The organism is Porphyrobacter sp. THAI-01a (genome assembly GCF_056868655.1).
This window is the reverse complement of sequence record NZ_CP180579.1, coordinates 2,088,603-2,143,253: the sequence shown is the minus strand read 5'-3', so window position 1 is coordinate 2,143,253 and position 54,651 is coordinate 2,088,603. Positions and strand designations below refer to the sequence as shown.

General features: G+C 68.6%; 59 protein-coding genes (2 of these 59 running past the window's edge). 35 read left to right on the top strand and 24 right to left on the bottom strand.

The annotated features are described in order from the left end of the window. From ACMX37_RS10460 to pyrE, 9 genes are all read right to left on the bottom strand, one after another. Positions 1-13: the 5' end (the start) of a PaaI family thioesterase gene (locus tag ACMX37_RS10460; protein WP_483145866.1), read on the bottom strand. It extends 383 nt beyond the left edge of the window; the window shows 13 of its 396 coding nt (coding positions 1-13); it begins with the start codon at positions 11-13; the stop codon falls past the left edge of the window. After that, a complete protein-coding gene (locus tag ACMX37_RS10455) occupies positions 6-485 on the bottom strand; it encodes a PaaI family thioesterase (protein WP_483145865.1) in 480 nt (159 codons plus the stop codon). Before ACMX37_RS10455 ends, ACMX37_RS10460 begins: the two co-directional genes overlap by 8 nt. A 140-nt stretch (positions 486-625) precedes the next feature. Next, complete coding sequence (ruvX, locus tag ACMX37_RS10450) at positions 626-1,111, bottom strand: Holliday junction resolvase RuvX (RefSeq protein WP_483145864.1); 486 nt, start codon at positions 1,109-1,111, stop codon at positions 626-628. Next, a complete protein-coding gene (locus ACMX37_RS10445; protein WP_483145863.1) occupies positions 1,093-2,238 on the bottom strand; it encodes a DUF3089 domain-containing protein in 1,146 nt (381 codons plus the stop codon). The genes ruvX and ACMX37_RS10445 overlap by 19 nt, the downstream gene beginning before the upstream one ends. 20 nt (positions 2,239-2,258) lie before the next feature. Then, on the bottom strand, positions 2,259-3,137 hold the full coding sequence (gene lepB / locus ACMX37_RS10440; protein WP_483145862.1) for a signal peptidase I: 879 nt from the start codon (positions 3,135-3,137) through the stop codon (positions 2,259-2,261). Positions 3,138-3,146: 9 nt separating this feature from the next. Continuing rightward, complete coding sequence (acpS, locus tag ACMX37_RS10435; protein WP_483145861.1) at positions 3,147-3,551, bottom strand: holo-ACP synthase; 405 nt, start codon at positions 3,549-3,551, stop codon at positions 3,147-3,149. Next, positions 3,548-3,832 (bottom strand): pyridoxal phosphate biosynthetic protein, encoded by a 285-nt coding sequence (locus ACMX37_RS10430; protein WP_483145860.1) that lies wholly within the window; start codon positions 3,830-3,832, stop codon positions 3,548-3,550. Before ACMX37_RS10430 ends, acpS begins: the two co-directional genes overlap by 4 nt. Beyond that, entirely contained in the window at positions 3,829-4,584 is a 756-nt protein-coding gene (locus tag ACMX37_RS10425) for a pyridoxine 5'-phosphate synthase (protein ID WP_483145859.1), read from the bottom strand. Before ACMX37_RS10425 ends, ACMX37_RS10430 begins: the two co-directional genes overlap by 4 nt. Next, the gene (pyrE, locus tag ACMX37_RS10420) at positions 4,581-5,162 is read right to left on the bottom strand and encodes an orotate phosphoribosyltransferase (protein WP_483145858.1); all 582 of its coding nucleotides are present in this window, start codon (positions 5,160-5,162) and stop codon (positions 4,581-4,583) included. The genes ACMX37_RS10425 and pyrE overlap by 4 nt, the downstream gene beginning before the upstream one ends. Positions 5,163-5,406: 244 nt before the next feature. Here pyrE and coxB point away from each other — a divergent pair, with 244 nt between their 5' ends. From coxB to ACMX37_RS10340, 16 genes are all read left to right on the top strand, one after another. After that, positions 5,407-6,465 carry a cytochrome c oxidase subunit II gene (coxB, locus tag ACMX37_RS10415; protein WP_483145857.1) on the top strand — a complete coding sequence of 353 codons (1,059 nt, stop codon included), beginning with the start codon at positions 5,407-5,409 and terminating at the stop codon, positions 6,463-6,465. Between the two features lie 37 nt (positions 6,466-6,502). Continuing rightward, the gene (ctaD, locus tag ACMX37_RS10410) at positions 6,503-8,215 is read left to right on the top strand and encodes a cytochrome c oxidase subunit I (RefSeq protein WP_483145856.1); all 1,713 of its coding nucleotides are present in this window, start codon (positions 6,503-6,505) and stop codon (positions 8,213-8,215) included. Between the two features lie 83 nt (positions 8,216-8,298). Next, positions 8,299-9,225: a heme o synthase gene (locus ACMX37_RS10405; protein WP_483145855.1), complete on the top strand. Its 927-nt coding sequence runs from the start codon at positions 8,299-8,301 to the stop codon at positions 9,223-9,225. Continuing rightward, positions 9,222-9,353, top strand: coding sequence for a hypothetical protein (locus tag ACMX37_RS10400; protein WP_267890710.1), 132 nt, complete (start codon positions 9,222-9,224; stop codon positions 9,351-9,353). Before ACMX37_RS10405 ends, ACMX37_RS10400 begins: the two co-directional genes overlap by 4 nt. Continuing rightward, on the top strand, positions 9,353-9,952 hold the full coding sequence (locus tag ACMX37_RS10395; RefSeq protein ID WP_483145854.1) for a cytochrome c oxidase assembly protein: 600 nt from the start codon (positions 9,353-9,355) through the stop codon (positions 9,950-9,952). The genes ACMX37_RS10400 and ACMX37_RS10395 overlap by 1 nt, the downstream gene beginning before the upstream one ends. 30 nt (positions 9,953-9,982) lie before the next feature. After that, positions 9,983-10,852 carry a cytochrome c oxidase subunit 3 gene (locus tag ACMX37_RS10390; RefSeq protein WP_483145853.1) on the top strand — a complete coding sequence of 290 codons (870 nt, stop codon included), beginning with the start codon at positions 9,983-9,985 and terminating at the stop codon, positions 10,850-10,852. A 71-nt stretch (positions 10,853-10,923) separates the two neighbouring features. Then, positions 10,924-11,226, top strand: coding sequence for a DUF983 domain-containing protein (locus ACMX37_RS10385; RefSeq protein ID WP_483145852.1), 303 nt, complete (start codon positions 10,924-10,926; stop codon positions 11,224-11,226). Continuing rightward, positions 11,223-11,789, top strand: a complete 567-nt coding sequence (locus tag ACMX37_RS10380; RefSeq protein ID WP_483145851.1) for an SURF1 family cytochrome oxidase biogenesis protein — start codon at positions 11,223-11,225, stop codon at positions 11,787-11,789. Before ACMX37_RS10385 ends, ACMX37_RS10380 begins: the two co-directional genes overlap by 4 nt. A gap of 66 nt (positions 11,790-11,855) precedes the next feature. Beyond that, complete coding sequence (gene thrC, locus ACMX37_RS10375; RefSeq protein WP_483145850.1) at positions 11,856-13,274, top strand: threonine synthase; 1,419 nt, start codon at positions 11,856-11,858, stop codon at positions 13,272-13,274. Further along, on the top strand, positions 13,274-14,176 hold the full coding sequence (locus tag ACMX37_RS10370; RefSeq protein WP_483145849.1) for an RsmD family RNA methyltransferase: 903 nt from the start codon (positions 13,274-13,276) through the stop codon (positions 14,174-14,176). The genes thrC and ACMX37_RS10370 overlap by 1 nt, the downstream gene beginning before the upstream one ends. A gap of 10 nt (positions 14,177-14,186) precedes the next feature. Beyond that, the gene (locus ACMX37_RS10365) at positions 14,187-14,573 is read left to right on the top strand and encodes a dihydroneopterin aldolase (protein WP_483145848.1); all 387 of its coding nucleotides are present in this window, start codon (positions 14,187-14,189) and stop codon (positions 14,571-14,573) included. 4 nt (positions 14,574-14,577) lie between these two features. Next, positions 14,578-14,898, top strand: a complete 321-nt coding sequence (locus tag ACMX37_RS10360) for a Rossmann fold domain-containing protein (RefSeq protein ID WP_483145847.1) — start codon at positions 14,578-14,580, stop codon at positions 14,896-14,898. Continuing rightward, positions 14,891-15,955 (top strand): GTP 3',8-cyclase MoaA, encoded by a 1,065-nt coding sequence (gene moaA / locus ACMX37_RS10355; protein ID WP_483145846.1) that lies wholly within the window; start codon positions 14,891-14,893, stop codon positions 15,953-15,955. Before ACMX37_RS10360 ends, moaA begins: the two co-directional genes overlap by 8 nt. A gap of 9 nt (positions 15,956-15,964) precedes the next feature. Further along, positions 15,965-16,201, top strand: a complete 237-nt coding sequence (locus ACMX37_RS10350) for a MoaD/ThiS family protein (protein WP_483145845.1) — start codon at positions 15,965-15,967, stop codon at positions 16,199-16,201. After that, the gene (locus ACMX37_RS10345; RefSeq protein ID WP_483148393.1) at positions 16,201-16,647 is read left to right on the top strand and encodes a molybdenum cofactor biosynthesis protein MoaE; all 447 of its coding nucleotides are present in this window, start codon (positions 16,201-16,203) and stop codon (positions 16,645-16,647) included. Before ACMX37_RS10350 ends, ACMX37_RS10345 begins: the two co-directional genes overlap by 1 nt. A gap of 68 nt (positions 16,648-16,715) precedes the next feature. Continuing rightward, positions 16,716-17,153 carry a hypothetical protein gene (locus tag ACMX37_RS10340; protein ID WP_483145844.1) on the top strand — a complete coding sequence of 146 codons (438 nt, stop codon included), beginning with the start codon at positions 16,716-16,718 and terminating at the stop codon, positions 17,151-17,153. A 294-nt stretch (positions 17,154-17,447) separates the two neighbouring features. Here ACMX37_RS10340 and ACMX37_RS10335 read toward each other — a convergent pair whose 3' ends face one another. Beyond that, entirely contained in the window at positions 17,448-18,137 is a 690-nt protein-coding gene (locus ACMX37_RS10335) for a Crp/Fnr family transcriptional regulator (RefSeq protein ID WP_483145843.1), read from the bottom strand. Then, the gene (locus ACMX37_RS10330) at positions 18,134-18,634 is read right to left on the bottom strand and encodes a hypothetical protein (RefSeq protein WP_483145842.1); all 501 of its coding nucleotides are present in this window, start codon (positions 18,632-18,634) and stop codon (positions 18,134-18,136) included. Before ACMX37_RS10330 ends, ACMX37_RS10335 begins: the two co-directional genes overlap by 4 nt. Positions 18,635-18,872: 238 nt before the next feature. Between ACMX37_RS10330 and rplU the strand changes: the two genes are divergently transcribed. From rplU to ACMX37_RS10310, 4 genes are all read left to right on the top strand, one after another. Further along, on the top strand, positions 18,873-19,259 hold the full coding sequence (rplU, locus tag ACMX37_RS10325; protein WP_483145841.1) for a 50S ribosomal protein L21: 387 nt from the start codon (positions 18,873-18,875) through the stop codon (positions 19,257-19,259). A 14-nt stretch (positions 19,260-19,273) separates the two neighbouring features. Next, complete coding sequence (gene rpmA, locus ACMX37_RS10320; RefSeq protein ID WP_483145840.1) at positions 19,274-19,543, top strand: 50S ribosomal protein L27; 270 nt, start codon at positions 19,274-19,276, stop codon at positions 19,541-19,543. A 232-nt stretch (positions 19,544-19,775) separates the two neighbouring features. Beyond that, positions 19,776-20,309, top strand: a complete 534-nt coding sequence (locus ACMX37_RS10315) for a GNAT family N-acetyltransferase (RefSeq protein ID WP_483145839.1) — start codon at positions 19,776-19,778, stop codon at positions 20,307-20,309. A 55-nt stretch (positions 20,310-20,364) separates the two neighbouring features. Next, positions 20,365-20,961, top strand: coding sequence for a TetR/AcrR family transcriptional regulator (locus ACMX37_RS10310; RefSeq protein ID WP_483145838.1), 597 nt, complete (start codon positions 20,365-20,367; stop codon positions 20,959-20,961). Here ACMX37_RS10310 and ygfZ read toward each other — a convergent pair. Further along, complete coding sequence (gene ygfZ, locus ACMX37_RS10305) at positions 20,958-21,692, bottom strand: CAF17-like 4Fe-4S cluster assembly/insertion protein YgfZ (RefSeq protein WP_483145837.1); 735 nt, start codon at positions 21,690-21,692, stop codon at positions 20,958-20,960. The genes ACMX37_RS10310 and ygfZ overlap by 4 nt on opposite strands. Positions 21,693-21,730: 38 nt before the next feature. Between ygfZ and pyrC the strand changes: the two genes are divergently transcribed. Beyond that, positions 21,731-22,768 carry a dihydroorotase gene (gene pyrC, locus ACMX37_RS10300; protein ID WP_483145836.1) on the top strand — a complete coding sequence of 346 codons (1,038 nt, stop codon included), beginning with the start codon at positions 21,731-21,733 and terminating at the stop codon, positions 22,766-22,768. On the opposite strand, the gene rarD is transcribed toward pyrC, so the two are convergent. Next, on the bottom strand, positions 22,760-23,674 hold the full coding sequence (gene rarD / locus ACMX37_RS10295; protein ID WP_483145835.1) for an EamA family transporter RarD: 915 nt from the start codon (positions 23,672-23,674) through the stop codon (positions 22,760-22,762). The genes pyrC and rarD overlap by 9 nt on opposite strands. A gap of 263 nt (positions 23,675-23,937) precedes the next feature. Here rarD and ACMX37_RS10290 point away from each other — a divergent pair, with 263 nt between their 5' ends. Further along, a complete protein-coding gene (locus ACMX37_RS10290; protein ID WP_483145834.1) occupies positions 23,938-24,642 on the top strand; it encodes a hypothetical protein in 705 nt (234 codons plus the stop codon). On the opposite strand, the gene astD is transcribed toward ACMX37_RS10290, so the two are convergent. Beyond that, the gene (gene astD / locus ACMX37_RS10285; RefSeq protein ID WP_483145833.1) at positions 24,639-26,051 is read right to left on the bottom strand and encodes a succinylglutamate-semialdehyde dehydrogenase; all 1,413 of its coding nucleotides are present in this window, start codon (positions 26,049-26,051) and stop codon (positions 24,639-24,641) included. The two genes, ACMX37_RS10290 and astD, sit on opposite strands and share 4 nt — an antisense overlap. An 85-nt stretch (positions 26,052-26,136) precedes the next feature. Then, entirely contained in the window at positions 26,137-27,549 is a 1,413-nt protein-coding gene (locus ACMX37_RS10280; protein WP_483145832.1) for a protein adenylyltransferase SelO, read from the bottom strand. A gap of 75 nt (positions 27,550-27,624) precedes the next feature. On the opposite strand from ACMX37_RS10280, the gene ACMX37_RS10275 reads away from it, so the two are divergent. From ACMX37_RS10275 to ACMX37_RS10255, 5 genes are all read left to right on the top strand, one after another. Continuing rightward, on the top strand, positions 27,625-28,491 hold the full coding sequence (locus ACMX37_RS10275) for an alpha/beta fold hydrolase (protein WP_483145831.1): 867 nt from the start codon (positions 27,625-27,627) through the stop codon (positions 28,489-28,491). Continuing rightward, on the top strand, positions 28,488-29,627 hold the full coding sequence (locus ACMX37_RS10270; protein ID WP_483145830.1) for a glycosyltransferase: 1,140 nt from the start codon (positions 28,488-28,490) through the stop codon (positions 29,625-29,627). The genes ACMX37_RS10275 and ACMX37_RS10270 overlap by 4 nt, the downstream gene beginning before the upstream one ends. A 154-nt stretch (positions 29,628-29,781) precedes the next feature. Further along, complete coding sequence (locus ACMX37_RS10265; RefSeq protein ID WP_483145829.1) at positions 29,782-30,567, top strand: tetratricopeptide repeat protein; 786 nt, start codon at positions 29,782-29,784, stop codon at positions 30,565-30,567. Between the two features lie 23 nt (positions 30,568-30,590). Next, positions 30,591-31,940: a PQQ-binding-like beta-propeller repeat protein gene (locus ACMX37_RS10260; protein WP_483145828.1), complete on the top strand. Its 1,350-nt coding sequence runs from the start codon at positions 30,591-30,593 to the stop codon at positions 31,938-31,940. Between the two features lie 139 nt (positions 31,941-32,079). After that, complete coding sequence (locus ACMX37_RS10255; protein ID WP_483145827.1) at positions 32,080-33,492, top strand: methyltransferase family protein; 1,413 nt, start codon at positions 32,080-32,082, stop codon at positions 33,490-33,492. Between the two features lie 2 nt (positions 33,493-33,494). Here ACMX37_RS10255 and ACMX37_RS10250 read toward each other — a convergent pair whose 3' ends face one another. The 3 genes from ACMX37_RS10250 to ACMX37_RS10240 form a co-directional block, all read right to left on the bottom strand. Next, on the bottom strand, positions 33,495-33,797 hold the full coding sequence (locus tag ACMX37_RS10250) for a putative quinol monooxygenase (RefSeq protein ID WP_483145826.1): 303 nt from the start codon (positions 33,795-33,797) through the stop codon (positions 33,495-33,497). Between the two features lie 15 nt (positions 33,798-33,812). Further along, positions 33,813-35,183: a glutamate--cysteine ligase gene (locus tag ACMX37_RS10245; protein WP_483145825.1), complete on the bottom strand. Its 1,371-nt coding sequence runs from the start codon at positions 35,181-35,183 to the stop codon at positions 33,813-33,815. 119 nt (positions 35,184-35,302) lie between these two features. Then, complete coding sequence (locus ACMX37_RS10240) at positions 35,303-36,061, bottom strand: 16S rRNA (uracil(1498)-N(3))-methyltransferase (RefSeq protein ID WP_483145824.1); 759 nt, start codon at positions 36,059-36,061, stop codon at positions 35,303-35,305. A gap of 95 nt (positions 36,062-36,156) precedes the next feature. Here ACMX37_RS10240 and ACMX37_RS10235 point away from each other — a divergent pair, with 95 nt between their 5' ends. From ACMX37_RS10235 to ACMX37_RS10215, 5 genes are all read left to right on the top strand, one after another. Continuing rightward, positions 36,157-36,567, top strand: coding sequence for a hypothetical protein (locus ACMX37_RS10235; RefSeq protein ID WP_483145823.1), 411 nt, complete (start codon positions 36,157-36,159; stop codon positions 36,565-36,567). A gap of 23 nt (positions 36,568-36,590) precedes the next feature. Then, on the top strand, positions 36,591-37,499 hold the full coding sequence (gene ubiA, locus ACMX37_RS10230) for a 4-hydroxybenzoate octaprenyltransferase (RefSeq protein ID WP_483145822.1): 909 nt from the start codon (positions 36,591-36,593) through the stop codon (positions 37,497-37,499). A gap of 5 nt (positions 37,500-37,504) precedes the next feature. Beyond that, positions 37,505-38,134: an SOS response-associated peptidase gene (locus ACMX37_RS10225; RefSeq protein WP_483145821.1), complete on the top strand. Its 630-nt coding sequence runs from the start codon at positions 37,505-37,507 to the stop codon at positions 38,132-38,134. A gap of 145 nt (positions 38,135-38,279) precedes the next feature. Then, positions 38,280-39,173 (top strand): ABC transporter ATP-binding protein, encoded by an 894-nt coding sequence (locus ACMX37_RS10220; protein ID WP_483145820.1) that lies wholly within the window; start codon positions 38,280-38,282, stop codon positions 39,171-39,173. A gap of 16 nt (positions 39,174-39,189) precedes the next feature. Further along, positions 39,190-42,786 carry an ABC transporter permease/M1 family aminopeptidase gene (locus tag ACMX37_RS10215; protein WP_483145819.1) on the top strand — a complete coding sequence of 1,199 codons (3,597 nt, stop codon included), beginning with the start codon at positions 39,190-39,192 and terminating at the stop codon, positions 42,784-42,786. Here the strand turns inward: ACMX37_RS10215 and ACMX37_RS10210 are convergent. Then, positions 42,783-43,322 (bottom strand): SixA phosphatase family protein, encoded by a 540-nt coding sequence (locus tag ACMX37_RS10210; protein WP_483145818.1) that lies wholly within the window; start codon positions 43,320-43,322, stop codon positions 42,783-42,785. The genes ACMX37_RS10215 and ACMX37_RS10210 overlap by 4 nt on opposite strands. Further along, on the bottom strand, positions 43,319-45,946 hold the full coding sequence (locus ACMX37_RS10205) for an ATP-dependent DNA helicase (RefSeq protein WP_483148392.1): 2,628 nt from the start codon (positions 45,944-45,946) through the stop codon (positions 43,319-43,321). The genes ACMX37_RS10210 and ACMX37_RS10205 overlap by 4 nt, the downstream gene beginning before the upstream one ends. 414 nt (positions 45,947-46,360) lie before the next feature. Here ACMX37_RS10205 and ACMX37_RS10200 point away from each other — a divergent pair, with 414 nt between their 5' ends. After that, entirely contained in the window at positions 46,361-47,977 is a 1,617-nt protein-coding gene (locus ACMX37_RS10200; protein WP_483145817.1) for a lysine--tRNA ligase, read from the top strand. Between the two features lie 10 nt (positions 47,978-47,987). Here ACMX37_RS10200 and ACMX37_RS10195 read toward each other — a convergent pair whose 3' ends face one another. Both ACMX37_RS10195 and ACMX37_RS10190 read right to left on the bottom strand, forming a co-directional pair. Further along, positions 47,988-48,656, bottom strand: coding sequence for a 2OG-Fe(II) oxygenase (locus tag ACMX37_RS10195; protein WP_483145816.1), 669 nt, complete (start codon positions 48,654-48,656; stop codon positions 47,988-47,990). A gap of 93 nt (positions 48,657-48,749) precedes the next feature. Then, positions 48,750-50,021: an RcnB family protein gene (locus ACMX37_RS10190; protein WP_483145815.1), complete on the bottom strand. Its 1,272-nt coding sequence runs from the start codon at positions 50,019-50,021 to the stop codon at positions 48,750-48,752. A gap of 178 nt (positions 50,022-50,199) precedes the next feature. Here ACMX37_RS10190 and ACMX37_RS10185 point away from each other — a divergent pair, with 178 nt between their 5' ends. After that, entirely contained in the window at positions 50,200-50,787 is a 588-nt protein-coding gene (locus ACMX37_RS10185; protein WP_483145814.1) for a flavin-binding protein, read from the top strand. On the opposite strand, the gene ACMX37_RS10180 is transcribed toward ACMX37_RS10185, so the two are convergent. Both ACMX37_RS10180 and ettA read right to left on the bottom strand, forming a co-directional pair. After that, a complete protein-coding gene (locus ACMX37_RS10180) occupies positions 50,784-51,434 on the bottom strand; it encodes a GGDEF domain-containing protein (protein ID WP_483145813.1) in 651 nt (216 codons plus the stop codon). The two genes, ACMX37_RS10185 and ACMX37_RS10180, sit on opposite strands and share 4 nt — an antisense overlap. Before the next feature lie 234 nt (positions 51,435-51,668). After that, positions 51,669-53,342: an energy-dependent translational throttle protein EttA gene (gene ettA, locus ACMX37_RS10175; RefSeq protein WP_483145812.1), complete on the bottom strand. Its 1,674-nt coding sequence runs from the start codon at positions 53,340-53,342 to the stop codon at positions 51,669-51,671. A 117-nt stretch (positions 53,343-53,459) separates the two neighbouring features. On the opposite strand from ettA, the gene ACMX37_RS10170 reads away from it, so the two are divergent. Then, positions 53,460-54,651 carry the 5' portion of a M20/M25/M40 family metallo-hydrolase gene (locus ACMX37_RS10170; RefSeq protein ID WP_483145811.1) on the top strand. It continues 224 nt past the right edge of the window, so the window shows 1,192 of its 1,416 coding nt (coding positions 1-1,192); it begins with the start codon at positions 53,460-53,462; its stop codon lies beyond the right edge, outside the window.

Sequence of the window (54,651 nt, the reverse complement as noted above, 5' to 3'; positions counted from 1 at the left end):
GCCCCTCAGGCATCCTCGCCTCCTCGCAGGGCCGGATTGCTCTCGCGCGGATCGGCGCCGATGGTCATGAAGCAGCCCGCGACGTGAGCGACCGGATCGGCCGGATCGTCGTCATAGGCGATGCCGCGCACGAACGCGGCGGAGCGGGTGATACGGTAGCATTCGACCCGGCCCTTCACGCTCGACCGATCGCGCGCCGGGCGCTGGTAATCGACGCGCAGGTCGAGCGTGGCGACCGGCTGGAAACTGCCGCGCGTCTGCCAGATCGCCATGCCGCTCGCCATGTCCATCAGGCTGATGATCGGGCCGGATGCGAGCACCGGCCGGCTGGCGTCCCCCAGCAGATCCTCGCGCCACGGCAGTTCGAGCTCGACCCAGTTCTCGCCCTGATCGGTGAACCTCAGGCCGAGCCAGCCGGTGTGGCCGTGGCGGAAGAACCACTTGGACGCCTCGCGCGCGTCGAACCGGGGGGTGGGGGTGTTCATGGGCGCGGGCATAGGGGCGTGGACGCCGGGGTGGCAACGCCCTTTTTTTGCGAGCGCAAGCCTTGTTCCGTTCGTGTCGGGCGTAGTCGAGACACCAGCGCATCGCCTTTCGACTTCGCTCGAGGCGAACGGAGTTTGGGCTAGAGCACGCCCCCCGCCAGCCGGTCGATCGCACCCTGCAGGATCACGGCGGCGGCATGGCTGTCGATCGCGGCGGCGCGTTTGGCGCGGCTCATGTCCATGCCGATCATCGCCGCCTCGGCGGCCTGCGTCGACCAGCGTTCGTCCCACAGCAGGAGGGGGAGGGCGAATGCCTCGGCGCAGTTCCTCGCATAGGCGCGCGAAGCCTGCGCGCGCGGGCCTTCCGATCCGTCCATGTTGCGCGGCAGGCCGAGCACGATCCCGCGCACGGAGCGGCTCCTGATCAGGGCCGCGAGCGTCTCGCGGTCCTTGCCCCACTTGCCGCGCTGGATCGTGGTGCCGTTGGTGGCGAAGCGCCAGCCGGCATCGCAGGTCGCGGTGCCCAGCGTCTTGGTGCCGAGGTCGAGCCCGAGCAGCACGCCGCCGTCTCCCACGGCTTCGCCGAAGCCGCGCGCGTCCTCGAAGATCAGTTCGCGGGCTTCCACGCGCCCACCCGCCGCGCCACGTCCGCCTTGGTGTTCGCCCAGAACAGCGGCAGGTCGTAGACGTGGTAGTTGTTCCCCGGCAGCACATAGGAGCCCATCTCCGGCGGCGGCCCGATCAGCAGCAACCCGCGCCGGTCGCAGCGGGCGGGCACGAGCCCGGGCTGGAGCGTGCCCTTTTCCATGCTGTCCTCGGGCACCAGCGTGCCGAGATTGGCGCTGGCCGGCGCGCTCGCACCCGGGGTGCCGGTGAGCGGGTTCGAGCAAAGCATCGGATCGCTCCCCGGCGCCTTGCCGTCGAGCGCGGGGGTGCTGGCATAGGCCTCAAGCAGCGAGCCCGGATCGGCCGGTTCGGCAAAGCTCGACCAGCTGATGACGCAGCCCGTCTGCTCGGGCGCGGCGCAGGCAGGAAAGCCCATCGCCGGCAGGTCGTGCAGGGTCGAGACCGGCCAGCCGATCACATAGGCCGCCACCAGCCGCGCCGCGACGGGCGTGCCCTTGACCTCCTCGGCGAGGAGGCGCTTGAGGTGCAGCGACCCCTGCGAATGGCCCGCCAGCACGATCGGCGTTCCCGGATCGACGCTGGAGAGGAAATAGCGGAAGGCCTCGCGCACGTCGGCATAGGCGGCGTCGATCGCCTGCCTGCCCTCGGGCGCATCGGTGAGGAACGCACCGAAGGTCGCCTGGCGGTAGCGCGGGGCCCAGATCTCGGATGCGGCGTTGAAGGGGCTCGCCATGCCGCGCAGATAGATACGCGCGATCCGCTCGGCCTCGGGATCGCCGCCGTTCTCGAGCGGCGCGTTCCAGCTCGCGCGGTTGAGGTAGCTCGTCGGGTGGACGAAGAACACCGCGAAGGGCAGTTTCGGCTCGGCCGGGGTCGGCAGCGCGCTGCGATCCGAGGCATAGGCAGGCTGCCAGCGCGCCGGATCGCTGACGCTGATGCCGGGGCGCGAATACCACAGCTTCGGGTCCTCGTAGGCGTTCGCCTCGAGCGGCACGACCGGCGCGAAGTCAGCCGAGGGCACGAGCGCGATTGCGGCGAGTTCCTCCTGGAACAGCTCGTAGAGAATCCGCCCGCCGATCACGAGGACGAGGCAGAAGGCGATGAAATAGAGGAACTTGCGGGCCATTCTAAGGCTGTATCCTCAGGTCATTTCGCGGCGGCGCCCTCGGCGAGCGGTGGGCGCAGGGTGGTCCAGGCGCGGTCGCCCCGCAGGCTCGAGAACCAGGTCGCCGGGTTCCAGGTGGTCGACCCGTCGAGGCTGAAGGTGATGAACTCCGCGCGCCCGCCGATATTGGCGAGCGGCACGCCGCCGCCCAGCCCGTTGGCGATGGCTGGTGCACGGCTGTCGGCGGAAAGATCGCGGTTGTCGCCCATCACGAAGACGTTGCCCTCGGGCACGGTGTAGGGCCCGAAATTGTCGAGCTCCTGTTCGGTGTAGTCGATGGTGAGATAGGTCGCGCCGTTCGGCAGGGTCTCGCGCCAGGTCGGCGGGGCGTAGTATTCGCGCCCGTCGGGGCCGGTCTCGCGGAAGGGCTCGAAGGCGGTGAGGCAGGGCCCGTCCTTGCACAGCAGGTCGGGCTCGAAGGGGATGCGCACCTCCGGCACGACCTCGCGCCGGATCGGGGTGCCGTTGAGGATGATCTGGCCGCCGCGCACCTCGATCGTGTCGCCCGGCAGCGCGACGACGCGCTTGATGTAATCCTCGTCACGCGTGGGATGCACGGGGATGACGATGTCGCCATATTCCGGGGTCGATCCCAGCACCCGCCAATCGCCGCGCGGCAGCAGGTGGAAGCTCGCCGAGGCCCAGGACCAGCCGTAGGGATACTTGCTCACCACCAGCCGGTCCCCCACCCACAGCGTCGGCATCATCGAGGTCGAGGGGATGTAGAAGGGCTTGGCAACGAGGCTGTGGAAGGCCAGCACCGCCAGCAGCATGAGCGCGAGGCCGCGGATCTCGGCGAGCCAGTTGACCTTCTCGGGAGCGCTCGTGTCAGTCATCGGCGGGCTTTCGGTGGTTGCCATGAACGGGGCCTAGCGCAGGGGGATGGCTTCGATGATCACGAAGGCCTGCGCCCAGGGGTGATCGTCGGTGAGGGTCAGGTGGATGCGCGCCTCATGGCCTTTCGGCGTCAATTCTTCAAGCCGCAAAGCCGCCCCGCCCGTGAGCGCGAGCGTCGGCGCGCCGGAGGGCGCGTTGACCACGCCGATGTCCTTCATGAAGACGCCGCGCTTGAACCCGGTTCCGACGGCCTTTGAAAACGCCTCCTTGGCGGCGAAGCGCTTGGCGTAGGTGCCGGCGATGGTGAAGGGGCGGCGGCGCGCCTTGGCGATCTCCACCTCGGTGAAGACCCGCTTCTCGAACCGTTCGCCATAGCGCGCGAGGGAATTGGCGATCCGCTCGATGTTGCAGAGGTCGGAGCCCATGCCGATGATCATTTGAACGCCCTGATTATCACCGCCACCAGCAGGCCCACGGCGACGACATGCAGCATCACCTGCGCCTTGAACAGCGGGTGCGCGAAGTCGCCCTTCGCCACCCGGCCCGCGCCGACGAAGCCGAAGATCATCAGCGCGACCCAGCCGACAGCGAAGACCTGCATCACGCCGGTATTGAGTGCAAAGCCGAGGAAGCCCACCGCCAGCAGGAACAGCGCCGCCGCGCCGAAGGCCCAGCGCTTCTGTTCGCCGGTGAGCGGGGGAAGGTCGCGCTCGCTCACCGCGCCTCGTCCATCAGTTCGCGCATCCGCCGGATCGCGGTCTCGAGGCCCACGAACACCGCCTCGCCGATCAGATAGTGGCCTATATTGAGCTCGGCGATCTGGGGGATGGCAGCGATCGGCTGGACGTTGTCGAAGGTCAGGCCGTGGCCCGCGTGGGGCTCGATCCCGTTCTTGGCGGCGAGGGCGGCCATGTCGGTGATGCGCTTCAATTCGCGCGCCACTTTCTCCCTGTCGCCATCGAGGAAGGCGTGGGCATATTCGCCCGTGTGGAACTCGACGACCGGCGCGCCAAGGCGCAGCGCGGCGTCGAGCTGGCGTTCCTCGGCCTCGATGAACAGCGAGACGCGGATGCCCGCCGCGCGCAACTCCTCGACGATCGGGACCAGCGTGTTGTGCATCCCCGCCGCGTCGAGCCCGCCTTCCGTGGTGCGCTCCTCGCGCTTTTCGGGGACGATGCAGGCGGCGTGGGGCTTGTGGCGAAGGGCGATGGCGAGCATCTCGGGCGTCGCGGCCATTTCGAGGTTCAGCGGCAGGTCGGTCGCCGCCTGGATTCGCGCCAGGTCCTCGTCGCGGATATGGCGGCGGTCTTCGCGCAGGTGCGCGGTGATGCCGTCGCCGCCGACCGCCGCGACGATCTCGGCCGCGCGCACCGGATCGGGGTGATCCCCGCCGCGCGCGTTGCGGATCGTGGCGACATGATCGATGTTGACGCCGAGGCGGAGGTGGGAGGGATTGTGGGTCAGGGTCATTCCTTCCGGCTGCCGGGCTTGGTCACTTCTACGGCTGCCAGCGCCTCGGGGATGTCGTTTTCGTCATAGGTCGGAAAATCGATGGCGAGCAGCGGGTAGAAGGGCACGCCGAGATCGACCGACCCGCAGGAACGGTCGATGATCGCGCATTCGGCGATCACCTCGCCGCCCTCGCGCGCGACGGCGGCGATGGCTTCGCGGCTGGAAAGGCCGGTCGTGACGACGTCCTCGACCATCAGCACCTTCGTGCCCGGCGCGAGGGCGAAGCCGCGGCGCAGGTGGAAGATGCCCTCGGGCCGCTCGAGGAACAGCGCGTCCTTGCCGAGCGCCCGGCCAACCTCGTGGCCGATGATGATCCCGCCCATCGCAGGCGAGACGACGACGTCCACCTTTTCAACCACTTCGGCAGGCAGTCCCGCGACCACCGCCTCGGCCAGCCGGGCGGCGCGGGCGGGGTTCATCAGCACCCGGGCGCATTGCAGGTAATGGCCGCTATGGCGGCCCGAGGACAGCTTGAAATGGCCTTCGAGCAGGGCACCGGAACTGCGGAACTCGGCCAGAACTTCCTCTTGCGTCACGAACGAACTCCTTAGAAAACCTGAGGGAAAGCGCCGACTTGCGCGTGCCACATGGGCCGGTGCATAATTTTCTCCCTAGAAGCGCTTGAGGCCCTCGGCAAGCATCGCTAAGGGCGACGTTGAAGCTGGCCCCAGGCCGGCCAAACGCTGTCCGCAGCAGGTCTCAGGGGGGCCGGTCGCCGGGCGGTATGGGATCAGATACGTAGCATTTAGGCACATGACGATGGGTCAGAGGGACACCCGTATGAAGAAGGCTATTCTGGCGGCGCTGGCTGCCGGGCTGGCGGCGTTCACGCCGCTGGCCGTTGCGGCGCAGGACACCATCGCGCCCGGATCGAACGCGTCCGAAGCGGGTGTCGTCGAAGGCGCGCAGACCGCGCCGGGCCCCGAGGCCCTGCCGGGCAACCTCACCCCCGCCGAAGCCGCTGCGGCCCCCGCGGGCGAGGGTGCCTACACCCCGATGGCCCCGACCAAGGGCAAGGGCATGCCGACCTCCTACCAGGAGGATCCGGCCAAGAGCCTGACCTTCCAGGACCAGTATTCGGCCAACGGCGAATATGCGCTGTGGATGCATGACAGCATCCTGCTGCCGGTGATCACGGTGATCAGCCTGTTCGTGCTCGGCCTGCTGCTCTACGTCGTGGTGCGCTTCAACCGCCGCGCCAATCCGGTCGCTTCCAAGACCACCCACAACACCATGATCGAGGTGGTCTGGACCATCGTGCCGGTGATCATCCTCGTGATCATCGCCATCCCCTCGATCACGCTGCTGGCGCGTCAGTACGAGACCCCGCCCGCCGATGCCGTCACCATCAAGGCGACCGGCTACCAGTGGTACTGGGGCTACACCTATCCCGACCATGGCGAGATCGAGGTGATCTCGAACATGCTCGACGAGGCCGAGGCCGTGAAGCGCGGCGAGCCCGGGCAGCTCGCGGTCGACAACCGCATGGTCGTTCCCGCGGGTGTCCCGCTTCGCATCCAGACCACCGCCAGCGACGTGATCCACGCCTTCGCCGTGCCGTCGCTCTGGTTCAAGATGGACGCGGTTCCGGGTCGCCTCAACGAACGCATGCTGACCATCAAGGAACCGGGCGTCTATTACGGCCAGTGTTCCGAGCTGTGCGGCGCGCGCCATGCCTATATGCCGATCGTCGTCGAGGCGCTTCCGCCCGCCGAGTTCGCGGCCTGGGTCAGGGCGCAGGGCGGGACGATGCCGGGCGAGGCCGACAACGGTGCGGCGACAGTCGCTCCCGCGGCGCCCGCCGCGACCGAGGCTGCCGCCCCGGCTGCGGCCGGCTGAGACAGAAACAAGAATTGAAGCAGAAGAGTAGCTGATCATGGCAACCACCGCAGAAGGCTTCGACATTCACCACGATCACGGGCATGACGCCCATGATCATGCGGACCACAAGCCGGGCTTCTTCGCCCGCTGGTTCATGTCGACCAACCACAAGGACATCGGCACGATGTATCTGATCTTCGCGATCATCGCGGGGATCGTCGGCGGTGCCATTTCGGGCATCATGCGTGTCGAGCTCGCCGAGCCCGGCATCCAGTACCTCCAGTGGTGGGCCCAGTTCATGGGCGGCGGCAATGATCTGAACACCGCGCTCCACATGTGGAACGTGTTCATCACCGCACACGGCCTGATCATGGTGTTCTTCATGGTCATGCCGGCGATGATCGGCGGCTTCGGCAACTGGTTCGTGCCTCTCATGATCGGCGCGCCGGACATGGCCTTCCCGCGCATGAACAACGTGTCGTTCTGGCTGACCGTTGCGGGCTTCTTCAGTCTGCTGTTCTCGCTCTTCGTGCCCGGCGGCACGGGTCCGGGCGCGGGCGTGGGCTGGACGGTCTATGCGCCGCTCTCGACCACCGGTTCGGTCGGCCCCGCAGTCGACTTCGCGATCTTCTCGCTGCACCTCGCCGGTGCCGGCTCGATCCTGGGTGCGACCAACTTCATCACCACCATCTTCAACATGCGCGCGCCGGGCATGACCCTGCACAAGATGCCGCTGTTCGTGTGGTCGGTGCTGGTCACCGCCTTCCTGCTGCTGCTCGCGCTGCCGGTGCTCGCCGCGGCGATCACCATGCTGCTGACCGACCGCAACTTCGGCACCACCTTCTTCAACCCGGCCGGCGGCGGTGATCCGGTGCTCTACCAGCACCTGTTCTGGTTCTTCGGCCACCCGGAAGTCTACATCATGATCCTGCCGGGCTTCGGCATGATCTCGCAGATCGTGGCGACCTTCTCGAAGAAGCCGGTGTTCGGCTACCTCGGCATGGCCTACGCGATGGTCGCGATCGGCGTTGTCGGCTTCATCGTCTGGGCGCACCACATGTACACCGTGGGCCTCGACGTGAACACGAAGATGTACTTCACCGCGGCGACGATGGTGATCGCGGTGCCGACCGGCGTGAAGATCTTCTCGTGGATCGCGACGATGTGGGGCGGCAGCCTCAGCTTCAAGTCGCCGATGGTCTGGTCGATGGGCTTCATCTTCCTGTTCACCGTCGGCGGCGTGACCGGCGTTGTGCTCGCCAACGGCGGGATCGACGACAACCTGCACGACACCTACTACGTCGTGGCGCACTTCCACTACGTGCTGTCGATGGGTGCGGTGTTCTCGATGTTCGCCGGCTTCTACTACTGGTTCCCGAAGATGAGCGGGCGGATGCACAGCGAGCTGCTCAGCCACATCCACTTCTGGACCTTCTTCGTCGGCGTGAACGTGATCTTCTTCCCGCAGCACTTCCTCGGGATGCAGGGCATGCCGCGTCGCTACCCCGACTATCCGGAAGCCTACACCTTCTGGCACGAGATCAGCACGCTGGGCTACTACATCATGGCCGGGTCGATGATCTTCTTCTTCGTCAACATCCTCTACGCGCTGGTTGCGGGCCGCAAGGCCGAGGCCAACCCGTGGGGCGAAGGCGCGACGACGCTCGAATGGACCCTGCCGAGCCCGCCGCCCTACCACCAGTTCGAGACGCTGCCGGTGATCACCGACGCGCACGACTACCACGATCACCGTCCGGTGACGGCGTGATCGGCTCCCTCGCCGGAGCGTGAAAAACGGGGGGAGCGCGGGTCAGTGACCTCGCGCTCCTTGCCCTTGGAACAGACGAGAGAATGGCCAGCACCGCACCCCAGACTGCCGCGACGATGCCGACGGAATGGCGTGATTTCTTCACGCTGACCAAGCCGCGCGTCATGACGCTGGTGATCTTCACCGCGATCTGCGGCGTGCTGGCGGCCCCCGGGTCGATCCATCCGGTGATCGGCTTCACTGCGATCCTCGCCATCGCGATGGGCGCGGGCGGGTCGGCGGTGCTCAACCAGTGGTGGGAAGCCGACATCGACGCCGGCATGAAGCGCACCATGAACCGTCCGCTTCCCGGCGGCCGGATGCGGCGCGAGGACGCGCGCGATTTCGGGATCTTCCTGTCGGGCGTGTCGATCGTGCTGATGGGCCTTGCGGTCGGCTGGCTCGCGGCGGCGCTGCTGCTGGGCGCGATCATCTATTACGCCGTGATCTACACCATGTGGCTGAAGCCGCGCACCCCGCAGAACATCGTCATCGGCGGCGGGGCCGGTGCCTTTCCGCCGCTGATCGGCTGGGTGGCGGTGACGGGCGAGGTCACGGCGATGCCGATCCTCCTCTTCGCGATCATCTTCTTCTGGACCCCGCCGCATTTCTGGGCGCTCGCGCTCTTCGTGCAGTCGGACTACGCCAAGGTCGGTATCCCGATGCTTCCCGTGGTCGCGGGCGAGAAGGCGACGCGCCGCCAGATCATGCTCTACACCCTGGTGCTCGCACCCATCGCCGTGGCGCCGTGGGCCATCGGCGGGACGGGCTGGATCTACGGCTCGGTCGCGGTGGTGCTATCCGCGCTGTTCGTGGTGCTGGCCATGCCGGTCTTCACCCGGATGCGCGCTGAGGTCGACGCCATGACGCCGGAAAAGACGCTCTTCAAGTTCTCGATCGTCTATCTCTTCGTCCTCTTCGCCGCGCTGGTTGCCGACCGCGTGGCGGCCTATCAGGGGCTCATCGCATGACCCCCGAGGAAGAGAAGGAATTCCTGCGCCGCCGCAAGGCGCGCAATCTCGTGGTCGCGGGCACGCTGCTGTTCTTCGTGATCCTGTTCTACGCCATCACCATGGTCCGCATCGGAGGGCAGGGCTGATGGCGAGCGCCGCGCCCGTCAGCATCGAAACCGCGCGCAGCAACCTGCGCGTCGGTCTGCTCGCGTTTGCGGGCGCGCTGGCGATGCTCGGCCTCGGCTATGCCTCGGTGCCGCTCTACCGTCTGTTCTGCCAGGTCACCGGCTTCGGCGGGACGACCATGCAGGCGACCGAGAGCGACGCCGCCCGCGCCGCCGCGCTCGCCACGGGGCAGAAAATCTCGATCCGCTTCGACGCCACGACGGCGATGGGGATGCCGTGGACCTTCCGCCCTGCGCAGGCGACCGACACCGTCACCATCGGCGAGCGCGACATCGCGACCTACGTCGCCCGCAACGACAGCGATCAGCCGGTCACCGGCATGGCGACCTTCAACGTCGAGCCCGAGCAGGCCGGCAAGTACTTCAACAAGATCCAGTGCTTCTGCTTCACCGAGCAGACGCTTCAGCCCGGGCAGGAAGTGACCATGCCCGTGCTCTACTACGTCGATCCGGCGGCACTCGATGACCCGAACATGAAGGGTGTCGAGCAGATCACGCTGAGCTACACTTTCCACCGCGCGAAGGACCCGGCCCGCCCGGCGTCCTCGGGCACGAACTGATCCGCTAAACCCAGGGACGGGAACGACCACATGGCTGGCAAGGCAAACCACGATTACCACATTCTCGAACCCGATATCTGGCCGCTCGTCGGCTCGATCTCGGCGCTGACCTTCACCAGCGGCATGGTGCTGAGCTGGCACCCCGACCTGTTCGGGGCCTCGGCCAGCTTCGTCATGTGGGCAGGCCTCGCGGGGCTCATCGCCACCTTCTTCATGTGGTTCAAGAACATCGTGATCGAAGCCCAGCGCGGCGATCACACTCCGGTGGTGCAGCTCCACATGCGCTACGGCATGATCCTGTTCATCGCTTCGGAGGTGATGTTCTTCGTCGGCTGGTTCTGGAGCTTCTTCGACTTCGCGCTGTTCCCGACCGCGCTGGAATATGACCACGCGACCGGCGCGACCACCAGCCTGTTCGGCACCGAGGGTGCCATCGCCGCCTTCATTCCCGAAGGCATGGAGGTGCTCGATCCCTTCGCCCTGCCGCTGCTCAACACGCTGATCCTGCTGTGCTCGGGCACCACGGTGACCTGGGCGCACCACTCGCTGATCCACGGCGACCGCCAGGGCCTCAAGCAGGGCCTGTGGGCGACGATCGCGCTCGGCGTGCTGTTCAGCTGCATCCAGGCCTACGAATACAGCGTTGCGCCCTTCGGCTTCGGCGGCAACACCTATTCCTCGGCCTTCTACATGGCGACCGGCTTCCACGGCTTCCACGTGCTCGTCGGCACGATCTTCCTCGCCGTGTGCCTCTACCGCGCCTATCTCGGCCACTTCACCCCGCGCCAGCACTTCGGCTTCGAGGCGGCGGCGTGGTACTGGCACTTCGTCGACGTGGTGTGGCTGTTCCTCTTCGTCGCCGTCTACGTGTGGGGCGGCTGGGGTGCCGAATATCACTGATGCAGCACGGGCCATCCGGTCCGCGTGATCAGAAGGGGCAGCCGGGACTCGTCTCGGCTGCCCTTTCCGGTTTGTGCCCCCGCTGCGGGGCGAAGACCCTTTTCGCCGCGCCGGCTGCGCTGGCGGAGGAATGCGCTTCCTGCGGGCTCGACATCATCGCGCTCGAACGTGGCGGCCGGTTCGTCGGCGTGGTGACGATGCTGCTGGCGCTCGTGCTGATCCTTGCCGCGCTGGCGGTCGACGAATGGCTGCGTCCACCCCTGTGGGCCTCGGCACTGTTCTGGGCCTCCGTGACCGTGGCGACGGTGATCGGCGGGCTCAGGCTCTACAAGACGATGTGGGTTTACCACCAATTCGAGGAACGCCAGTCATGAGCCGCCAATTGCCCTTCTTCGCGACGCTTGTCGTCCTTGCCGCGGTCGGCACCATGATAGCCTTGGGGGTGTGGCAGCTGGGGCGCCGGGCCGAGAAGGAGGCGCTGATCGCCAACTACGAGGCGGTGGCCGCGTCGAGCGAGGCGGTGGACTTCCCCGTCGGCGGCGGGGGCGAGGGCGTGCTGTTCCGCCGCAGCCGGATCGTCTGCGCGAGGGTGATCGGGGTCGAGGCCGTTTCCGGCACCTCGGCCACGGGCCAGAAGGGCTGGGTCCAGCGCGCGACCTGCGCGGTCGGCCCCGATGCGACGGTCCCTGTCGATCTCGGCTTCACCCGCGATCTCGCCACACCCGTTTTCACCGGAGGCGAGGTCGCCGGCATCATCGCCCCCGGCCCGCGCCTTGTCGCCGATCCGCCGGTCGCCGGCCTCCAGCCGATGGCCAGGCCCGATCCGGGCGACCTTCCCAACAACCACCTCGCCTATGCCGGACAGTGGTTCTTCTTCGCCCTGACGGCGCTCGTCATCTACGTGCTGGCATTACGGCGTCGCCCGGGCATTTCGTGACGCCGTGATTTAGCGAAGCGGGAAATGTTCCATTTCCCTCGAAACCACTCTAGGCGCTGTTCGCATATGCAATACGTATCGACCAGGGGGAGCGCGCCCGCGCTCGATTTCGAGGGGGTGACGCTGGCGGGGCTCGCCAGCGACGGGGGGCTCTATGTGCCGGCGGAGTGGCCGCGTTTCACCGAGGACGAGATCCGCGCCCTGCGCGGCGCGCCCTACTGGCAGATTGCCTTCGAGGTCATGCGCCCCTTCGTCGGCGACAGCCTGACCGATGACGAGCTCAGCACCATCTGCGCCCAGGTCTACGGGGGCCAGTTCGCCCATGCCGCGGTGACCCCGCTGGTGCAGCTCGACGAGCAGCACTGGCTGCTCGAGCTATTCCACGGGCCGACGCTAGCCTTCAAGGACATCGCGCTGCAACTGCTCGGGCGCCTGTTCGAGACCTTCCTCGAACGCCGTGACCAGCGCCTCACCATCGTCGGGGCGACCAGCGGCGACACCGGCTCGGCGGCGATCCACGCTGTCGCGGGGCGCAAGCGCACCGAGATCTTCATGCTCCACCCCAAGGGGCGGGTGAGCGAGGTGCAGCGCCGCCAGATGACCACGGTGCGCGCGCCCAACGTCCACAACCTCGCCATCGAGGGCAGCTTCGACGACGCGCAGGCCCACGTGAAGCGGATGTTCACCGATCCGGACGTGGCGAATGTGCTCGATCTCGGCGCAGTCAACTCGATCAACTGGGCGCGGCTGATGGCGCAGGTGGTCTATTACTTCGCCTCCGCGCTCCAGCTTGGCGCGCCCGACCGGACGGTGGCCTATTCCGTCCCCACCGGCAATTTCGGCGATGTCTTCGCCGGCTATGTCGCCGCGAAGATGGGCCTGCCGATCGAGGTGCTGGTGGTCGCCACCAACGTCAACGACATCCTGCGCCGCGCGATCAACGAAGGGGACTATTCGGCCGGCGGCGTCACGCCCACCATCACGCCTTCGATGGACATCCAGGTCAGCTCCAATTTCGAGCGCCTGCTGTTCGACGCGGGCGGGCGCGACGGAGCGGCGCTGGCCGAGCAGATGCGCGGCTTCGAGGCGTCGAAGGCGATGCGGCTCACCAATGCGCAGAGCGACGGGATCAAGGAGCTGTTCACCGCCTTCAGCGCGAACCAGATCGAGACCGCGCGGGCGATGCAGTGGGCCTGGCAGGCGAGCGGGCAGATCATAGATCCGCACACTGCGGTCGGCCTGTCGGCGGCGCGCGATGCGGTGAAGGACGGCTCGCTCGCTCCGCGCGTGCCGGTCGTGACCCTTGCGACCGCGCACCCCGCCAAGTTCCCCGACGCGGTCGAGCGCGCCATCGGCATGCGCCCGGCGCTCCCGGCGCGCGTCGGCGACCTGTTCGGCCGGGCGGAGAGCTTCACCGAACTGGCCGGCGATTATGCCGCCGTCCGCGATCACGTGCTGGCCCACGCCGCTGGCACGCAGGCGTGATGGCACGCCTCGTCCAGCAACCGCTGGTGATGGAGTGCACGGGGTGGGACTCCTACCGTCTCCTCGACAGCGGGGCGGGGCGCAAGTGGGAGAGCTTCGGCCCCTGGAGCTTCATCCGCCCCGAACCCCAGGCCCTGTGGCAGCCGCGGCGCGAGAACTGGCAGGCGGCGGGCGAGTTCATCCCCGGCTCCGACGAGGACGGCGGCGGGCGCTGGCAATTCGCGCAGCGCCTGCCCGACGAGGGCTGGGAGCTTTCGTGGAACGAGGTCCGCTTCACCGCCCGCCCCACGCCCTTCCGCCACCTCCAGTTCTTCCCCGACATGGCCCCGGTGTGGGACTGGATGCGCGCGCAGCTGGAAGGAATGGACGCGGCCGAGACCATGAACCTGTTCGGCTACACGGGTCTCGGCACGCTGGCCCTGTCGCGGCACGGCAAGGTCACCCATGTCGATGCCTCCAAGAAATCCGTCGCCCAGGCGCGCGAGAACGCCGCGCTTTCGGGCATGGAGGCGCGCCCGATCCGCTGGCTCACCGACGACGCGGCCAAGTTCACCGCGCGCGAGGTGCGGCGGGGGCGGCGCTATGACGGGATCATCCTCGATCCGCCCAAGTTCGGCCGCGGGCCCGAGGGCGAGGTGTGGCGGCTGGAGGAGCACCTGCCCGGCCTCATCACCGATTGCGCGCGCCTGCTCGACGGGGACAGCCGCTTCCTGTTCCTCACCGTCTATGCCGTGCGGATGAGCAGCCTTGCCATCGCGGGTCTGCTGGAGGAGGCGCTCGGCCATCTCCCCGGCGTGATCGAGCACGGCGATCTGGCCGTGCGCGAGGACGGGGCCAATGAACCGGGGGGCGGGCGGCTGCTGCCGACCGCAATCTTCGCCAGATGGAGCAATCCTGTCTAAAGGCGCTCCCATGCATGATTCGCTTACCCTTGAAGTCAACGATCTCGTCGTCGATGTCCTGACCGGCATCTATTCCGAGGAGACCGGCAAGCCCCAGCCGCTGCGCATTTCGGTCGCGGCGCGCTATGCGGTGGCGGATCGCTACGAGCCCGACACCCCGCTCGATGCGTCGAAGAACTACATGGACCTGAAGTTCGCTGCCTCCGAAGGCCTGCCCGCGGGCGTGCACTTCAAGCTGATCGAGGCGGTCGCGGACCACATCTGCGAGACGCTGTTCGTGCAGGACGCCAAGGTGCAGGCGGTGACGGTGAAGATCGTCAAGCTCGCCATCGCCGAGGCGGACGAGCAGATCGGCATCACCCTTCACCGCGAACGGCGGCCGGAACACGGGGGCTGAGCGGGTGCAGCGGCGACACGAGGTCGGCCTGCTGCCCGACAGCGCGCTCGATGCCGCGGGGGCCTTCATGGCCTTCCATCTCGAAGCCGCCCGCGCCCTCCTGCTGGCCGATCCGGACACCTCCGCGCTCGCCATCGTCCTGCCGCCCGCCGGGCCCGACCACCGCGACTGGCGTCTCGCGCTCGCCCGCGACCTGGCACGCGAGGCTGCGCCCCGGCGGGTCAATGTGATCGCCGGGCGCGAGGGCGGGGCACTCACGGAGACGCTGCGATTTTTGGCAAATGCGCCGGGGGTGACAGGCCAGTATCTCGTGTGCGATGAATGATGCCGTGCCGTTCTCCCCGCCCCGCAAGCCCGACCTGATCCGGCTCCCCGAGCCGGGGACGGTGCGGCCGTTGGTGGACGCCTTCCGCCGCCGCATCACCTATCTGCGCCTCTCGGTCACCGACCGCTGCGACCTCAGGTGCTCCTACTGCATGCCCGAGCGCATGACCTTCCTGCCCAAGAAGGACGTGCTCAGCCTCGAGGAGCTCTACGAACTCGCCACCGGCTTCATCGCGCGCGGGGTGACCAAGATCCGCATCACCGGCGGCGAGCCACTGGTGCGGCGCGACATCGTCGATCTCTTTACGGCGCTGGGCCGCCGCTTGGGGCATGATCTGGAAGAACTGACGCTCACCACCAACGGAACGCAGCTCGCCGCCCATGCCGAGGCGCTGGCGAAGGCGGGGGTGCGGCGTGTGAACGTCTCGCTCGACACGCTCGACCGTGCGAAGTTTGCCGAGCTTACCCGCCGCGACAGCCTGCCGCAGGTGCTCGAGGGGATTGCGGCGGCCAAGGCGGCGGGACTGAAGGTCAAGCTGAATGCCGTGGCGCTCAAGGGCGTGAACGAGGACGAGCTGCCCGATCTCATCGCCTGGGGCCACGGGCAGGGCCATGATGTGACCCTGATCGAGGTGATGCCGCTGGGCGATGTCGAGGAGGAGCGGCTCGACCAGTATCTCCCGCTCGACACCGTGCGCGAGAGCCTCGCGCGCCGCTGGACCCTGACGGACAGCGCCCACCGCACCGGCGGCCCTTCGCGCTATGCCGACATTGCCGAGACCGGCGGCAGGCTGGGCTTCATCACCCCGCACACCGGCAATTTCTGCGAGGGCTGCAACCGGTTGCGGGTGACCGCGACGGGCCAGCTCTACCCCTGCCTCGGCGGGGGGGAGCGTGTCGATCTGCGCGCGGCGCTGCGTTCCGATGCGCCCGAGGCGAACCTTTCCGCCGCGCTCGACGAGGCGCTGCGGATCAAGCCCGAGAAGCACCACTTCCGCATGGACGAGCGCGGCGCGGCCCCGGCGCTGGCGCGGCACATGTCGATGACGGGGGGCTAGGGGCCGGTGGTGACGGTGGTGTTCCTCGGCAAGCTCGCGGACCTTGCGGGCGCGCCCTCGCTCGCGCTCGCGGCGCCGCTCGACTGGGCGGGGCTGAAGGCGGCGCTCCCCGGACCGCTGGCCAAGGCGGCGGACGATCCGCGCAACCGCGTCGCCCTCAACGGCGCGCTGCTGGCCGACAAGGCCGCGCTTCGGGCGGGCGAGGGTGACGAGATCGCGCTGCTCCCGCCGGTGTCGGGGGGATGATGCGCGATATCCGCCTGCTGCCGCAGATGTTCATTCCCGGCACGCTGATCGGGCCCTTCACCAATGCCAACCCCGGCCTCGGCGGCGTGTGCACCTTCGTTGGCGAGGTGCGCTACGACGAGGGCGTGGAGGCGCTCGAGCTCACCCATTACGAGCCGCTCACCCTGCCCGGGATGCATGACCTCGCGGATCGCGCCTTCGACCGCTTCACCCTGATGGGCCTCCTGATGGTCCACCGCGTCGGCCTGATGCGCCCGGGCGAGCCGATCGTCTGCGTCTCGGCTGCCGCGCTCCACCGCCGCGACGCGATCGACGCGGTCGACTTCTGCATGGACCATCTCAAGAGCGCCGCGTGGTTCTGGAAGCGCGAGAAGCGCGCGGGCCAATGGCACTGGATCGAGCCACGCGAACAGGATCACAGGGATCTTGCGCGCTGGCAGGCGTGATTTGACCGCGATCAAAGCAGGCCCGCCCCCGCACCGGTAATTCTCCTCCCAACATCAGGAGGATCACCATGAGCCACATCGTCCACGATCTCATCGCCCGCGGCGACGCGCGCGTCGTCGAGCAGCCCGAAGCGGCACCCGTCCGTCACCAGGTCGAGGTCGACCGCAATTTCGGCCTGCCCACCGCGCTCTACGGGGCGACCGTGGCCGGCTATCTCGGCTTTCTGGTGATCGTCGGCAGCGCCTTCGCCAATCCCGTCCTGGCGATCCCGATGGCGATCTTCGTGCTGTTCATCGTCGCGGGCTTCGGCATTCCGGCGATCTGGACGCGCCTTGCCGGCAATGCCAGCGCGCCGCAGACCCTCGGCGAGTTCGAGACGCGCGGGATCATGACCAACACCGGGCGCCTCGCACCGCGCGATGCCGCCATCCAGGTGCTGATCCTGCCGGTGCTGCTGGTGATCTGGGGTCTTGCCGTGGCGGTGATCGCCGCCGTGGTGGCCTGACAGGCTCTTCCCTAGGGGCGGCGGCTCCTCTCCCCCAGCTGCCGCCCCAACTCTTCATTCCTCGAACCGCCCGCCCCGTCTCTCCATCCGGCCCGCCAAGTGTACCATCAGGGTATGGCTGCCGGGTGAGGAGTCGGGGCGGGCGGTTTGTATCGCATAAGGACGACCTCCGTTCGCCCTGAGCTTGTCGGAAGCGAAGCTGAACCGAAGGTTCAACGGCTGCTCTTCTCTCGAGACGAAGCCTGAAGAAAAGGACGGTGCTTCGACAAGCTCAGCACGAACGGAACGGGGCTCTCAACGTCCCGAAATCTCGTGCAGCAACTCGGGATTGCGCAGCGCGATGCCGCGCTTGCCCTCGCGCTTGATGGCACCGATGTCCTCCAGCTCGCCGAGCTTGCGGCTCACGGTCTCGATCGTGAGGCCGAGCATGTTGGCGATCTCGCCGCGGGTCAGCGGCAGTTCGAAGAACTTGGCCAGATGGCACGAGCTCTCGCTCGCGGCGGCCGCGAAATCGTGGAGCAGGGCGGCGAGCCGCGCCTCGGCGCTGGCGTGGCCGGTCAGCTCGAGGAGGTTGCGGGTCGCCAGCAGGTCCGCCTGGCTGCGGCGCAGCAGCGCGCGGGCGAGTGCCGGGTAATCCTCGATCGCCCGCTCGATGTCGCGCCGCGCGAAGGTGCAAAGCCGGCTCTCGGTCAGCGCCACCACGTCGTGATGCGCGAAAGGCGCGAAGAGCTCGCCGATGAAGCCGGCGGGGTGGACGAGGGCGAGGATCTGCTCGTTGCCGTCCTGGTCGATCGCCGAGACCTTGAGCGCGCCGCTCAGCAGGGTCGCGCAGGCGGCTTCCTCGTCGCCGGCCGCGAACAGCATTTCGCCGCGCTTCAACACGCGGGTGCGCCCCGCGGCGGCCATCGCGTCGCGTTCCTCGGGGGTGAGCACCGCGCAGGCGGCGGTTTCCTTGACCGGGCAGGTGCTGCACGCGAGGTTCATGATCCCATCGTCTCCCACAAACGCGCAATGCCCGCATCCTCGCGGGCGAGGCTCGCTGCCACTTCGCTCTGAAGCGCGGTGAGCGCCGGCTCCGGGCCGAGCGCGGCAGCCGCCTCGGCGGCGAGCGCGTCGAGCGCGGCGAGCGTGCCGGCGGTTTGCCCGCGCTGCGCGTCGAGATCGGCGAGCGCGACCAGCGCGGCGGCGCGAGCGTTGCTCTCGATGGGCTGCCCGGCGGCGGCACGCGCGAGTCGTGCGGCCTGGCCTTCCCGGGCGAGGAAGGTGCCGTGCGAGGCGGCGGCGGCCTCGCGCAGTTCGGCGAGGCGCGCGGGCGGGGTGGTGGGGCGAATCGGTGCGGGCGGGGCAGGTGTCGCAGGCGCGGGGCCGCTCTCGAACGGGCGCATCGCCAGCGAGGGATAGTCGTCGCTCCCCCCTGCGCAGGCGGCAAGGGCTGCGACCAGCGACGCGACGGCGGCGGATTTTGTCGGTTGTGAACGCATAAAGATCCCGTGTCCTGTTAGCATGACACTCGTTGCTGGCAAAGCGTCGTCACAGAAACGCGGCGTGCGACTTTTTGACGAAGCGCGCGCGGCTGGGGCGTTGACTTGCCGGCGCCTTTCCCCTAACGGCACGCATCCTTTACGGGGCTGCACTTGCGCAAGCCCCGCATTGCTGGTCGGTTCGTGTGGGCGTCACCACCTGTTCCGGTCACCGCGTGAGACAAGAGAGTTTAGAGCCATGTTCGCTGTAGTGCGCACGGGCGGCAAGCAATATCGGGTTGCCGCCGGAGACAAGATTGCCGTTGAAAAGCTCGCAGGCGAAGCCGGCGACACGATCACGCTGGGCGATGTCCTGCTGGCCGGTGAAGGCGATTCCCTCGCCGACGCCAAGTCGGTGACCGTCTCGGCCGAGATCATCGCCCAGGCCAAGAGCGAGAAGGTGGTCGTCTTCAAGAAGCGCCGCCGTCACAACTATCGCCGCAAGAACGGCCACCGCCAGCAGATGACCCTGCTGCGCATCACCGCCGTGGGCGCTGGCGAAGCCGCCAAGCCGGCCAAGAAGGCCGCCGCCAAGAAGACCAAGACCGAAGCCCCGGCCGCCGAAGCGGCTGCGTCGGCCGAATAAGGAGCGACTGAGCCATGGCACACAAGAAAGCAGGCGGTTCGTCGCGCAACGGTCGTGATTCGGCCGGTCGTCGTCTCGGCGTGAAGAAGTTCGGCGGTCAGGAAGTGATCGGCGGCAACATCATCATCCGTCAGCGCGGGACCAAGGTGTACCCGGGCGTCAACGTGGGCATGGGCAAGGACCATACCCTCTATGCGCTCGCCGAAGGTGTGGTCCGATTCCACGCGGGCAAGCTCGGCCGCAAATACGTCTCCGTGGACGCGATGGCCGAAGCCGCAGAATAAGCGGACGATTCGATAAAGGGGTCGTCCGGAAGGACGGTCCCGGTCGGTGAAAGACCGACCAGATGAGGGAGACAGGACCGTCCTCGGCAGAGGGGGTCAGTCTCCCTTTTTCGCGTTCTCCCTCGAAAACCTGCGGAATCATAATGTTTCGCGGCCTTAAAATTGTCATGCGGTCGCCCTAGAGCGTCGCGGGGCGAGGAAGGGAGTTCTCGTGTTCCATCGCAGTCAAAGATTGCTGCTCCGGCCGATCTGGCCCGAGGACTGGCAGGCGCTGTTCGCAGGGATCGCGGACGAGGGCGTGGTGCGCAACCTGGCGCGCGCACCGTGGCCCTATCGCGAGGCCGATGCGCGCGAATTCGCCGCGCTGCCGGCCGATCCGCTCCATCCGCGTTTCCTGATCACCCGCGCCGCCGATGCCAGGGCGGTGGGCTGCATCGGCATCGGCCAGCCCGGCGATGCCGGCAGCAGCCATCCCGGCGAGTGCGAGCTCGGCTACTGGATCGCGCGCGAGTACTGGGGGAAGGGCTATGCGACCGAGGCCGGCGCAGCGGTGCTGGAAATCGCCGCGACGCTCGGCCACGGGGTGCTTACCGCCGCGCACTTCCTCGACAATCCGGCCTCGGGGCGGGTGCTGCGCAAGCTCGGCTTCGAGCCCACGGGCCGGGTCGAGCCGCGCTGGTCGTGCGGGCGCGGGGCCGAGGTCGAGGCGGTGCAGTATCGCCGCCTGCTGGTGCAGGAGGCGATCGCCAGCCAGCGCGCCGCCTGAACCGGGGCGCGTCCGGCTTGTCGGTGCCTGCATAATCCCCTAGGGCCGCAGGCCTATGGTCGCCCGAAAAAGACTGACTCCGGAAGAATCGCGCAACACCGCGCTCGAGGCCGCGCGCGCGCTGCTGATCGAGACGGGGCCGCAGTCGGTGACCCTGAAGGCGGTCTCGGCGCGCATCGGGCGCACCCATGCGAACCTGCTGCACCACTTCGGTTCGGCCTCAGGGTTGCAGAAGGCGCTTGCCGAGCATCTCGCCCGCACGGTGTGCGAGACGATCCGCGAGGCCGTCCATGCCAGCCGCGCCGGGCTCGGCCATCCGCGCGAGGTGGTCGATCTGGCCTTCGACGCCTTCGACCGTGAAGGGGCGGGGGCGCTGACCAGCTGGATGCTGCTGACCGGAAACGAGGATGCGCTCGACCCGATCATCGGCACGATCCACGACCTGCTCGACGAGCTCGCCCCGGGAGAGCCGCCGGAGCATATCGCCGACCGCCGGATGCACCGCGAGACTCTGAGCCTGGTTCTGCTGGCGCTGGGCGATGCGCTGATCGGCGATGCCCTGGCCAAGTCGCTCGGCCTGCCGCGAGATGCCGCGCGCGAGCGGGCGACGGCGATGCTCGAGACGAGCTTCGCCGAGCACCAGCCGGGCTAGCCCTCGGGCGCCGCCACCCCTGCACCCTGCCATGCGGGCAGTGTGGCGGGGTCGAGGCCTTCCACCCTCAGGTGATCGACCGCCAGGCCGAGATCGGGATGGGCCGCCGTGCGCCGCGTCTCGTCAGAGGCGGCGAGGGGCACCACCACCAGCCGGCGGTTGACCTTCTGGCGCCAGTTCATCCGCGCGGTGTTCTCCTGCCCGACATAGCAGCCCTTGGTGAAGCTCACCCCGTGAAGCTCGACGGCATTGGTCTCGAGCCACAGGATGTCGCCCATCTCGGCCCGCCCCTCGGGCACGCCGAGGGCGAGGCGGTGCGCCAGCCATTCGGCATCGGCGCTCTCGCCTTCGGGCGCGGCGAGCCAGCGATGGCCGAGCTCCGGCAGGCGCGGATCGGGGACGGCCCCCTCCTGCGGCTCGGGGCTCCAGTGCACCGCGAGGCTCTCGTCGCGCGCGATGGCGATCTTGCGGCGCAGGCGGTACATCGACAGGCGCTTGACCAGCTCGTCGGCATGGGCGGCCTCGCAGTCGAGCAGCAGCCCTGCCGCATCGCGCCACACGAGGAAGTCGAACATGTGCTTGCCCTGCGCGCTCAGCAGCGCGGCATAGCAGGGCAGCGGACCCATCACGTCATTGGTGACGAGGCCCTGGAGGAAGGCCGCGACGTCCTCGCCCTCGTCGAGGGGGGAGACGCGGATGATCGCGCGGGAGGCGAGGTGGGTTGCCATCATGCGTGACAGATAGGCACGCCCAAAGCTAAGGGGAAGCCATGACCGACCGCCTCACGATCCGCCGCCCCGACGACTGGCACCTGCATTTCCGCGACAACGCGGTCATGCGCGAGGTGGTGCCCTATACCGCGCGCCAGTTCGCCCGGGCGATCGTGATGCCCAACCTTACCCCGCCGGTGACGACGACTGAGCTTGCTGCGGCCTATCGCGAGCGCATCCTCGCCGCGGTGCCCGAGGGCGTGCGCTTCACGCCGCTGATGACCTGCTACCTCACCGACAACACCGATGCCGACGATCTCGCGCGCGGCGCGGCCGAGGGCGTGTTCACCGCCGCCAAGATGTATCCCGCTAACGCGACGACCAATTCGGCTGCGGGCGTGACGAATGTCGAGAAGCTCTATTCCGTGCTCGCGCGGATGGAGGCCGAGGACATCGTGCTGTGCATCCACGGCGAGGTCACCGATCATTCGGTCGACGTGTTCGACCGGGAAAAGGAGTTCATCGAGAGGCACTTGCGCGGCATTGTTGCGGCCTTTCCGAAGCTGAGGATCGTATTCGAGCACATCACCACCTCTGACGCGGTGGACTTCGTGACCGCCGCCGGGCCGCAGGTCGCGGCGACCATCACCCCGCAGCACCTCCACATCAACCGCAACGCCATGCTGGTGGGCGGCATCCAGCCGCACAACTACTGCCTCCCCGTCGCCAAGCGCGAGACGCATCGCCTCGCGCTGCGGGCGGCGGCGACGAGCGGGAATCCCAAGTTCTTCCTCGGCACCGATTCCGCGCCGCATCTCAGGAAGGACAAGGAAAGCGCCTGCGGCTGCGCAGGGATCTTCGGGGCGCCCTATGCGCTCGAAAGCTACGTCACCGTCTTCGACGAGGAGGGCGCGCTGGACAGGTTCGAAGGCTTCGCCTCGCTCCACGGCCCGGCCTTCTACAAGCTTCCCGTGAACGAGGAGAGCGTCACGCTCGAACGCGCCGAGGTGGCGGTGCCGCCGGTCCTGCACGTGACCGGCGAGGAAATCGTCCCCTGGCACGGGGGGCAGACGATCGGGTGGCGGTTCCTAGGCTGACGCGGCTTTCCGCCTCGCCCACAGGTCCCACACGAACACGCCCACGGCCACCCAGATCAGCACGAAACTCGCCAGCTTGGCGGGCGCGAGGGGCTGCTTGAACACGGTCAGGCCGAGGATGAAGACGATGGTCGGCGCAAGGTACTGGATGAAGCCGAGCGTCGAATAGTCCATCCGCCGTGCGGCAATCGCGAACATCAGCAGCGGGACCGCGGTGACGACGCCCGAGAAGACGATCAGCGCGCTCATCGCTGCATCCTGCCCGAAGGCGGAGCCTTGCGGTCCGGCCGCATACCACGCGACCACCGCGCCTGCGACCGGCAGCAGGATCGCGCTCTCGATCGTGAGGCCCGGCAGCGAGCCGACGGCAACCTGTTTCCGCACAAGGCCATAGAGCGCAAAGCTGAGAGCAAGGCTGAGGCTGATCCACAGGCTCGTCACCGCGCCCGCCGCCAGCAGCGCCACGGCGACCGAGGCGATTGCTACCGCCACCCACTGCCGGCGCGACAGGCGCTCGCCGAGAAACAGCGTGCCCAGCAGCACGTTGAGCAGCGGGTTGAGGTAATAGCCGAGGCTCGTCGCATAGACCTCGCCCGCCATGATCGCCCAGACGTAGATGAACCAGTTGCCGCCGATCAGCACGCTGCTCGCCAGCAGGGCGAGGAGGCTGCGGGGCGATCTCAGCGCCGCCACAAGCTCGGGAAACTGGCGGCGCACCGCGACGATGGCGAGGCACAGCGGCAAGGTCCAGATGATCCGCCAGCCGACGAATTCGAAGGCGGGGACGCTCCGGACCAACATCAGGTAGAGCGGCAGGAAGCCCCAGATCAGATAGGCCCCGATCGCGGGCGCGAGGCCCGAGGCAGGCGGCGTGGCGACGGCAGGGGCGGGCGCGGGGGTGCTCATGATCGCGCGGCGTTAGGGGGACCGGGCGCGGGGCGCAAGCGGAGCGATGACTGAACGGCGGCTGTCGAACCTGCTGCCGATTCGTTCAGCTTTGAGTGACTATAGATGAACGAAATCGACTTGCGGTCCTTCCCACCAGGGGCCGCCGGCGCGCCGGGCTTTGGGGCCGGTGCGGAAAGCGCCTCCGGTGTCGCAGGATGCCGGAGGCGTTTTCATGGGCGGGTGAAGAGCCGGTTAACCATCGCCGTGGCATGGAGCCGGTCATGCGCCCCGTCCTTATCCTTCCGACCGTCTTGATGCTCGCCGCCTGCTCCTCCGGCGAGGGCGAAGCCGCGCGCGATGCGGCGCTGATCGACCGCGACCCGGCGATCGCCCGCGCGCTCAACGACCCGCTGATGAGCGATCCCGATCTCGCCACCCGCAACGAGGCCAATGCCGCGATCGGCTTTGCCGACAGCACGGCCCTTCCGGTGCTGCCCGCGACCAGCGCCGACGCCCAGGCCGCGCGCGAGGCGCTGCGGCTCGAGCTGCTCGAGAACGGGCCTATCCCCGACCTGCCGCTGGCGCAGGAGAGCAAGGCCAAGGCGCTCGGCCCCATGTCGGGCGCGGCCGACCTGCTTGCGGCGGTCGGCGCGCCCGGCCCCTGCGCGGCGGGGCTGAAGGAGGATTTCGCGCTCGCCGCCAGCCTGCCGCCGGCTGCCGCCCTTCCGCCGCGGGGCATGGTGCAGCAGGCCGGAGGCGCGGACGCCCCGGGCTGCCGCATCCGCATCGTCCGCTACCTCACCGCCGCGCCGCGCGAGGACGTGCTGCAATATCACCACGCCCGGGCCCTGCGCGCCGGGCTGACCTCGCAGCGCCAGGGTGATGCGATCGCGGCGAGCGGCAAGGGCGCGGAAAGGCTCGCCGCTCATGTCCGTGCCGCGCCGCACGCCCTGACCGGGGTGACGCTGGTCTACCGCGCGAATTAGGGCCTGACGCCGATGGTGATCGTCGCGCGCGGCTGGTCCATCTCGGTGCTGGCGACCGGATAGGCGCAGTAATCGGCGGCGTAATAGGCCGCCGGGCGATGGTTTCCCGACAACCCGATCCCGCCGAAGGGCGCCTTCGAGGAGGCGCCGTTGGTCGGCGAGTTCCAGTTGATGACCCCGGCGCGGATGTTCGCCCAGAAACGCCCGTAATCGTCGGGCGAGCCGCCGATCAGCGAGGCCGAGAGCCCGAAGCGGGTGTTGTTCGCCTCGGTGATCCCCGCATCCAGATCGGGCACCCGGATCACCTGCAAGAGCGGGCCGAACAGCTCGATGTCGGGGCGTTCGGGCACGTCGGTGACATCGATGATCCCGGGGCTGAGAAAGGGCAGGTCGGGCACCGAGCGGCGCATGTTGAGCAGCGCGCGGCCCCCTGCGGTGATGAGCGCGACGAAGCTTTCCATCAGCCGCTCGGCGGTCTCGTTGTCGATCACCGGCCCCATGAAGGGCTGCGGCTCGCCGAGCGGATCGCCGACCATCAGCTTCCTTGCGAGCGGCACGAGTTCGGCCATCAGCGGATCGAAGACGCTCTCCTTGACGATCAGCCGCCGCGCGGCGGTGCATCGCTGGCCGGCGGTGGCGAAGGCGCTCTGGACGATGATCGCGGCGGCATCGGCGAGCTTGGGTGTGTCGGTCACGACGATGGGATTGTTGCCCCCCATCTCCAGCGCGACGATCTTGCCCGGATTGGCGGCGAGCTTGCGGTTGATGGCGATCCCCGCCTGCGCCGAGCCGGTGAACAGCACCCCGTCGATCCCCGGATGGGCGACCAACGCCTTGCCTTCGTCCGGCCCGCCGATGACGAGCTGGATCACGTCCTCGGGCACGCCGGCGCGGTGGAAGGCGGCGACCAGCGCCTCGCCCACTGCCGGGGTCTTTTCCGAAGGCTTGAACAGCACCGCATTGCCCGCGATCAGCGCAGGCACGATGTGGCCGTTGGGCAGGTGCGCGGGGAAATTGTAGGGGCCGAGCACCGCCATCACCCCGTGGGGCTTGTGGCGCAGCGCCGCGCTGGCGCCCACGCCCGCGTCGAGCTTCTTTTTGCCGGTGCGCTCGGCATAGGCGCCGACCGAGATGTCGACCTTGTTCACCACCGAGTCGACTTCATTGCGGGCTTCCCACAGGGGCTTGCCCGCCTCGCGCGCGATCAGGTCGGCGAACATGTCGGCATCGCGGCGCACGGTGTTGGCGAAGGCGCGCAGCACCTCGATCCGGTCGGTCAGGGCGCGCGCGGCCCAGGGCGCCCATGCGCGGCGCGCGGCCGAGACCGCGGCATCGACATCGGACACGGGGCCGCGCCACAGCTCCTCGCCGCTCGCGGGTTCGAGGGATATGAGGATGTTGTCGGTCACGTGATGCCTGTAAGCCTGATCGCTGAGCGCCCGCTATCCCACGCCGCCCTAATGCGGCTGCGGGCCAAAAGATAGGGGGTGAGGCTCAGGAATGCCCCGCAGGAACCGGCGCTGCCCCGTGGGCCTCGCCCATGCGCCTGAGGCTTTTGACCTTGGCGCGCAGCGGGCCCCAGTCGTCGCCCTCGGCGATGGCGGCCCAGATCGCCTCGACCTCCTCGATCAGCATGGATTGCGGGGCGGGGTCCGACCAGTAGGGGTGATCGGACGGCACCGGCGCATAAGATGCCAGCACCTCGCCGAGCGCCCCGGCAGCGTCGCCGCGTCCGCCGCGATGGGCGAAGAAGAAGGCATCGGGCTGGAGCGCGCCCTCGCGCATCGCCTGCTCGCAGGCGGCGACGAGCTGCGTGTCGGCCTCGACCCCCTGCGATTGCACCCCCAGCCGCCAGCACCAGCGCCGCGCCACGGCTTCCATGTAGAGCGGCCCGAAGCGTTCGAGCGCGGCGACCAGCGGCGCGGTCTCGGCGTGGAGCCTCAGCGCCACCGCCAGCTGCCCGCAGTTCCAGTGCAGCGCCTCGGGCTGGCGACCGAAGGCATAGAGGCCGGCGTGGTCGAAATAGGCGGCGGTGAAGCCCGGGTCCCACGCGGGCAGCCAGCGCCACGGGCCATAGTCGAAGCTCTCGCCGGTGATGTTCATGTTGTCGGTGTTGAGCACCCCGTGGACGAAGCCTGCGACCATGTAGCTCGCGGCGAGATCGGCCATGCGTTCGACCACGGCGTGCATCAGGCGGATCGCGGGCTCGTCGCGCGCGGGGGCATCCTCGGGCGGGGGCGGGGCGGGGAAGTGGGCGAGGCAGTAGTCGATCAGCTGCTCCATCGCCTCGGCATCCTCGATCGCCAGCAGCCGCTGGAAGGTGCCGATGCGGATGTGCGAATGGCTGAGGCGCACCAGCACCGCAGAGCGGGTCGGCGAGGGCTCGTCACCCCGCCACAGGCTCTCGCCGGTCTCGATCACGCTGAAGGTCTTCGAGGTGTTGACGCCCAGCGCCTCGAGCATCTCGGTCGCGAGGATCTCGCGCACCGCGCCCTTCAGCGTCAGGCGCCCGTCGCCCGATCGGCTCCAGGGCGTCTGGCCCGAACCCTTGGTGCCGAGGTCCATCAGGCGGCCGTCCCGCCCACGCATCTGCGCGAACAGGAACCCGCGCCCGTCGCCGATCTCGGGGTTGTAGACCCGGAACTGGTGCCCGTGATAGCGCAGCGCCAGCGGCCGGGGCAGGTTGCCGGGCAGCGGCTCGAAGCGCCCGAAATGCGACGCCCACTGCGCATCCGGCAGTTCCGCCAGCCCGACGGTCGCCGCCGCGCGGTCGTTGCGGAACCGAAGCACCGTCTCCGGAAAGTCCGCCGCCGCTACGGAATCCGCGATCCATCCGGCCAGTGTCAGGATCGCCGGATCGGGCCGGTAGGCGGGCGGGAAATCGGGGTGTTGCACAGCATCGCTCATCCCGCGATAGTGGGCGCAAGCAGGGCCGGGCGCAAGGCGCGCCGCCCGCAGCATCACGGGGAACGACCAGGGCTCATGGCCGCGACTTACGAAGACCGCTTCTGGACCAGCAGCGACGGGCTCGATCTGCATTACCGCAACTATCCCGGCCCCGAGGGCGGGGAGCGGCTGCCGGTCCTTTGCATGCACGGCCTCACCCGCAATTCGCGCGATTTCGCCGGGCTTGCCGAGGTGCTGGCCACCACCCGCCGGGTGATCGTGCCCGAGATGCGCGGTCGGGGCATGAGCGACTATGCGCCGGATTCGGACACCTATTCGCCCGTCACCTATGTCGCGGATGTGGAAAAGCTGCTCGCCGAGCAGGGGATCACCCGCTTCGTGGCGGTGGGCACCTCGATGGGCGGGCTGATGACCATGCTGATGGCCGCAGGCGGGCCCGGGCGCATGGCGGCGGTGGTGATGAACGACATCGGCCCGGTGGTCGAGGCCGAGGGGCTGTCGCGCATCTCCGGCTATGTCGGGCAGGGCGGCAGCTTCCCCACCTGGGTCCATGCCGCGCGGGGCCTTGCCGAGGCGCACGGGGCGGCCTTCCCCGACTACACGCTCGACCAGTGGCTCGAGATGGCCAAGCGCACCATGGTGGTGAGCCAGAACGGGCGGATCGTGTTCGATTACGACATGGCCATCGCCGAGCCTTTCGGGAAGCCCGGCAATGCCGCGCCGCCCAACCTGTGGCTCGCCTTCGAGGCGCTGGCGGGGGTCCCGATGCTGCTGGTGCGGGGCGAATTGTCCGATCTCATCACCCCGGACACGGTCAAGCAGATGGGCAGGCGCAACCCGAAGATGCGCACCATCACCGTCCCGCGCGTGGGCCATGCCCCGACGCTCGACGAGCCCGAGGTGCGTGCGGCGATCCTCGAACTGCTGGACGAGGTGGAGTGAACGAGGCCCCGGGGGCACGCCCCCGCGTCCTGCACCTGCATTCGACCTTCAGCGCCGGGGGCAAGGAGGTGCGCTGCGCCCGGCTGATGAACGCCTGGGGGCCGCGCCTCGATCACACCATCGTCTCCGCCGAGCCGCAGGCGATGGCGGCCGCCGCGCTGATCGAGGCGGGCGTGCCGGTCGCCTATCCGCAGGACTTCCCCCCGCTCACCGGCAGGCCGACCCCGTGGCGGCTGGCGGGTCTCGCGCGGGCGATGCGGGGCTATGACCTCGTATGCACCTACAACTGGGGCGCGATGGACGCGGTAATGGCGCACCGCCTGTTCGCGCCCGCCTATGGCCTGCCGCCGCTGGTCCACCACGAGGACGGCTTCAACGAGGACGAGGCCGAGCGGCTCGACCCGAAGCGCAATCTCTACCGCCGCGCCGCGCTGGGGCGGGCGGCGGCGCTGGTGGTGCCTTCGAGCGCGCTCGAAACCATCGCCCGCAAGGTCTGGCGCCAGCCTGAAGGCCGCGTCCGGCGCATCCCCAACGGCATCGACACCGCCGCCTTCGCCGCCGCGCCCGATCCCGTCGCGCTGCCGATCCGCAAGGGCGAGGGGGAATTCTGGGTCGGCACGCTCGCCGGCCTGCGCCCGGTCAAGCGGCTGCCCGATCTGGTCGCCGCCTTCGAAAACCTCCCCGCCAACTGGCACCTCGTGATCTGCGGCGAGGGGCCGGAGCGCGGGGCGATCCTCGCCGAGGCCGAGGCGCTAGGCATCGCGTCCCGCGTCCACCTGCCCGGCAACGTCGACCCCGCCAGGGTGGTCGGCCTGTTCGACATCTTCGCGCTTTCCTCCGCCTCCGAGCAGTTCCCGCTGTCGGTGGTCGAGGCGATGGCGGCGGGGCTGCCGGTCGCCGCGCCCGACGTGGGGGACATCCGCCACATCCTCGCGCCCGGGAATGCCGCCCTGCTGACCCCGCCGGGAGAGCTTCAGGATCTGGCCGAAACACTCGCCACCCTCGCCGCCGATCCGGCGCGGCGCGCGGCGCTCGGCACGGCCAACGCCGCGCGCGCCCGCGACCTGTTCGACATCGCCGCCATGCGCGCCGCCTACGAAGCGGTCTATGCCGGGGCGATGGGGCGGGGCTTCTGATACCTGCCAACCTGCGCAGATCGCTTCATCCCCCGTTCAATTGCCCCGGGCCATTTGGCCGGTGCCATTGCACGAGAGGCGTCACCTGCCTAAAGAGCGCGCTGCCCCGTGGCCATACGGCGGCGCACGACTAACCGAGGAACACCAAGGCCCCATGGCGCGCACTCCGACCACAACCCCCGAAGGCCCCACGCCCTCGCGCGAGGACGAAGTCCTGATCCGCGAGATCGACGAGGCGGTGCGCGAGGATGCCGTGCTCACCTTCCTGCGCGATCACGGGCTGAAGGTGCTGGGCGTGATCGGCCTCGGTATCGCGGGCCTCGGCGGTTACCTCGTCTGGGATCACTACGCCGAACAGGATCTGGAGCGGCAGTCCGAGGCGCTGATCTCCTCGCTCGACTACGCCGAACAGCGCGATTTCAAGACCGCATCGGAAAAGGTCGCGGGCCTGCTCGGCGGGGACAGCTCGCCCGGCGCGCGCGCCTCGGCGCGGTTCATGCAGGCCGGCGCGGCGCTCGAGGCTGGGGACAATGCCAAGGCGACCACGCTCTACAAGGCGATCGCCGCCGATGAGGACGCGCCCCCGGTGCTGCGCGATCTGGCGCGCATCCGCGAGATCAGCATCAATTTCGACCGCATGAAGCCGTCCGACGTGATCGCCCAGCTCGGCGATCTCGCCAAGCCGGGCAATCCCTTCTTCGGCAGCGCCGGGGAGCTGGTGGCGATGGCCCATCTCGAAGGCGGCAACCGTGCCGAGGCGGGCCGCATCTTCGCCGCCATCGCCAAGGACGAGGAACAGCCCGAAACCCTGCGCAGCCGCGCCCGCCAGATGGCCGGGCTGATGGGCGTCGATGCGGTGGTGGACGTTGAGAAACTGCTCAAGGATCAAGGGGTCGCGCAAGAGGGCGGGGACGACGGCGGAACCGCCGCGGCCCGATAGGACGAAGATTGGACGCTACTTCGATGATGAACTCGAAACTTGCCCGCGCCGCGCTGCTCGCGGGCCTGATGACCGCGGGGCTGACCGGCTGCAAGGGCGGCCTGTTCGGCGGCGGTGACAAGGACGATGTGACCCCCACCGTCGGCAACCGCGTGCCGATCCTCTCGCGCATCGAGAGCGGGGCCGAGGTCGATCCCGCGCTGGCCTCGATCTCGGTGGTGCTGCCCCCGCAGCGGGCCAACACCGAGTGGGCGCAGGTCGGCGGGGCGGCGGGCAAGTCCTACGGCCACCTCGCGCTGGCGGACAATCCCGCGAAGGTCTGGACCGCACGGGTCGCCGGTTCGAGCAACCGCATGCGCCTTGCCGCCGCACCGGTGGTGGGGGGCAACAAGCTCTTCGCGGAAGGGACCGACGGCGTGATCGTCGCCTTCGACAAGAACACCGGCGCGCGCCTGTGGACCCGCGGCGATGACGAGATGACCAAGGACCAGGCCCCCTCGGCCTTCGGCGGCGGGGTCAGCTACGAGGCGGGCAAGCTCTACGCCACCAACGGTGTGGGCGAGGTCAAGGCGGTGAACGCCGACACCGGCGAGGTGCTGTGGAAGGTCAAGCCGGCAGGTCCCCTGCGCGGTTCGCCCACCATCGCCTTCGGCCAGCTGTTCGTGATGACGCAGGACAACCAGCTGATCTCGCTGAACATCAACGATGGCTCGCTGGTCTGGGACGAGAGCGGATCGAACACCCAGTCGGGCGTGTTCGGCGTTGCCGCGCCCGCCGCCGGGCAGGGCACGATCGTCGCGGGCTATTCGAGCGGCGAACTCACTGCCTACCGCTACGAGAACGGCCGCGTGCTGTGGTCGGACGCGCTGGCGCGCACCAACATCTCGACCACCGTGGGCTCGATCACCGACATCGACGCCGACCCGATCATCGATTCGGGCCGCGTCTATGCGCTCGGGCAGGGCGGGCGCATGGCGGCCTATGAACTGGTCACCGGCCAGCGCATCTGGGAACTGAACCTCGCCGGCATCTCCACCCCCGCTATCGCGGGCGAGTGGATCTTCACCCTGACCGACGATGCGCGCCTGCTCGCCATCGCCCGGTCGAGCGGTCGGGTGCGCTGGATCACCCAGCTCCAGGCCTACAAGGACGTGGAAGACAAGAAGGGCCCGATCTTCTGGACCGGCCCGGTGCTCGCCGGCGGCAACCTGTGGGTGGCAAGCTCGCGCGGCGAGGTGTGGAAGGTGAGCGCGGGCGAGGGCTCGGCGAGCCTCTTTGCCGATGTCGGCCAGCCGGTCAGCCTGCCGCCGGTGGTGGCCGACGGCTACCTCTACCTGCTGGACGACAGCGGCACGATCCACGCCTGGAAGTAGGTCCAACCGGCTGCACCGTGCCGTTGCGCGGTCGTCGGCAGGTCGTGCGGGTGTCGTTGACGCCTCGTGCTGCTGCCCTTGCGTGCGCGAGCCGGTCTTTGCCGAGCTGTTAACCAGTCTGCTGTAGGAGTGCGCGGTGATGAATCCGCCGCATTCCTCTCCCCCGACCGCGCGCCCCGCGCTGCCGCCCAGCGACGTCTCGACCGGCGTCGGGCTGATCGGGCTGCTCGGGCTGTTCGCGTGGATCCTGTTCTGCCGCAACTATCCGGTGATTGCCGGGGTACTCGGCCTGGGCGGTGGATTGTCCGGCGAAAGGGGCGTCCTTTCAGGACCTTATGCCTCGCTTGCAGCGATGGTCTTCACCGCCTTGCCGATGGCGGCGTGGTCGGTGCTGGTCGACAAGGTCCATCTGCGCCCCTCGACGGGCATCGACTGGAACCTGAAGCGTCCCCTGCCCGAGGTGATGCCGGTGGCGGTGATCAAGCTCGTCGGCCTGTGGGCGACCTGGGCGCTGCTGGCGGCCTTCTACGTGCTGGGGCGGTGGTACTGGACGGGCAGTTACCTGTTCGCGATGGAGGTCCTGTCGATCGCCATCCTGCCGCTGGTAATCCTTTCTGTTCCTTACGTAATCTGGCTCGACCGCCATCTGCTCGAGCCGCGCGACGGGTGCTTCCACTTCGGCGCCTTCGTCGCCGGCGGCGGGATCGTGGGCCGCGAGCAATGGGACGGCGCGGCCATCGCCAAGCACTGGCGCGCCTGGGCGATCAAGGGCTTCTTCGGGGCCTTCATGATCTCGATCCTGCCCCCCGGATTTGCCCAGGTGGTCGAGGCGGACCCGGCGCAACTCCTCGGCAACCCTGTCGAATTCGTGATGCTGCTGGTGACGCTGCTGTTCGTCATCGACGTGCAGATCGGCACCGTCGGCTATCTTCTGACCCTGCGCCCGCTCGATTCGCACATCCGCTCGGGCAACCCGCTGCTGGCCGGCTGGCTCGCCGCGCTGCTGTGCTATCCGCCCTTCGTGTGGGGGATCATCGGGCCCGACAACCAGATCCTGAGCTACGAATTCGCGACCCCCGGCTGGGCGCACTGGCTGGGCGGCCACACGGCGCTGTTGTGGGCCTGGGGCGGCTTTCTGCTTTTCCTGACAGGGGTTTACGCCTGGGCGACGGTGGTGTTCGGGATCCGCTTCTCGAACCTCACCTATCGCGGCGTGCTGACCCACGGGCCCTACCGCTTCACACGCCACCCGGCTTACCTCTCGAAGAACCTGTTCTGGTGGGCGAGCGTGCTGCCCTTCCTCGTCAACGGCGGATCGCTGCTGGAGGCCTTGCGCAACTGCGTCTTCCTGCTGGCGGTCAACGCGATCTACTACTGGCGCGCCCGCACCGAGGAGGCGCACCTGCTCGCCGAGGACCCGAAATACCGCGAGTATCACGCCTGGATGGAGCGCCACGGGCTCGTCACCGCCCCGCTCGCGCGGCTGAAGGCGCGCCTGACCGGGGGTGCCGCTGACAGGGCGGGCGAGGCCGAAGCCTTCCCCGCCGAGTAGGATCACATCACCGGCGCGCCTTCGTCGGTGTGGAACTTGAGCGCCTCGATCACCTTGAAATCGAGCCCCGCAATGGCCGCGCCGAAGGCCGCCATGTGGGGCGTGGCGAAGTGCGCGGCGAGGGCCGCCTCGTCCTTCCACTTCTCGACGATGTGGAGCACGCCCGGCTGGAGCACGTCCTGCGTGAAGGCATAGGCGATGCAGCCTTCCTCGGCATTGGAGGCCGCGACCATGTCGGCAATTGCCGCCTTCGCCGCCTCCATCGCACCTTCACCGACTTGCGCTTTCGCGAGCACGATCAGCATCTTCTCTCCCCCTCCTCAGAACGATTGTTCGTAGACGCGGGTGATGTCCCCGTTCCATTCCCCGTGATAGGCATCAAGCAGGCGCTGGGCCGGCACCTTGCCGCTGGCGACGATCTCGTCGAGCGTGTCGAGATAGCCGGTCTCGTTGTCGCCCGCCGCATTGAGCCGCGCGCGGGCCTTCAGACCAGCGTGCGCGATCGCGAGCACTTCGCGCCCCAGATCCTGCAAGGTGCCGCCGCTCGGCGACCTGGTGGCGAGCGCAAGGCGCGGCACTTCATTGCGCAGGCGCTCGCGCTCCTCCATCGACCAGCCCTTGACCAGATCCCACGCCGCATCGAGCGCGCCCTGGTCGTAGAGCAGCCCGACCCAGAAGGCGGGCAGGGCACAGATCCGGCTCCAGGGGCCGCCATCGGCGCCGCGCATCTCGAGGAAGCTCTTGAGCCGCACCTCGGGGAAGGCGGTCGAGAGGTGGTCCCACCAGTCGCTCTGGGTGGGACGCTCGCCCGGCAGGACGGAGAGCTTGCCTTCGAGGAAATCGCGGAAGGAAAGGCCCGCCGCGTCGATGTACTTCCCGTCGCGGAAGACGAAATACATCGGCACGTCGAGCATGTATTCGGCCCAGCGTTCGTAGCCGAAACCGTCCTCGAAGACGAAGGGCAGCATCCCGGTGCGCGCCGGATCAGTGTCCGACCAGATGTGCGAACGGTAGGACAGGAAGCCGTTGGGCTTGCCTTCGGTGAAAGGCGAATTGGCGAAGAGCGCCGTGGCCAGCGGTTGCAGCGCGAGACTGGTGCGGAACTTCTTCACCATGTCGGCTTCGCTGCTGTAATCGAGGTTTACCTGGATCGTGCAGGTGCGCAGCATCATGTCGAGGCCCATGGAGCCGACGCGCGGCATGTGCCGCAGCATGATGTCGTAGCGGCCCTTGGGCATGATCGGCAGCTCTGCGCGCGTCTTGTCGGGCCACATGCCGAGGCCGAGATAGCCGACGCCGCATGTCTCGCCGACTTCCTTGACCTGCGCGAGATGTCTCCCTGTCTCGGCGCAGGTCTGGTGCAGGTTCTCGAGCGGCGCGCCCGAGAGCTCGAGCTGGCCTGCCGGCTCGAGGCTGACCGCCCCGTCTTCGCCCTTGAGCGCGATGACATTGCCGCCTTCCTCGACCGGGGACCAGCCGAAGGGTTCGAGGCCCTTCAGCAGATCGCGGATGCCGCAGGGCTCGTCGTAAGAGGGCGCGCGGAAATCCTTGCGCTTGTAGACCAGCTTCTCGTGCTCGGTGCCGATCCGCCAGCGTTCGGGCGGCTTCTCGCCCCCGATCATCGGCGCAACCAGCTGGTCGAAGCCTTCGATCACCGGATCGTCGGCAGTGGAAGCTTCGCGTGTGCTCATCGCTCGTTAGGCCCTCTCTGGCCGGTTGCTCTAGAAAACGGGTTTGCCGGTGGGAAGCCGAATTCGCCTTTGGCGCGGTGAAGCCGAAATGTCTTGCCGGAATGTGACGGGGTGGGGGCCTACCAGTCGCCCGCGGTGCCCATCCACAGGGACAGCGCGGCGATGGCGGCGGTCTCCCCGCGCAGGATGCGCGGGCCGAGGGTGATGGCGCGCGCGGCCGGATGGGCGCGCACGCGTTCGCGCTCGGCATCGTCGAAGCCGCCTTCCGGGCCGGTGAGGATCGCGGCGGGGCCGGAATGGGCCGCGAAGGCCGCCGCCGCGGGCTCGCCCCCGTTCTCGTCGGCGAAGAACAGCGCGCGCCCCTCCGGCCAGCCCGAGAGCAGCGCGTCGAGCTTCACCGGCTCGGCAAGAGTGGGGAGCGCCGTGCGGGCGCATTGCTCGGCCGCCTCGGTGGTGATTGCGCGGGCGCGCTCCATGTTGAGCCTGTCCGCCACACAGCGGCGGGTGAGGACCGGCTGGAGACGGGCGATGCCGAGTTCGGTCGCCTTCTCGAGAATCAGGTCGAAGCGGTCCTTCTTGAGCAGCGCCGCGCACAGCCACAGGTCGGGCACGGCCTCGCGTTCGCGCAAGCGCTCGGTGATGGTCACATCGACCCGGTGCTTGCCGACCTCGCCGATGCGCGCGGCCCATTCGCCGGTGACATCGTCGCACAGGATCACCGTGTCGCCCTCGCGCATCCGCATCACCTTGCCGAGATAATGGGCCTGCGGACCATCGAGCGCCAGAATGCGGCCACCTGCGAGTTCGTCCGCGACGAACAGGCGCGGGGCGCTGCGGGGCGGCCATGCCGGAGTGCGGGGAAGGGGCGTCTGGGTCATGATACCTGCGGAATCTGTAGGTCGGCGAATGGCCCGCGTCTACAATCGCGGCAGGCCGCGAGTCGTCGCGGCTGCTTACAAGGGGGATAATCGGGATGAAGAGCAAGTTCCTGCTGCCGCTGGCCTGCGCGGCGCTCGCTGGCGCGGTGGTGGTGGCGCCGGCCGTGGCGCAGACCGTGTCGCGGATCACGTTCGCCAAGGGCAACGACAATGCCTCGGTCAAGGGCACGATCAAGGGCAAGGCCTACCGCGACTCCAAGCTGGGCGTGGGCAACGGCCAGACCCTCGCGGTGTCGCTGACCGGCAGCAGCTCGGTCAATTTCAACATCCTGCCGCCCGGCAGCAAGGGCGAGGCGGTCTACAACAGCTCGGTCGAGGGCAATGACGCGACCGGGATCAAGACCGTGAAGGGCGACTACACCATCCGCGTCTACCTGATGGGGGCCGCCGAAACCTCGGGCAAGGCCTATCCCTATCAGCTGAGCGTCGCGGTAGTGAATTTCTGATCCGTCTGGTCTAGTGGGGGCGGGTGACCGAACACATCGTCCCCGACAGCGAGCATAAGGGCCTGGTCGCGCGGCTGCCGCAGTTGCCGCGCGACCTCGCTTTGCTCGCCCGCTTCGACCGGCCGATCGGCTGGTGGCTGCTGTTCTGGCCCTGCGTCTTCGGCGTGTGGCTGGCGGGGGCGGGGGTGCAGCCGGTGCTGCTCGCCTGGCTGCTCGCCGGCGCGATCGCGATGCGCGGGGCGGGGTGCGTCTACAACGACATCGTCGATGCCGATCTCGACCGGCAGGTGGCGCGCACGATGCTGCGCCCGGTGGCGAGCGGGCGAGTTTCGAAGGGCCTCGCCTGGGGCTGGCTGGTGGCGCTGAGCCTCGTCGGGCTCGTTGTGCTGCTGCAACTGCGCTGGGAGGCGCAAGTCGTGGCGCTCGCCAGCCTCGCGCTGGTCGCGGCCTATCCCTTCATGAAGCGCATCACCTGGTGGCCGCAGGCGTGGCTCGGGCTGGTGTTCAGCTGGGGCCTGCCGGTCGCCTGGGCCGAGCTGCGCTTCGACAACTGGGACGCGCTGGCGGCGGTCTATGCCGGGTGCATGTGCTGGGTGATCGGCTACGACACGATCTATGCGCTGCAGGACCGCGAGGACGACGCGATGGTTGGCATCCGTTCCTCGGCGCTGGCGATGGGCCCGCGGGTCAGGGGCGGGATCGCGGGTTTCTATGCCGCCGCGGTCGGCCTGTGGGGCCTCGGCTTCTGGCTTTACCGCGCCGATGCGCTAGCCTGCCTCGCGCTGCTGCCGGTGGCGGGGCACCTTGCCTGGCAGGTGGCGACGCTCGACCCGCAGGACCCCGCCAACCCGCTCGCCCGCTTCCGTGCGAACCGCTGGGCCGGGGCGCTGATGGCGGCGGCGTGCTTCGTGGTCGGGAACGCCGGAGCCTAGGGGCAATGTGCAATCTCTACCGCATGACGAAGAACGCGAGCGAGGTCGCCGCGTGGTTCGATGCGGTGGAGGGGGCAGGGGGCGCCAACTTCGCTGCCGAGGTCTATCCGGGCTACACCGGCCTCGTCGTCGCCGAGGGGACGGTGCGGGCGATGACCTGGGGTTTTCCGCTGGTGCTCAAGGGCGCGAAGGGCCAGCCCCTGAAGCCCAAACCGGTGAACAACGCGCGCTCCGACAAGCTGGCGACGGGGTTCTGGCGCCATGCCTTCGCGCACCGCCGCTGCCTGATCCCGCTCGAGGCCTGGGGCGAGGCCGAGGGGCCGAAGGGACGGATGACCCGCACCTGGCTCTCGCTTCCTGATAGGCCCCTGTTCGCCGCGGCCGGCCTGTGGCGGCCCTCGGAGGAATGGGGCGATTGCTATTCGATGGTGATGACCGCCAGCGAGGGCACCGATGCCGTCGCCGTGCATGAACGCATGCCGGTGCTGCTCGCGCCCGGGGATCAGGCGCGCTGGCTGGCAACCGCGCCGCAGGACGCCTTCGCCCTGTGCCGCGCATGGCCGGGGCCGCTGGCGATCGAGCGCACCGGCGATCCTTGGGGGAAGGCTGCCGCCAGCCAGCCCGGCCTGTTCTGAGCGCCGCGCCTTCCGGCCTGCCTGCCGACTGCGGTCGACGAACGGCAATCACCGTCGATCAATCGCCGGTCCCGTTCCACCAACACGGCTTTATATGCCTGCGCCCTTCGCTACCATGCAAAGGATTGAATCAGGGGATCCTTCCATGCTCGAACTTGCCGGCGTCAGCCACACCTATCCCAACGGCACCCGCGCGCTCGACGATGTGACGCTGTCGATCCCCAAGGGGATGTTCGGGCTGCTCGGCCCGAACGGTGCGGGCAAGTCGACCCTGATGCGCACCATCGCCACGCTCCAGGCGCCGACCCACGGGAGCATCCGCTTCGGCGACATCGACGTGCTGGCCGAGCCCGATGCCTTGCGCCGCACCCTCGGCTACCTGCCGCAGGATTTCGGCGTCTACCCGCGCATCTCGGCGCAGGCGATGCTCGATCACATGGCCGTGCTCAAGGGCGTGACGGCCGCGGGCGAGCGCAAGGCGATGGTCGAGCACCTGCTCAACCAGACCAACCTTTGGGCGGTGCGCGGCAAGGCGATCGCGGGCTTCTCAGGCGGGATGCGCCAGCGTTTCGGCATCGCACAGGCGCTGATCGGCGATCCGCAGCTGATCATCGTCGACGAGCCCACGGCCGGCCTCGACCCGGAAGAGCGCAACCGCTTCCTCAACCTGCTCGCCGGGATCGGGGAGAACGTGGTGGTGATCCTCTCGACCCACATCGTCGACGACGTCGCCGACCTGTGCCCGCGCATGGCGGTGCTCGCCGGCGGCAAGGTCCGGCTGGAGGGCGCGCCGCTCGAACTGATCCGCCAGACTCAGGGGCGGGTGTGGCAGCGCACCGTCCCCCACACCGAGTTCGGCGCGATGCAGGAAAGCCACGAGGTCATCTCGCACCGCTTCTTCGCCGGCGAGATCGTGGTCCACGTGCTGAGCGACACCCAGCCCGAAGGCTTCGCCCCCGTCACCGGCGGGCTCGAGGATGTCTATTTCGCGACCCTTGCCGAAACCCGCCGCGCCGCGCCCGCCGCTCGGGCCGCGTAAGGGGAGGCCGCCAGAAATGCTGACCGCCCGCCTCGCCGCGTTCGAGATCCGCTACCAGCTGAGGAACCCGGTGTTCTGGGTTTCGACGCTGATCTTCTTCCTCCTCGGCTTCGGCCTCAGCGCCAGCGACAACGTGAGCTTCGGCTCGCCCGGCGCGGTGAACGAGAATTCGCCCTATACCGTGACGCTGGCGACAGCGGTGTTCGCGACCTTCTACCTCTTCGTCATCACCTCTTTCGTGGCCAACGCCGTGGTGCGCGACGATACGACGGGCTTCGGGCCGATGATCCGCGCGACCCCGGTGGGCCGGACGAGCTTCCTTGCCGGACGATTCATCGGCGGGCTGGCGATCGCGATCCTCGGCTATGTCGCCATCCCTGCGGGGATCGCGCTGGGCGCGGCGATGCCCTGGGTCGATGCGGAGACGGTGGGGCCCAACAGCTTCGCGCTCTACGCCTGGCCGTTCCTCGTCATTGCCGTCCCCAACCTGATCCTGTCGGCCGCGTTCCTGTTCAGCCTGGCGACGCTCACCCGGTCGATGCTGGCGAGCTATATCGGCGTGCTGGTGCTGGTGATGGGCTACCTTGCGGTCAGCATCATCCTGTCGGCCGATCCGTCGATGCAGGAGGTGGTCGCGCGCTACGAGCCGCTCGGCACCGGGGCGATCTCCGAGGTCGCGCGCTACTGGACCGCGGCAGAGATGAACACGCGCGCCGTGCCGCTGGAAGGCAACCTGCTGTTCAACCGCATCTTCGTGCTGGGCCTGTCGGCGGTGTTCCTCGGCATCGCGTGGCTGCGCTTCAGCATGACCGAGCGCGCGCCGTCGCGCTGGCAGCAGCGGCGGCTGGCACGGCAGGCGACCAAGGCCGCCAAGGCCGAACGCGTCGCACCGCGCACGCTGACTTCGCCCGTCGCCCGCCACTTCGGCTCGGGCCATGCGCTCGCCACCTTCTGGCTGCGGCTGCGCGCCGAGGTGATGTTCGTGCTGAAGAGCCCGGGCCTCATCGTGCTTCTCCTCATCTCGGTCGCCTTCGCCACGCTCAACCTCGTCTTTTCCGAGACGACTTACGGCACCCCGTCCTACCCGCTGACGGCCAACGTCATCGAGACGGTGATCAGCAGCGCCGCGCTGTTCAGCCTGATCGTCGCCGTGTTCTACGGCGGGGAACTGGTGTGGCGCGAGCGTGACGTGAAGATGGGCGAGATCATCGACGCGACCCCCGTGCCCGCATGGGCGATGTTCGTGCCCAAGATCCTCGCGATCTTCACCGTCCTGCTGACGCTGGCGCTGGCGGGAATGGCGACGGGCGTGCTCTACCAGCTGGCCAAGGGCGCGGGATCGATCGACTATGGCCTCTACCTTTCGGCCTATGTGCTCCCGCAGAGCGTCGACCTGCTGCTGCTGGCGGTGCTGGCGGTGTTCTTCCAGGTGCTCAGCCCCAACAAGTATGTCGGCTGGGGCCTGTTCCTGGTGTGGTTCCTGGTCCGCATCTTCATGTCGAACCTCGGCTATTCGAACATCCTCTACAATTACGCGGGCACCCCGTCCGAGCCGCTGAGCGACATGAACGGCACCGGCGGCTTCTGGGTGGGGGCGGCGATTGCGCGCACCTACTGGGCGGCCTTTGCCGTGCTGCTGCTCGTCTTCGCCCACTGGGCCTGGCCGCGCGGCACGGTGGTCGCGGTCGTCCCGCGGCTCAGGTGCATCGCGCGCCGCGCGGGCCTCGCCTCGGGCGGCATCGCGCTGGCGGCGGTCGCGGTAATGGCGGGCACGGGCCTCGTCATCCACCGCAACATCACCGAGCTCAACACCTTCGAGACCTCGGACGAGGCCGAGGAGCGCCTCGCCGACTACGAGCGCAAATATCTGAAATACGAGAACCTGCCGCGGCCGGTCGTGACGGACGTGGACTTCGACGTCGCGATCTATCCCGACGAGCGGCGCATGAAGGTGAAGGGCAGCTATGCCCTGCGCAACGACAGCGGCGTTCCGATCACGGAACTGCACGTGCGGCAGGGCGACGAGGGCGCGGAATTCACCCGTCTCGACATCGCGGGCGCAAGGCTGGCGAGCCACGACAAGGTCCACCTCTACCGCATCTACCGCTTCGACACCCCGCTCGCGCCCGGCGCGACGGTGCGGCTCGACTTCGCCACCGATGTCTGGCGGCGCGGCTTCGCCAACGACGGGGCGGCGACCGATCTGGTCGACAACGGCACCTTCGTGAACAACTACACCTTCGCGCCCATCATCGGGATGGACCGGCGCGGCCTGTTGCAGGACCGCACCGCGCGGCGGCGGCAGGGCCTGCCGGCCGAGCTGCGCGTGGCGAAGCTCGAGGACACCCGCGCGCAGGGGGGCAACTACATCGGCGCCGACTGGGTCAATTCGCGCATCACCGTCAGCACCGCGGCCGATCAGGTCCCGATCGCGCCGGGCAACAAGCTGTCCGACGAGGTGAAGGGCGATCGCCGCATCGCGGTCTTCCAGTCGCCTGCGCCGATCCTCAACTTCTTCTCGGTGCAATCGGCGCGCTATGCCGTGGCCGAGGAGCAGGTCGGGCCGGTGCTGCTCAGCGTCTATCACGATCCGCGCCACGCGTGGAACGTGCCGGCGATGCAGAAGGCGCTGAAGACCAGCCTTGCCTATTACGAGCGCAATTTCGGCCCCTACCAGTTCGGCTACGCGCGGATTATCGAGTTCCCGGGGTATGACAGCTTCGCGCAGGCTTTCGCGGGGACGATGCCCTATTCGGAAAGCATCGGCTTTGCGGCCGACGTGCGCGATCCCGAGACGATCGACTACGTCTCCTACATCACCGCGCACGAGGTGGGGCACCAGTACTGGGCCCACCAGGTGATCGGCGCGAACATGCAGGGCCAGACGCTGCTGTCGGAAACGCTGGCGCAATATTCCGCGCTGATGGTGATGAAGGAGCTCTACGGCGAGGACAAGATCCGGCGCTTCCTCAAGTTCGAGCTCGACCGCTACCTTTCGGGCCGCAAGGGCGACCCGCTGCCCGAACAGCCGCTCTACCGGGTCGAGAACCAGCAGCATATCCACTACCAGAAGGGCAGCCTCGTGATGTACCTGCTGCAGGAGCGGCTGGGCGAGGATGCGGTGAACCGCGCGCTGGCGCGGCTGGTGGCGAAGTATCGCTTCAAGGGCGCGCCCTATCCGCGCAGCCTCGACCTCATCGGCGAACTGCGCCAGGAGGCGAAAACGGCGGAGGATCAGGCGCTGATCACCGATTTGTTCGAGAAGATCACGATCTATGATCTGAAGGCCACCGAAGCCGCCAGCACGAAGCGCGCCGATGGCAGGTGGGTCACGCGGATCACCGTCGAGGCGGGCAAGTTCTACGCCGACGGCAAGGGCGTCGAGACCCCCGCGCCGCTCGCCGAGAGCATCGAGGTCGGCCTTTTCACCGACCGGCCCGGCAGCGGCGCCTTCGACAAGGCGGCGGTGCTGTCGATGCAGCGCATGCCGGTGCGCGCCGGCAAGCAGGTGATCGAGGTGGTGACCGCGAAGAAGCCGCTGTTTGCCGGGATCGACCCCTACAACTTCTACATCGACCGGGATTCGGACGACAACCTCGTGGAGGTCAGCTAGAACTCCGGCCCCAGATCGGGGTCGAGATCGCGGGGGCGCGCGAAGTGGACGAGCTCGGCGCAGTAGCGCTTCAGCTCGCTCCAGTGTGCCACGTCGCATTCAAGCACCGCATAGGCGGCGGTCGGGAACTTGACGACCGCCTCCTTGAACAAGGCGTTCTCCTTGCCCGGGGCGACCAGTTCGAGCAGCACGTCCTGAAGGCCCGGGTTGTGCCCGGAAATGAGGATCGCCTGCGCCTCATCGTCGCCCGTGCCGGCATGGGCCTCGATCGTCTCGACGATGGTGTCGAAGCTCGCGAGATAGAGCCGCTGGTCGTAGATCGGTTCGATCTCGGGCAGGGCGCCCTCCAGCGTCAGCTTGACCCGCACTGCCGGGCTGGCGATCAGCTTGTCCCACTTGATGCCGTGATCGCGGATGTGCCGCCCGATCACCTGCGCCCCTTTGCGGCCGCGCGCGTTGAGGCCGCGGTCGAAATCGCGCTGGCTGGTGTCGTCCCAGTCCGACTTGGCGTGGCGCAGGAGACCGAGAATCTTCATGGATCGAGGGCTCCTTGCGCAACCGGAGAGGCAAGGCCTCCAACACCAGCCGCGCAGCGTTGTAAAGCCTGATCGAGCGTCACGCGCAGCACCGGCGTGCCTTTCGGAAAGGCCGAGAGCAGGCGCGAGGGGAAGGCGGGGGAGAGGACGATGAAGTGGCCGCTATCCTCCTTCGAGCGGATCAGCCGCCCGAAGGCCTGCGCCAGCCGCGCGCGGATGATGCGGTCGTCATAGGCCGACCCGCCACCTGCCAGCCGGCGCGCCTTATGGAGGATGTCGGGGCGCGGCCAGGGGACCTGCTCCATCACCACGCACCTCAGGCTATGCCCCGGCACGTCCACCCCGTCGCGCAGGGCGTCGGTGCCGATGAGGCTCGCGCGCGGATCGTCGCGGAAGATGTCGACGAGGGTGCCGGTGTCGATCGGATCGACATGCTGGGCATAGACCGGAAGGCCCGCCCGCGCGAGCCGGTCGGCGATGCGGCCGTGGACCGCGCGCAGCCGGCGGATCGCGGTGAACAGGCCGAGCACGCCGCCCTGCGTGGCCTCGATGATCCGCGCATAGGCCCCGGCGAGCGCGGGCAGATCGCCCTTGGCGATGTCGGTGACGATCAGCACCTCGGCGCGCGAGGCGTAATCGAAGGGGCTCTCGGCCGCCGAGAGCAAGGGAGCGACCTCGACATGGGCCGCGCCGGAACGGGCGATGGCGCTGGCCCACCTGTCGTCGTCTTCGGTCCGGTCGGTGAGGGTGGCGCTGGTCAGCAGCACCCCGTGCGCGGGTTCGAGCACGACGCGGGCAAAGGGCTTCATCGGGTCAAGCCAGCGGCGGTGGATCGCCACGTCGAACTCGCGCGCGTCGGAGCGGTCGACCGCGAGCCAGTCGACGAACTCCGGGTCCGCCGGGCCGCCCAGCCTGTCGAGCAGGGCTTCCCACGCCGCGAGCAATTCGATCCGCCAGGCGAGAGCGAAGCGCGCCCCCTCGATCCGCGCGCGCCCCTGCGCGTCGAGCCAGTCGGGCGGTTCGGCGAGGATCGCCTCCAATCGCCCGCCCAGCCGGATCAGCGGCACCCGGATGCTCGCGAGCGCTTCCGACGCCGCGCCCGCCGCCTCGATCACCTCGCCGGGCAGCCCTGCCGCCTCGGTCTCGATCCCGTAGCCCGCGTCGATCCCGCCGCTCTCGTCGCGGGCATAGGTCGCGGTGCGCACCGCGGCGAGCAGCGCTTCGATGGGGCCGAAGGGCGCGTTCTCGGACAGGCGCTGGAGCCAGCCGTCCGAGGGGAGGAGCTGCCCCGCCTTGCAGGCGGCGGCAATGGCTTCCGCTCCGGCCTCGTCGTAGCTCGCGACATCCGCGAGCCTTGCGGCGAGGCCGCGGCGGCGCCCGCGCGATTCCTTCTCCGGCCCGATGATCCAGCGTCGCAGTTCGATGGTCTCCTGCCCCGAGAGCGTCGCGGCGAAGGTCGAATCCGCGGCGTCGAAGACATGGTGCCCCTCGTCGAAGATCAGGCGGGTGGGGCGCTGGTTCGGATCGCGCGCGCGGGCGGCGTTGACCATCACCAGCGCGTGGTTGGCGATCACCAGATCGGCCTGTGCCGAATCCCGTGCGGCGCGCTCGATGAAGCATTTCCGGTAATGCGGGCAGCCCGCATAGATGCACTCGCCGCGCTGGTCGGTGAGCGCCGCGATGCCCCTCTTGCGGAACAAGGTTCCGAGCCAGCCGGGCAGGTCGCCGCCGATCATGTCGCCATCGCGGGTATAGGCGCCCCAGCGCGCGACGAGATGCGCGAGGATCGCCGGACGCCCCGCGAAGCCGCCTTGCAGCGCGTCCTCGAGATTGAGGAGGCAGAGATAGTTCTCGCGGCCCTTGCGCACCACCACCGGCGGGGTGCCGTCGGCGCGCTTCGCCGGCCACGCCCTCCGGCTCTCGGCGCGCAGCTGGCGTTGCAGGTTCTTGGTGAAGGTGGAGACCCACACCGTGCCTCCCGATGCTTCCGCCCACACCGAGGCGGGGGCAAGATAGCCCAGTGTCTTGCCGATGCCGGTGCCGGCCTGCGCCAGCGCGAGATGCGGGCGGCCCGGCGCGGAACGCGGGGCGAAGATGCGCGCGGCGTCCAGCGAATAGGCGCGCTGGCCCTCGCGCTGCTCCGCGCCTTCGCCGGTGAGACGGGCGAGCTGCGCCTGCACGGCCTCGGGCGCGAGGTCGACCTGACGGGGGGCAGGGCGCTCGCCCGCCTCCTCCCACTCCGGCAGGCGCGCGAACAGCCAGCGCTCGGCGCGCTCGGGCTTGGCGATATGGGGTTTCAGCACCTGCGCCCACGGCCAGCGCAGGCGTTCGAGCGATTGCAGCGCGCTCCACGCGCCCTCGCGCTCGAACCACTCGGGGTCGCGGCACACCGCGATCAGCGCGCCCGCCGCGCGCTGGAGCATCTCGGGCACCGCCGCATCGTCCTCCGGCACCGGCAGGCCCAGCGCCTCGGCCAGACCGCGCGGGGTCGGCACGCAGAAGCGCGCGGGGTGAATGAAGGCGAAGGCTTCGAGCAGGTCGAGGCCCGAGAGGTCGGGATAGCCGAGGCGGCTGGCGACAAGTGGCGCGTTGATCAGCAGCGCCGGGGTATCGGCCGCGGCCATGATCGCATCGCCCTTGGATACGGCGTTCGTCGTCCCGCTGGCGGGGCGCAGCCAGTGGCCGCCGTGGCTGGCGTGCAGCGCGGGCAGGGCGAGGGGGTCGGGAAGGGTCGCAGGCGGCGTCACGCAGGCCAAGATGGGGGAGGGCAGCAGCGATGTAAACGCATCGCGCCGCCGCTGTGCCCGATCCGCTGTCCTACACGCTGGCAGATTGGTAGATCATCGGGTGCTGCGGACCGGCGGGCGGAAGAAAAGGCCCCGCTTCCCTGTCCGTCCGCTGCACGAAACGGAGTGCAACCCTATGAAATTCTGGCGCAAAACACGGTCGCGCAAAGCGGACACGGTGTCCGCTTTGTCCGCTTCGCGCGCGCCATTCCGCTTGCAAGCCGCTTTCGCATCCCTAATAGCCGCCCCGTCATGACGATAACCCAAGATGCCCTCATCGCCGCTTCACAGAACTCCAAGGCCTGGCCCTTCCAGGAGGCGCAGCGCCTCGCGAAGCGGCTGCCGCAAGGCAAGCCCGGCGGCGTGCTGTTCGAGACCGGCTACGGCCCCTCGGGCCTGCCGCATATCGGCACCTTTCAGGAAGTGCTGCGCACCAGCCTCGTGCGGCGCGCCTACGAGACCCTGACCGGCGGCGCGCCGACGCGGCTGGTGGCCTTCTCGGACGATCTCGACGGCTTGAGGAAGGTCCCGGACAACGTCCCCAACCAGGCAATGCTGGCCGAGCATCTCGGCAAGCCCCTGTCGCGCATCCCCGATCCCTTCGAAAAGTTCGAAAGCTTCGCCGCGCACAACAACGCGATGCTGCGCGACTTCCTCGACCGCTTCGGCTTCGAATACGAGTTCGTCAGCTCCTCGGACTGCTACAATGGCGGCAAGTTCGACGACGCGCTCAAGAGCGTGCTGGCGAACTTCCAGGCGATCCTCGACATCATGCTCCCGACCCTCGGAGAGGAGCGCCGAAAGACCTATTCCCCTGTCATGCCGATCAGCCCCACCACGGGGGCGGTGCTGCAGGTTCCGGTCGAGGTGGTCGATGCCGCTGCCGGGATCATCCGCTTCACCGACGAGGACGGCAGCGTGGTGGAGCAATCGGCGCTCGGCGGCATGGCCAAGTGCCAGTGGAAGGTCGACTGGGCGATGCGCTGGGTGGCGCTCGGGGTCGATTACGAGATGTACGGCAAGGACCTGACCGACAGCGGCATCCAGTCGGGCAAGATCGCCCGGGTGCTCGGCGGCCACAAGCCGGAAGGGCTGATCTACGAGCTGTTCCTCGATGCCAAGGGCGAGAAGATTTCGAAGTCCAAGGGCAATGGCCTCTCGATCGAGGAATGGCTGCAATATGGCAGCGAGGAGAGCCTTGGCTTCTACATCTTCGCCAATCCCAAGAGCGCCAAGCAGTTGCATGCGGGCGTGATCCCCAAGGCGGTCGACGATTACTGGCAGTTCCGCGCCGCGATCCCCGCGCAGGATATCGACAAGCGGCTCGGTAATCCTGTGTGGCACCTGCTGCGCGCCAACGAGCGCCATGACGGGCCTGACGCGCCGGGGCAGGGCGATACGCTGCCGGTCCCCTTCAGCCTGCTGCTCAATCTGGTGGGCGTGCTCGGTGCGGGCGCGACCCACGAGGCGGTGTGGTCCTACCTCGGCAATTATGTCGCGGATGCCGATCCGGCAGCGCACCCGGCGCTCGATGTGCTGGTGATGAAGGCGCTGGCCTATAACCGCGATTTCGTCGCCTCCACGCTGGAGAAGCGCGCGCCGGTGGATGGCGAGGTTGCGGCGCTGTGGGCGCTCGATGCCGCGCTGGCCGAGGCCCCGGCGGACATGAGCGCCGAGGACCTACAGACGATCGTTTACGAGATCGGCAAGCAGCCCGAGTTCGGCTTCGAGAACCTGCGTGACTGGTTCAAGGCGCTCTACGAGACACTTCTTGGCTCCGAACAGGGCCCGCGCATGGGCAGCTTCATCGCGCTCTACGGCATCGCACCGACGCGCCAGCTGATCGCCGAGGCGCTGGCGCGGGCGTAAGGCCGCTTTCCTACTGCCAGCGGCGTGTGCGATACCACTTGGTGATGACGTATTTCGCGCCGCGCTCGACCGGACATCCGGCGTGGAGCGTCGCCTCGTTGGGAAGGCCATCGGCAAGGGCGTTGTTCCACAGCAGGAGCACGCCCGGCTTGGGCTCGATCTCGAGGCCGAGCAGGGTGAAGGCGGTCGCGCCGCCCGCCTCGACCGTGTTGAGATAGGCCATCGCGGTCCAGCTGCGCTGCCCGCCGCGGCGCTGCTCCTCGGGCCAGTAGCTCTCGGAGGTGTAGAACCAGTCGTTGTGCGGCTTGAACTGCTGGCCGGGCAGGTAGCGCTGGCCCTGAACCGGCTCGCCGATCTCCGGCGGCAGCCCGAGCAGCGCGTCGATCCGCGCGGAGATCCCCGCGACGAAGGGATCGCGCGGGTCGAGATCGCCCGAATAGGAGGTGCGAAACCCGCTCGCATAGTCGAGTTCATGGAGCGAGGAGGGCCGCGCGACCGCGTCGATCATCCCCACCAGGCGGGTGCATTCGTCATCGGAAAGGAAGTCGCCGATGGCAAAGAGCTCGATCCGCTCGTCCTCGATGCGGTAGATCGCCGGGTCCGCAGCCAGCCGCGCGCGCACCATCTCGCCGAGCCGGGCGAGGGCCTGCCGGTCGGGCGCGGGATCGGGCGTGGTCATGTCCTGTCGGTAGCAAGCGCGCAGGGCGCGAAAAAGCCCCGCCGGACAAGTCCGACGGGGCCTCTTGCGTCTGGTGGAGACCGACCAGGAGACCTACCAGAAGAAGCCGTGGATCACGTCTACGACCTCGCCGGTGTAGATATCGACGAGCAGGACATCGTCATAATACCTAACCCACTGATAGGGCCCGTAGGCCGGCGGCAGGCGGTACGCCCAGGGATCGTTGATGAAGAACCGTGGCTGGAAGAACAGGCTGTCGAGGAAGAAGCCGATGTCCACCCGGCTGTAGCGGTGGCTGCGGAACGGTGCGAAGTAGGGGCCGGGGCGGAACAGGAACTGGTTGCCGCGCCGGAAATCGAACCAGTCGTAGGACCGGTTGCCGCGCCAGCCGCGGTTCCAGCGGCGGAAGTCGCGGTTGTCCCAGCCCGGACGGCCATTCCATCCCCAGCGCCAGTCGTCGCGCCGCCAGTTGCGCCGGTTGTCGCGCCAGTCGTCGCGGCGCCCATCACGCCATCCGTCGCGCCGGCCATCCCGCCAATCGTCGCGACGCCCGTCGCGCCACTGGTCGGCCCGGCGCGCATCGCGGGCGATATCGCGGACCTGATTGTCGAAACCGCCGCCCCGTCCGTCGCGCCAGTTGCCGCGGCGCCCGTCGACCCGGTCGGCGCGGTTGTCCCCGCGCTGCTCGATGCGGCCCGCGCGGTTGTCGCCACGCTGCTCGATGCGGTCGGCGCGAAAATCGCCCCGGCGCTCGACCCTGTCGGCGCGGTTCTCGGTCCGCCGGTCCACGCGGTCGGCGGCGTTGTCGCGGCCGCGCCATTCGAGCCGGTCCGCCCGCCCGTCGCCGCGCTGCTCGATCCGGTCCGCGCGCTGTTCGCTGCGCCCGTCGACCCGGTTCGCGCGCTGCTCGCTGCGCCAGTCGACGCGGTCGGCCCGCTGTTCGCTGCGGCGGTCGACGCGCTCGGCCCGCTCGGGTCCGCGCCGTTCCGCCTGCTGGGCGGCGCGGGCGCGGGTGATCACGTCACCGCCAAACCCGCCCGGTGCACCGCGCTCCGCCCGTCCCTCGCCGCGCGGGCGCGGCTGGCGCTGCTCGGCGGCGACCCGCTCGAACCGCGGGGCGGGAGTGTCGGCATCGGCGCGGGCATAGCTCGGCGGCGGCGCTGCGGGACGCGCGATCTCGGCGCGCGCCGGGCCGCCCCTGAACTCGGTGCCGGAGGAGGGCCGCTCGACCCGGATGCCCGGCGGATCGGATTCGTCGGGCTGGAAGGGCACTTCCTGCGCGGCTGCAGCGGTGGGGGGAAGGGCAAGGGCGAGCGCCGCGGCCAGCGCCGCGAGCGATCCGCCCCTCGCAAAGAGGGTGGTCATTGTGTTGCCTCCAGTAACGCCAGCCCACCACAAGCGGCATGTCGATGGGCCGAGCCTTACGACCGGCAAGTTGTCGCAGCGATGAACCGAGGCGCGAATGTTCAGAAAAAAAGCGCTTGAGCTTAACATTTCTCGCCGCGCTTGACGCGCGCGGCTCCGGTGCCAAAGGCGTCCTACCATGTTCGAAACGCTCGACGATGTGCTTGCCGACTGCCGTAACCGGCTAATCCGCGCGCCGCGCGACCGAAAGGCGCCGATGCACACGCCGGTGATCGTCACCGCGGATGTCGATGCCCGGGTGATGGTGCTGCGCGCCTTCGATGCTCAAGGCTGGCGGCTACGGCTCCACACCGATTCGCGTGCGCCCAAGGCGGGAGTGGTTGCCGGCGACCCGCGGATCGCCGTGCTTTTCTACGACAAGGGCGCCAAGGTGCAGATCCGCGCGCGCGGCACCGGGGCAATCCTGCGCGAAGGCGCCGAGGTCGATGCCGCTTGGGCCGCGAGCACCAATTTCGCGCGGCGCTGCTATCTGGGAGAGGGGCCGGGCACGGGCGCGGACGGGCCGACCTCGGGCCTTCCCCGCGAGTTCGAAGGGGTGGAGCCGGACGATGCGCAGCTTGTCCCGGCGCGCGAGAACTTCGCCCTGCTGCGGATCACGCTCACCGCGCTGGACTGGCTCTATCTCGCCCACACCGGCCATGTCCGCGCACAGTTCGTCCGTGCGGGAGAGGGCGGGGCGTGGGAGGGGCGCTGGGTCTCGCCCTAGGCGGCCGAGGCTGCCGAATCCGGAGGGGCGGGCAGGAGGATAACGTCCTCGATCTCGCTCGCGGGCACGACGTGGTCGGGGCCCTTGGCCAGCGCCGCATCGAGCGCCTGCCGCGCCCGCCGGTCGAGCCCGCTTTCGCCGTCGCCGAACCTTTCGGCCGCGACCCCGAAGCTCGCCGTCAGCCGAGCCTCGCTGCCGAGCTGGGGAAGGCTGAGCTGCGCGAGCGCCCGGCGCAGCCGCTCGGCGATGCGGGTCGCGGCACGCTCGTCGGCGCCGCTGATGGTGATGGTGAAGCCCTCGCGACCGGAGAGCGCGATGCGGTCGTCGCGGCGCAGACCGGCGCGCATCACCGCGGCGACATGCTCGCGCACCTCGTCGCGCGTGGCGCTGTTCCAGGCACCCGAGCAGGCCGAGAGCTGATCGATCCGCCCGTGCAGCACCGCCCGCGACCCGGCGCGCATCGCGTTGCGGCGGGTGGCGAGGTCGATCGCTTCGGAGAGCACCTCGGGCTTCATCAGGTCGCGCAGCGGATTGCGGCGCGGATCGAGCCTGCGGATGGCACGAGCCTGTCCGGCCCATGCCCCGGCTGCGGCAAATCCCGCGCACAGCAGCACGGCCAGCTCAAGCGGTACCTCTATTCCCGTCATTGGCCCCTGCTGCCCCTTATGCGACCTTGTTCGTTGTTAAGGAGACTGACGTAGGCCTGATTAAGAAGGGGTAAACGCCTGCGACAAGCGGTTCGCAGGCTTCAGCTATTTGCCGAAGGGCGCCGGAGCTCTGCACGAGCTCCGCGACAACGATGTTAAGCGAGGACGATGCGCTCGAACGTCAAGCTCGGCTGAAGCGGCCATCCCGGGCTCTCCCGGGATGGCGCGTCAGGTTCAACGCGTGAGCTTCTTGTAGGCAAGCCGCGTCGGGCGGTCGGCAGCATCGCCGAGGCGGCGGCGCTTGTCTTCCTCGTAGGCCTCGAAGTTGCCTTCGAACCACTCGACATGGCTGTTGCCCTCGAAGGCGAGGATGTGGGTCGCGAGGCGGTCGAGGAAGAAGCGGTCGTGGCTGATCACCACGGCGCAGCCCGCGAAGTTCTCGATCGCGTCTTCGAGCGCGGCGAGCGTTTCCACGTCGAGGTCGTTGGTCGGCTCGTCGAGCAGCAGCACGTTGCCGCCGGCCTTGAGCATCTTGGCCATGTGGACGCGGTTGCGTTCACCGCCCGAGAGCTTGCCGACGTTCTTCTGCTGGTCGGCGCCCTTGAAGTTGAACGCGCCGACATAGGCACGCGTCGACATGTCCTGCCCGTTGACCTTCATGTAATCGAGCCCGTCGGAGATTTCCTCCCAGACGTTCTTCTTGGGGTCGAGGTGGTCGCGGCTCTGGTCGACATAGCCGAGGCGCACGGTCGAGCCGATCTCGATCGTGCCGCTGTCGGGCTGTTCCTTGCCGGTGAGGATCTTGAACAGGGTGGACTTGCCCGCACCGTTCGGTCCGATCACGCCGACGATCCCGCCGGGCGGCAGCATGAAGCTGAGGTTCTCGAACAGCAGCTTGTCGCCATAGGCCTTGGAGATGTTTTTGGCCTCGATCACCTTGCCGCCCAGACGCTCGGGCACCTGGATGACGATCTGCGCCTTGCCGACCTGGCGGTTGTCCTGGCTGTTCTGCAGTTCCTCGAACTTGCGGATACGCGCCTTGGACTTGGTCTGGCGCGCGGCCGGGGTCTGGCGGATCCACTCGAGTTCGCGCTGGAGCGCCTTCTGCTTGCCGCTTTCCTCGCGGCTTTCCTGCTCGAGGCGCTTGGCCTTCTTCTCGAGATAGGTCGAGTAGTTGCCTTCATAGGGGTAGTAGGAGCCGCGATCGAGCTCGAGGATCCATTCGACCACGTTGTCGAGGAAGTAGCGGTCGTGGGTGATCATCAGCACCGCGCCGGCATATTCCTTGAGGTGGTTCTCCAGCCACTGGACCGACTCTGCGTCGAGGTGGTTGGTCGGCTCGTCGAGAAGCAGGATCGAGGGCTTCTGGATCAGCAGGCGGGTGAGCGCGACGCGGCGCTTCTCGCCGCCCGAAAGGTCCTTGACCGGCCAGTCGCCCGGCGGGCAGCGCAGGGCTTCCATCGCCACTTCGAGCTGGTTGTCGAGCGTCCAGCCATCGACCGCGTCGATCTTGTCCTGAAGCTCGCCCATCTCTGCGCCCAGCGCATCGAAATCGGCGTCGGGTTCGCACATCAGCGCGCTGACTTCGTTGAAACGCGCGACGAGATCGGCGGTTTCCTTGGCCCCTTCGCGCACGTTCTCGAGCACGGTCTTGGTAGGATCGAGCTCGGGCTCCTGTTCGAGGTAGCCGACGGTGATGTTCTCGCCCGGCCAGGCCTCGCCGGTGAAGTCCTTGTCGATCCCGGCCATGATCTTGATGAGGGTCGACTTGCCCGCGCCGTTGGGGCCGACGATGCCGATCTTGGCGCCCTGGTAGAACTGGAGCGAGATGTTGTTCAGCACCGGCTTCTGGGCGCCGGGGAAGGTCTTGGTCATGCCCTTCATGACATAGGCGTATTGCGCGGCCATCGGATGGTCCTTCGGGTCGAGTGATCAGCGGGAAATTTGTGGGCCGCAGATAGGGAAGGGGAGGGGCAAGGGCAAGCGGCTAGACTTGCGTGCGCCCTGTCGATAGCACCTGTGGCTATGAACCGCCTCGCCCCCGCGCTCGCCGCGCTCCCGCTCGCTTTCCTGTCCACCCCCTCCGTCGCGCAGACCCAGGCGCTCGAACAGGCCGCCGCCGCCGCGCTCGAAAGCGACACCCACGCATGGGACTTCGTCGAGGGGATCACCACCGAGGTCGGCCCGCGTCAGGCCGGGACCGAGGCCGAGGCGCGCGGGCGGGCGTGGGCGGTGGCCTGGCTCAAGGCCCGGGGCTTCACCAATGTCGCCGACGAGCCCTTCATGATGGACACCTGGGTGCCCGGCGACATCGCTCGCGCCCGCGTCACCGCGCCTTTCGCGCAGGACCTGACCGTGCTGCCGCTCGGCAATTCCGGCGCGACGCCTGCAGGCGGGATCGAGGCCGAGGTGGTGTTCTTCCGCACCGTCGACGAATTGCGCGCCGCGCCCGCCGGGAGCCTCGCGGGCAAGATCGCCTATATCAGCCATCAGATGCGCCCAGCGCAGGACGGATCGCATTACGGTTTTGCCGGCCCGGTGCGCTGGGTCGGCCCGGGCCTTGCCGCGAGCAAGGGCGCGGTCGGGGTCGTCATCAAGTCGGTCGGCACCGATCACCACCGCAACCCCCACACCGGGGGCACCAGCTTCCCCGAGGGCGTGAAGCCGATCCCGGCGGGTGCGCTGAGCCTGCCGGACGCCGAGAACCTCGAGCGGATGTTCGCCCGCGCCAAGGGGCGGCCGCTGACGCTGCGGCTCGAGATGAACCCGCGCCAGCTCGGCAAGACCGAGAGCGGCAATGTCGTGGGCGAGATCGTGGGGCAGAACCCTTCGCTCCCGCCGGTGCTGCTCGCCTGTCATATCGACAGCTGGTGGAATTCGCCGGGCGCCTTCGACGACGGCGCAGGCTGCGCGATCATCGCGGCGGCCGCGCTCAATGCCGCCAAGGCCGGGCAGCCGCTGCGCACCGTGCGCGTGTTGATGGCCGGGGCGGAGGAAACAGGCCTTTGGGGCAGCAAGGCCTACAGCGAGGCGCACCTAGACGAAGCGATCGCGGTCGGCATCGAGAGCGATTTCGGCGCGGACCGGGTGTGGCGCTTCGATTCGAACTTCCGCGAGAGCAACCCTGCGCTCCACAAGCGTATCGCCGCTGCCGTCGCGCGCTTCGGTGTCTCGGCCGGAAGCGATGTCGCCACCGGCGGCGCGGACCTCAACATCG

Excerpts from the sequence above, each read along its gene's own strand:
- ACMX37_RS10455 (WP_483145865.1), bottom strand. The coding sequence starts at position 485 with ATGAACACCCCCACCCCCCGGTTCGACGCGCGCGAGGCGTCCAAGTGG.
- ACMX37_RS10445 (WP_483145863.1), bottom strand. The coding sequence starts at position 2,238 with ATGGCCCGCAAGTTCCTCTATTTCATCGCCTTCTGCCTCGTCCTCGTG.
- lepB (WP_483145862.1), bottom strand. The coding sequence starts at position 3,137 with ATGGCAACCACCGAAAGCCCGCCGATGACTGACACGAGCGCTCCCGAG.
- acpS (WP_483145861.1), bottom strand. The coding sequence starts at position 3,551 with ATGATCATCGGCATGGGCTCCGACCTCTGCAACATCGAGCGGATCGCC.
- ACMX37_RS10425 (WP_483145859.1), bottom strand. The coding sequence starts at position 4,584 with ATGACCCTGACCCACAATCCCTCCCACCTCCGCCTCGGCGTCAACATC.
- coxB (WP_483145857.1), top strand. The coding sequence starts at position 5,407 with ATGAAGAAGGCTATTCTGGCGGCGCTGGCTGCCGGGCTGGCGGCGTTC.
- ctaD (WP_483145856.1), top strand. The coding sequence starts at position 6,503 with ATGGCAACCACCGCAGAAGGCTTCGACATTCACCACGATCACGGGCAT.
- ACMX37_RS10405 (WP_483145855.1), top strand. The coding sequence starts at position 8,299 with ATGGCCAGCACCGCACCCCAGACTGCCGCGACGATGCCGACGGAATGG.
- ACMX37_RS10400 (WP_267890710.1), top strand. The coding sequence starts at position 9,222 with ATGACCCCCGAGGAAGAGAAGGAATTCCTGCGCCGCCGCAAGGCGCGC.
- ACMX37_RS10395 (WP_483145854.1), top strand. The coding sequence starts at position 9,353 with ATGGCGAGCGCCGCGCCCGTCAGCATCGAAACCGCGCGCAGCAACCTG.
- ACMX37_RS10390 (WP_483145853.1), top strand. The coding sequence starts at position 9,983 with ATGGCTGGCAAGGCAAACCACGATTACCACATTCTCGAACCCGATATC.
- ACMX37_RS10380 (WP_483145851.1), top strand. The coding sequence starts at position 11,223 with ATGAGCCGCCAATTGCCCTTCTTCGCGACGCTTGTCGTCCTTGCCGCG.
- thrC (WP_483145850.1), top strand. The coding sequence starts at position 11,856 with ATGCAATACGTATCGACCAGGGGGAGCGCGCCCGCGCTCGATTTCGAG.
- ACMX37_RS10370 (WP_483145849.1), top strand. The coding sequence starts at position 13,274 with ATGGCACGCCTCGTCCAGCAACCGCTGGTGATGGAGTGCACGGGGTGG.
- ACMX37_RS10365 (WP_483145848.1), top strand. The coding sequence starts at position 14,187 with ATGCATGATTCGCTTACCCTTGAAGTCAACGATCTCGTCGTCGATGTC.
- moaA (WP_483145846.1), top strand. The coding sequence starts at position 14,891 with ATGAATGATGCCGTGCCGTTCTCCCCGCCCCGCAAGCCCGACCTGATC.
- ACMX37_RS10345 (WP_483148393.1), top strand. The coding sequence starts at position 16,201 with ATGCGCGATATCCGCCTGCTGCCGCAGATGTTCATTCCCGGCACGCTG.
- ACMX37_RS10340 (WP_483145844.1), top strand. The coding sequence starts at position 16,716 with ATGAGCCACATCGTCCACGATCTCATCGCCCGCGGCGACGCGCGCGTC.
- ACMX37_RS10335 (WP_483145843.1), bottom strand. The coding sequence starts at position 18,137 with ATGAACCTCGCGTGCAGCACCTGCCCGGTCAAGGAAACCGCCGCCTGC.
- ACMX37_RS10330 (WP_483145842.1), bottom strand. The coding sequence starts at position 18,634 with ATGCGTTCACAACCGACAAAATCCGCCGCCGTCGCGTCGCTGGTCGCA.
- rplU (WP_483145841.1), top strand. The coding sequence starts at position 18,873 with ATGTTCGCTGTAGTGCGCACGGGCGGCAAGCAATATCGGGTTGCCGCC.
- rpmA (WP_483145840.1), top strand. The coding sequence starts at position 19,274 with ATGGCACACAAGAAAGCAGGCGGTTCGTCGCGCAACGGTCGTGATTCG.
- ACMX37_RS10310 (WP_483145838.1), top strand. The coding sequence starts at position 20,365 with ATGGTCGCCCGAAAAAGACTGACTCCGGAAGAATCGCGCAACACCGCG.
- ygfZ (WP_483145837.1), bottom strand. The coding sequence starts at position 21,692 with ATGATGGCAACCCACCTCGCCTCCCGCGCGATCATCCGCGTCTCCCCC.
- pyrC (WP_483145836.1), top strand. The coding sequence starts at position 21,731 with ATGACCGACCGCCTCACGATCCGCCGCCCCGACGACTGGCACCTGCAT.
- rarD (WP_483145835.1), bottom strand. The coding sequence starts at position 23,674 with ATGAGCACCCCCGCGCCCGCCCCTGCCGTCGCCACGCCGCCTGCCTCG.
- ACMX37_RS10290 (WP_483145834.1), top strand. The coding sequence starts at position 23,938 with ATGCGCCCCGTCCTTATCCTTCCGACCGTCTTGATGCTCGCCGCCTGC.
- ACMX37_RS10280 (WP_483145832.1), bottom strand. The coding sequence starts at position 27,549 with ATGAGCGATGCTGTGCAACACCCCGATTTCCCGCCCGCCTACCGGCCC.
- ACMX37_RS10275 (WP_483145831.1), top strand. The coding sequence starts at position 27,625 with ATGGCCGCGACTTACGAAGACCGCTTCTGGACCAGCAGCGACGGGCTC.
- ACMX37_RS10265 (WP_483145829.1), top strand. The coding sequence starts at position 29,782 with ATGGCGCGCACTCCGACCACAACCCCCGAAGGCCCCACGCCCTCGCGC.
- ACMX37_RS10260 (WP_483145828.1), top strand. The coding sequence starts at position 30,591 with ATGATGAACTCGAAACTTGCCCGCGCCGCGCTGCTCGCGGGCCTGATG.
- ACMX37_RS10255 (WP_483145827.1), top strand. The coding sequence starts at position 32,080 with ATGAATCCGCCGCATTCCTCTCCCCCGACCGCGCGCCCCGCGCTGCCG.
- ACMX37_RS10250 (WP_483145826.1), bottom strand. The coding sequence starts at position 33,797 with ATGCTGATCGTGCTCGCGAAAGCGCAAGTCGGTGAAGGTGCGATGGAG.
- ACMX37_RS10245 (WP_483145825.1), bottom strand. The coding sequence starts at position 35,183 with ATGAGCACACGCGAAGCTTCCACTGCCGACGATCCGGTGATCGAAGGC.
- ACMX37_RS10240 (WP_483145824.1), bottom strand. The coding sequence starts at position 36,061 with ATGACCCAGACGCCCCTTCCCCGCACTCCGGCATGGCCGCCCCGCAGC.
- ACMX37_RS10235 (WP_483145823.1), top strand. The coding sequence starts at position 36,157 with ATGAAGAGCAAGTTCCTGCTGCCGCTGGCCTGCGCGGCGCTCGCTGGC.
- ACMX37_RS10225 (WP_483145821.1), top strand. The coding sequence starts at position 37,505 with ATGTGCAATCTCTACCGCATGACGAAGAACGCGAGCGAGGTCGCCGCG.
- ACMX37_RS10220 (WP_483145820.1), top strand. The coding sequence starts at position 38,280 with ATGCTCGAACTTGCCGGCGTCAGCCACACCTATCCCAACGGCACCCGC.
- ACMX37_RS10215 (WP_483145819.1), top strand. The coding sequence starts at position 39,190 with ATGCTGACCGCCCGCCTCGCCGCGTTCGAGATCCGCTACCAGCTGAGG.
- ACMX37_RS10210 (WP_483145818.1), bottom strand. The coding sequence starts at position 43,322 with ATGAAGATTCTCGGTCTCCTGCGCCACGCCAAGTCGGACTGGGACGAC.
- ACMX37_RS10205 (WP_483148392.1), bottom strand. The coding sequence starts at position 45,946 with ATGGCCGCGGCCGATACCCCGGCGCTGCTGATCAACGCGCCACTTGTC.
- ACMX37_RS10200 (WP_483145817.1), top strand. The coding sequence starts at position 46,361 with ATGACGATAACCCAAGATGCCCTCATCGCCGCTTCACAGAACTCCAAG.
- ACMX37_RS10195 (WP_483145816.1), bottom strand. The coding sequence starts at position 48,656 with ATGACCACGCCCGATCCCGCGCCCGACCGGCAGGCCCTCGCCCGGCTC.
- ACMX37_RS10190 (WP_483145815.1), bottom strand. The coding sequence starts at position 50,021 with ATGACCACCCTCTTTGCGAGGGGCGGATCGCTCGCGGCGCTGGCCGCG.
- ACMX37_RS10185 (WP_483145814.1), top strand. The coding sequence starts at position 50,200 with ATGTTCGAAACGCTCGACGATGTGCTTGCCGACTGCCGTAACCGGCTA.
- ACMX37_RS10180 (WP_483145813.1), bottom strand. The coding sequence starts at position 51,434 with ATGACGGGAATAGAGGTACCGCTTGAGCTGGCCGTGCTGCTGTGCGCG.
- ettA (WP_483145812.1), bottom strand. The coding sequence starts at position 53,342 with ATGGCCGCGCAATACGCCTATGTCATGAAGGGCATGACCAAGACCTTC.